Below are 57671 nucleotides of genomic sequence, written 5' to 3'. Positions count from 1 at the left end.
CTCACGGCAGCAGCTTCACTTTGCCAGGCACGTGGGCACAGTCATATCACCGTTGAACACTGGCTGTTGAAATTGTTTGAACAAGGCGAGGGCGATCTCGTGGTCATCGCCCGCCGATATGAGTGGGATATGGAAGCCATCTGGCAGGGACTGCTTGACCACTTCAACACATTGCCGCGTAGCGTTCTCAGCAAACCTCAGTTGAGCGGTGAAGTGCGGCAGCTGATCACCAATGCCTGGTTGTTGGCATCGCTGGATCGTGACTGTGAGCAGTTGCGATCCGTTCACTTGCTGGGGGCGCTATTTGAAGCGCCAAACTTGCTTAAGTGTTCAGCCGCTTGGCCTGCATTGAGCATCGGTCCTTCGCAATCGGAGCAAGTGAAAGCGCTGCTTGAATTCGATTCGGAAGAACGCCAATCAGAGCAGAATTCATTGTTCAAGCCAGAAGTGCCAGGAGAGTCTGAGGCTGTGGGCGGCGCAGGTGGTGATTCGGCACTACTCGCCATCTTGGATCAGTTCAGCCATGACGTTACTGCCAAGGCTGCAGCAGGGCAGATTGATCCGGTCTTCGGCCGCGACGATGAGATCCGTCAGGTGATCGATGTGCTGAGCCGTCGGCGCAAGAACAACCCCATTCTGGTAGGCGATCCAGGTGTCGGCAAAACAGCGCTGGTCGAGGGGCTGGCTTTACGCATCGCCAGCGGCGATGTCCCCGATAGCCTGAAACCGGTGTGCATCCGTACGCTGGACCTGGGGTTGCTCCAGGCGGGCGCCGGTGTCAAAGGCGAGTTCGAACAACGCTTGAAGAACGTGATCGATGCCGTCCAGCGGTCAGAGACTCCGTTGCTGCTGTTCATCGATGAAGCCCACACCTTGATCGGGGCTGGTAACCAGGCTGGGGGCGCAGACGCGGCGAATCTGCTGAAGCCGGCCCTGGCGCGTGGCGAGTTGCGCACCATCGCTGCCACCACCTGGAGTGAGTACAAGCAGTACTTCGAGCGCGATGCGGCGCTGGAGCGTCGCTTCCAGATGATCAAGGTCGATGAGCCGGATGATGCCAATGCTTGTGTGATGCTGCGAGGGCTCAAAGCACGATATGCCAGCTACCACGGCGTGCATGTTCAAGACGCCGCAGTGCAGGCGGCGGTCAGCTTGTCCCGGCGCTTTCTGACGGGGCGCCGCCTGCCAGACAAAGCGATTGATCTGGTGGATACCGCCTGTGCTCGGGTCCGCATGAGTCTGGATTGTGAGCCTCACGCACTGGTCCGGCTGAAGTCGCAAATGACGGCGCTGATTGCCGAGCAAAGGGCGCTGGAAGAGGATGCGCAGCTGACCGGCAATGTGGCTGAGCCGCGCCTGGCGAAGATCAATGCACAACGGGCCCAGCTTGAAAGCCAGCAAACCGCGTTGGAGCTGCAATACCAGCAAGAGCTCAATCTCACCCATCAGCTGCTAGAGGCTCGCCAGGCCGAGCAGGTCGATACGGCTGCCTGCGCTCAGCTTCAACAAGACCTCAGCCACGTGCAAGGGAGTCGGCCACTGCTGTCACTCGACGTGTGCGCACGCAGTGTGGCGGAAGTGATCGCAGACTGGACGGGCGTGCCTCTCGGCAGCTTGCTGAAGGACGAACATGCCAGCTTGTTGAACCTGGAAGATCAGTTGGCCGAGCGTGTTGTTGGTCAAGACCCCGCGCTACTTGCACTTGCCCAACGGTTGCGCGCCGCCCGAACGGGCCTCACTGACGACAAAGCACCGATGGGCGTATTCCTGCAGGTCGGGACCAGTGGTATCGGCAAGACAGAGACGGCCCATGCATTGGCCAGCAGCCTGTTCGGTGGCGAGAAGTCATTGATCACGCTGAACATGTCGGAGTACCAGGAGGCGCACACCGTCAGCCAACTCAAAGGTTCGCCGCCTGGCTATGTGGGCTACGGTCAGGGCGGCGTGCTCACCGAAGCCGTCCGCCAGCGCCCCTATAGCGTGGTGTTGCTGGATGAAGTCGAGAAGGCTCACCGTGATGTGCTCAACCTGTTCTATCAGGTGTTTGACCGCGGCTTCATGCGGGATGGAGAGGGAAGGGAGATCGATTTTCGCAATACCGTCATCCTCATGACGTCCAACCTCGGCAGTGACCTGTTGCAGGGTTGTGTCGAGCGGCAGCCAGATATTGAAGACGCCGCACTTCATGAACTGTTACGGCCAGTATTGCGCGAGCACTTTCAGCCTGCGCTCTTGGCACGCTTCCAGACCTTGATCTACCGCCCACTGGATGCCGATGCGTTGGAGCGCATTGTCGCGATCAAGCTCGATCAAGTCGGCAAACGGTTACAGCGTCACTATGGCTTGCGGTGCGAGGTTGACGGCTCCCTTCATGCAGCCTTGGTGGCTGCCTGCCTTTTGCCCGATACCGGCGCCCGCAACATCGATAGCTTGCTCAACCAGCAGATCCTGCCGGTGCTCAGCCAGCAGTTGCTGCAGCGCCAAGCCCTCGGTCAGCCAACTCAAGCTGTGACGCTCGGGTACTGCGAAGACACCGGCATCAGCTTGAGCTTCGTGGATGAACACGATCCAGCGTTGCAAGTTGCCGAGGGGGCTTGATCATGGCTATGCCAATAATGGGTGCCACCCATAACCACTACCAGCTTGAAGTCGAGGGCCTTGCCGCCGAGCTCGATGTGCTGTCGTTCAACGGCAAAGAGGGGCTGAGCCAACCCTTCAACTACACCATTGCGTTCACCTCCCCGGAACAGGATATCGAGGCGGCGCAAATCCTCGGGAAAGATGCCAGCTTCTATCTGGGCAAGTCTCAACCCACCGCCCAGCTCTCAATGACCAACGCCGCCTCACGCACGCTGCATGGCGTCATCACCGGTTTCAAGCGTGTCTCCGGGTCCCGGGATGAAGCCCGCTACCAAGTCACGCTTGAAGCGCACCTGGCATTGCTCGGACGTGGCAAGCAGTACCGGATCTATCAGCATCAGTCGGTACCGGAGATCGTCGAAAGCATCCTGCGCAGTCGCCACCAGCTGGAAGGGCAGCACTTCTTGTTCGACCTGGCGCGCGAGTATCCCAAGCGTGAACAGGTCATGCAGTACGGTGAGAGCGATCTGACTTTCATCAGCCGTCTGCTGGCGGAAGTCGGCATCTGGTATCGCTTCTCCCACGACGATCGGCTTTACATTGATGTGGTCCAGTTTCACGACCATCAACGGCATTACCAGTTTGGCGTTAAGTAGCCGCATCGGCCCCTGTCGGGTTTGACCAGCAATGGGCAGGACGGCGTATGGGCGCTGCAGGTTGAGCATCAGGTTGTGGTGCAGCACATCAACGTGCGTGCCTACCACCACCGGGACTCGGCTGCTTTCCTGGATGGTGAAGTTGATCACAGCCGCGGCGACACCACCACGTACGGCGAAGGCTATCACTACGGCGAACCCTATACCGCGCTGGGTGACGCAATCGACCAGGATGAGGACCTGCTCAGCGAAAGCGGCTACTTCTATGCGCGCCTGAATCATGAACGCTTTCTCAACGACCAGACCCGTTGCAACGGTGTCAGCAGCAGCGTGACGCTGGCCCCAGGGCGAGTGCTGACGGTCTCTGACGGGGCGCCACAGGTCTTCGAACCTGGCGTGGTCATCACCCATTTGATCGTCGAGGCAGCACGCGACCGGACCCTGGAAGCCAAGTTCGACGCGATTCCCTACTCGGAGACGATAGGCTTTCGACCAAAATTGCTGGGCAAGCCACAGATTGCCGGTACGGTGCCGGCGCGGGTCACCAGTACGCAAAAGAACGATCCTTACGGCCATATCGACATGGAGGGACGTTACCGGGTCAATTTCCTGTTCGACCGGGACACCTGGCGAGCGGGCGAGGAGAGTGTCTGGCTGCGGCTGGCACGCCCTTACGCGGGTGACACCCATGGCCTGCACCTGCCGTTGATATGCGGTACCGAAGTGGCGGTGGCGTTCGAGCAAGGCGACCCGGACCGCCCCTACATCGCCCATGCCCTGCACGACAGTGAACATCCCGACCACGTGACGCTGCGCAACTACAAACGCAATGTGCTGCGGACCCCGGCCAACAACAAGTTCCGCCTGGACGATACGCGTGGGCAGGAGCACATCAAGCTCAGTACGGAGCACAGTGGCAAGACTCAACTAAATCTCGGGCATCTGGTCGATGCCGATCGCCGGCCACGCGGGGAGGGCGCGGAACTGCGCACCGATGGACATGCCGCGATCCGTGGCGGCAGTGGCATCTTCATCAGTGCTGATGCTCAGCCTCAAGCCCAAGGGACAATGCTGGAGATGGGAGCAGCGTTGGCTCAGCTCAATAACGCTCTGGCATTGGTGAACGCACTGGCGCAAAGCGCAGCTGTGTCGGGAGCATTACCAGCTGATAATCAGGCCCAGCAGAGCCTGCGGGAGGCTTTGGCGCGGCTCAAAGATGCGGGACTCCTTGCCTCGGCACCTGCCGGGATAGCGATGGTTACACCTGCAAACATCCAACTATCGGCAGAAAACTCTATTACAGCTACGGCTGGTGATAGTGCTGACTTCAGCCTATTCAAACGTTTTAGCGTGGCCGCAGGTGAGGCAATCAGTCTGTTCGCCCAAAAGTTAGGGCTCAGGTTAATTGCGGCTCGTGGTCCTGTGGATATTCAGGCACAAAGCGATGCGATGACGTTACAAGCAGACAAGGAACTTGCTTTGAATAGTAGTAATGGCGAGATCGTTCTCAATGCCCAACACGGCATCACTCTGGTTAGCAGAGGTGCCTATATCAAGATAAAAGACGGATCTGTTGAGATCGGTGCCCCGGGTGAACTGCATATCAAGAATGACAATATCGCTTGGGGAGGCACTGCCTCATTGGAGAAGGCCCTGGCGCCGATGATTCTGGAAGATCCTGTTTACATCAATCCCATGCAAGGTGGCTTTCAAGTTAGAGATAAAGTCAGTGACCAGCCAAAACCTTACGTACGGTATCGAATTGAAGCTGCCGATGGCAGCGTGCTCAGAGGCATGACAGATGGGAATGGTTATACACAATCCCACTATGGAATTGATCTTCAAAGCATAAAGTTATTCTTTGAGTAACTTCGGAGTGACAGGAAATGAGTGGTGCGGATATCTCAGTAGCAGAAAACAGGATTTGCAAAAGTAAACCCGTTGTAGTGGCTCATCATCAATCGGTACAGTGTTATTTTCGTCCGGAAACCGAAGAGTTGGTTTTTATTGCTGACAGTGAGGCTGCAGCGTTTGAGGCGCATTGGAAGGAAATGCAGCAGTGCGTAAATGATTTTCATCAGGAAAAAATTAATTACTCCGTTGCAATTGAAAAATATGGAATTGCTGCAGAAACCACAACAGCGCCTGAGGCGACATTTCATGACGCTGTAGTGCGAGCTGAGAAAAATTTGGAGCTGAAGCGTGAAAAGTTAAAAGAAAAAATTGGTGAGTTTTCTACCCAAGACATGAAATATAATGATGTTGTGGAGCTTATTCCTGTTAGTGGTCAGTCTGCTAAAAGAAAAGCGGGTAAGAAACGAGCGCCTGTAGTTTATGTAAAAAAAGGTTACTACAGTAAAGGCAAGGATGGCAGAAAACTCCATACTGTGTCGTTGAAAAGTAGTGACAAAAAAGGCGGCGCTGAAAGTATCTTTGAGCGACGCAGTGATGGAAAAATTCGACGCATAGACGACAAGAAGCTTAAGAGGCAACTTGCCGGATTGAATTGGCCAAAAATAAAAATTGATCTGAAGGATGTTGTTAAATGGGCAGGCCTTGGTTTTGATCCTGAGGCGCTGAGTATGGATTGTTCACTTTTTGACTGGGCGGATAGCTGGAATGCTGCCGCACAAGGTGAGGCAACGTGGGGGGATCATATTGACTTTGAGGGCGGAGCACAGTTTATGCGCTTTGTTTCCAATTTCGGCGCAAATGTTGAAATTGATCCACGTAAGCAACAATTCTCCGTCAAAGGAGAGGGTGGCGGCAGCTTGACTGCGGCTGCCGGCATGGCGTCCTTTTCAATTTACGCCCCAGATCGCATCGGATGGGCGCTTACAGTTAATCCCTCTGATGAGAACGAGGTCCCGTTTGATTTAGGGATGATGCGCCTAAGTTTGAACGTTCGCTTGGCCGCATTTATTGGAGCGACGCTTCAGGTGGAGGCTCAATTCCAGGTAGTCAGGATTGGTCACCAGCAAACCGTCATGGGCCAACCTGGTCGTTTGAGACCTTTCAGTGAAAGAAGAAGCCGAGCTTACGATTTTCATAAGCAGATGAACAGTGAAGATGAAGGGATAGAACTTTCGGCAGAAGCTTTTGCAGGTGCGAGGGCGGAAGGAACACTGACGGGATCACTGCAATGGTTAAAGCCGACAGCGGCAGGGGAAACAAATGGCGGTATACTGGAGACTACTGGAGAGTACGTCGATTTTTGTAAAATAGGACCCAGTATTGCAGGGTTGGCGGGGGTGGGTGCCGGCTTGAGTTTTCATTGTACTTTTATTAACGGGAAGTTTTGTTTTCATTTTGCAGCCTCTCTATGCAAAGGGGCAGGTGCCAAAGGTGGCTTTATTTGTGAGGTGGATGGCAATACCTTTCTGGAGTTTGGTGCTTGGTTGATTTATCAACTGAATGAAAGGAATTATGGTTTTTTTAGAGTCATGGATAAGGCCGCATTTAGAGTGTATACGAACTATTGTGTTATGCAAATGGAGGTCGTTGAAGCTAATGTATATGAGTATTACTCGCTCGTAAATAAAAACAATTGAAAACATTGCAGACGATTTCACAAAACAGGTTGGTGAATTGGCTGATGAGACGAAGAAGAGTATTGATGCTTCGAGACGACGGAATCAGTTAGCTAAAAATGTTATCACTCGACAGTTGGATCTGTTGCGCTACACACCTGAAGCTAAGGGTATATTGCTTTATCTTCTAACGCGTCATGGTAAGTGGGACAATATAGATCCAGGAAACATAGAGTTTTTCGATCGCTACGGTGAACGAAAAGAGGCGGTGCTTTGTGTGCTTAGAAGTATTCAGAGCAAGCCGGAGTGGCGTAAAGTATTGTCTCGTGTCAATGCGCAAGGGAATGGCCCATCAGAGGGATACGATGAGTTGGACGCCGTCGAGCGGCATGAGCGAAGCTTGGTAGACTTTCTTGAGTTAGGGAGGGATCGAGACAGAGAATTCTATGAAATAAAATATGAGCGAAGCGAATTGGCCATAATTTATGATCGGTTGAAGGAGTTTGGTTCTTCTGGTTATGCGCTCGCTATGAATGATACAGTCTATTATAAGCTAAACGTTGGTCGTAATCCGAATTACCCGCGACGCTGCAAGTTTGGTCCTTGTAGTGCGGATATTGTCTGAGTAAATCTAATTGGAGTGGTCGTGAAAATTTTTAAGGTGTCTATATTTTGTTTGGTTTTTTTGAGTTTGTCAGGCTGTGACCAGTTGGCAAGCGGAGTTGATTATAAGGACCTCGGGATTACGCCGATAGAGATGAAGCATTTTGTCGAAGAAGTAAAAAGGGACTTGGTGTTTGTTGAGGGAGGTGAATATTTGATGGGGGATTATGGCTTAGAGTATGGGCCGGAGCAAATGTCTTATGATAGTGATGGAGATAGCCGGCCAGTACATAAGGTCAAGTTGAGCACCTTTTCTATTGCAAGATTTAAGATCTCAAATAAAGAGTTTGAGATGTATCTTAAAAGCAGTGGTCTTAAGTTGCGTTCTTTTGAAGTGGGGGGGATACAGGAAAAGTGGAAGAACATTAATTCTTTACCTAATTTGCCAGCGCATATGGACTGGTATGAAGCCGACCGCTATTGCAACTGGCTGGCTAAAGTGTCCAATCTTCCTTTCTCATTACCCACTGAGGCCCAGTGGGAGTACGCGGCACGCAGCCGCGGGCAGTTTTTGATGGTGGCCACTGATGATGGTACTTATAAGCAGACAAATGATGGTTTTACTAAATATGGGGGAGGGCCGAAAGGAATTAACATTTCTACTTATCGAGATCGTGAGGATTTTGCTAGACAAATGGGGTGGAGCACGGAGGGGCTTACGCCCTTGCCGGTAGACAGGTTTCCTCCCAATCCGTTGGGCCTTTATGCCATGTCGGATAATGGGCTGGAGTGGGTTAAAGATTGGTATGACGAAAATTATTATCAGTACTCCCCTGAAATTGACCCCCAGGGGCCGGAGACACCAGTGACCAAGGACTACTATGGCCGGGATACAAAAGTTGCACGTGGTCAGGCATATGCCAATCCAAGCTGGGGAGGAGGAGTGAATGTGCACAGAACCCCTGAGAATCCGCATGGTTATGCATCTGAACATAAAATGATTGTGTTGGGCGATAAAACGGCTAGGTGCGTTGTTAATAGTGACAGTCGGATTGAGTAGCGGTGAGCTCAATATTTCAGGGGGCATTTAAATTTGGGCTGCCTGAAAGGCGGGTAATGATTTTATTATTGGGTGCTTAATGATATGCGCGGAGTTATTCGTGTTGGCGATAAACTGTCTTCGGGAGGCAAGGTACTTGCCGGCACCCGTGGATTGAAATTTATGCAGCTTGATGTCGCTTGCGTAGGTGATGCTGTTTTTTGTCCAATACCTGGGCACGGCGTGAATGAAATAGTAGAGTGGGATACAGGTTCGAAAGTTAAAGGTCGGCCCATTGCTTTTTGTTTGGTTTTTTTGAGTTTGTCAGGCTGTGACCAGTTGGCGAGCGGAGTTGATCATAAGGAACTCGGGATAACGCCGATAGAGATGAAGCATTTTATCGAAGAAGTAAAAAGGGACTTGGTGTTTGTTGAAGGTGGTGAATACTTGATGGGGGATTATGGCTTGCAGTATGGGGCGGAGAAAATGTCCTATGATAGTAATGAAGACAGTCGGCCAGTACATAAGGTCAAGTTGAGCACCTTTTCTATTGCAAGATTTAAGATCTCAAATAAAGAGTTTGAGATGTATCTTAAAAGCAATGGTCTTAACTTGCGTTCTTTTGAAAATGGGGCAATACAGGAGGAATGGAAGAATATTCATTCTTTACCTGATTTGCCAGCGCATATGGACTGGTATGAAGCCGACCGCTATTGCAGCTGGCTGGCTAAAGTGTCCAATCTTCCTTTCTCATTACCCACTGAGGCCCAGTGGGAGTACGCGGCACGCAGCCGCGGGCAGTTTTTGATGGTGGCCACTGATGACGGTACTTATAAGCAGACAAATGATGGTTTTACTAAATATGGGGGTGGGCCGAAAGGAATTAACATTTCTACTACTCGAGATCGTAGGGAATTTGCTAGACAAATGGGGTGGAGCACGAAGGGGCTCACGCCCTTGCCGGTAGACAGGTTTCCTCCCAATCCGTTGGGCCTTTATGCCATGTCGGATAATGGGCTGGAGTGGGTTAAAGATTGGTATGACGAAAATTATTATCAGTACTCCCCTGAAATTGACCCCCAGGGGCCGGAAACACCCGTTACCAAGGACTACTATGGGCGGGATACAAAAGTTGCACGTGGTCAGGCATATGCCAATCCAAGCTGGGGCGGAGGAGTGAATGTGCACAGAACCGCTGAGAATCCGCATGGTTATGCATTTGAACATAAACTGATTGTGTTGGGCGATAAAACGGCTAGGTGTGTTGTTAATAGTGGAGATCGGATTGAGTAGCGGCCAGCTCTATATTTAAGAGGGCATTTAAATGTAGGCTGCCTGAAAGGCGGGTAATGATTTTATTATTGAGTGCTTAATGATATGCGCGGAGTTATTCGTGTTGGCGATAAACTGTCTTCGGGAGGCAAGGTACTTGCCGGTACCCGTGGATTGAAATTCATGCAGCTTGATGTCGCTTGCGTAGGTGATGCTGTGTTTTGTCCAATACCTGGGCACGGCGTGAATGAAATAGCAGAGGGGGATACAGGTTCGAAAGTTAAAGGTCGGCCCATTGCTTTAGACGGTCATTGCTGTTCCTGTGGTTGTGAGTTAATCACGTCGCTTCCTCAAGCAGGTAGGCGGTGAGATGTCAGTTGACCTGAACTCATTACCCGAGAGGCGATTGCTACCCCGGCAACCTCGGCACTGGCGATGGGGTGTGGTCATCTTGCTTTGTTCGCTCGTCGTTGGCGGGTTGATGGTCCTGCTTTGGCGGGTGGACAGTTGGCATACATCATTGTGGTTTTGGATCTGCGCATTATTAGGAGTTTTGATTGCCGGGTTAGTGATCTACGCACTGCGTTTGTTGGCGTACGAGAAGCATCGAGATTATATAGAGAGTTGGAATGAGAGTCGCGATGAGTTGGAGCGGTCACTCATTCGGCGCGGCCAGCGTACGGTTGCCGTATTGGCCGTATCCTATTGTTCCGGGGCGGGTAATAATAAACTTGCTCAGGCCCTGCGTTTGGGTAGTAAGCCTCTCCAGCCTATTTATCTGGAAGGGCAAGCCTTGACAATGCGGTTGAGCCAATTAAAACCGTCGGTACAAAATCACTCAAAGTACGAATACGCTAAGCGTTTACGTGGATTTTTACAACAAGTTGTACGTGGGTTGGAGTCTGATTTAGAGATCGGGGCGCGCAGTCTTGCTGTGGACGTTCGTATCAGGCATAACCAAGTGCTTTGCAATGAAGAGCTTCTGTCTATTTGGTCTGCAGTTACCACCAACCCCCGTTTAACGGATAGCGTGGTCTTTGCAATGGACGATGATGGCGTAATGTGGCTGGACACTTGGTTGGATGCGCCGGAACGACATCAATTGTTAGTGTCCGTCGAAATTAATCTTTTTCTAAACCCCGTTGCTGAACAGGCCGAGACCGTGTCAGCTGTGTTGTTGGGCTCTTCGCAGTGGTGTAACGCGCAAAAAATTGATTCGATCGCCCTGGTTCATCGCCCTGTCCAACTTGAGTGCGCTGGTCGCTCTATCAAGGATGCAGTTACGGATGCATTTCTTTGGGGGCAACTGCGTGCCGGAGAAGAAACGTACTTTAGTTGGCAGGCTCAGGTGCCTGGTGACGTTTTACGTGAGACAAGTATCGCTGTGAATGCAGCACGTTTCCCTTTTAACGTGGCCAGGTGTCATCGACTGGATGATTCGTTTGGTTTGCCTGGATGTGCAGTAGGTAATGTCGCATTAATCGTTGCTAGTGAGTGTGCCAAGGCGGAGGGCGGTCCGCAGGTGGTCCTGCTACACGATGCCTCTGCTCAAATTTTTATTGTCCGGCCTGCATGAGATCTTGAAATAGGGATTGATCGTGAAAAAGAAGAGAATCAGCGTCTGGATAGTGATCCTGTGTTTGCTCGTTGCGGGTGGGGTATTGATCTGGGTCGATAATCCCGTAGTGCAGGTGGGGAGTGAGACTGCACGCTTGCAATGGTCAGCAGTGTTGTTGATCGGCTGTTTGATATTTCTCTTTCTCGATGGCGTCGGCGAATTGGCTATCCGAATGTTGGGCGCGAGAGATTTTATTGCTCTGATGGGACAAAAGCTCGGGGTCAACTGGACTCGTTCGACTGGCAGTAACGTGGTTTCTAATGCTGAGGATCCATTCGGCGTGCCCGAGTTGAGGGCGCATTTGAAGGGACGCTACGGCTTCTTCTGGCGGCGCAAAATTCGACTGTTGTTGGTGGTCGGTGAGTCTGAGCAGATCGAGGCGATTGCCCCTGGGTTGAGCGAGCAGCGTTGGCTGGAAGGGCAAAACACCGTGCTGCTGTGGGCCGGCAGCATCCAAGGTGAACCGCAAGACACGTTGCTTTTGCAGTGGCGCGGCCTATGCCGCAACCGTGCGCTCAATGGGGTGGTCTGGGTGTTGAACAAAGTCCAAAGCAATAACGTGAGTGCGATGAACGATAGCGTTCGTCGTTTGCAGAATCTGGCCAAAACCCTACGCTGCCAATTGCTGCTGCATGTTTGGCAGGTCTGCGACAGTATGTGGCCGCAGCACGCGCGCGAAATCGGAGCGGTAGGCTGCATGCTCCCGGTACCATTATCGCCAGTGCGGCTCGCCGACCACTTAGGCATGCTCGCACAACCCTTACGTGAGCAGGGTCTATCGCAGCTTCAAAAAGACTCTGATCATGATTTCTTGCTTCGATTGTCACGCGATGTTGCGACCGAGGGTGTCTCCGGATGGTGCGCTGCATTGTCCGCGCTGTTCCGACGACGCGACGTCTGGTTGCGTGGAGTGTGGTTCAGCTTGCCGCTGCGACTCCAGAACAACCTTCGCGTGGATCATCACTGGCCTGAAGACCCAGCATGGTCAGGGATCCTCAACGATCGCTCCGCCCGAGCCCGCCGGCTGGGCTGGCACCCAGCCAGAGTCGCCTACGTTTCTGCGCTGGGCCTAGCCTCCATCTGGGGCATCGGCTTGTTGTTGTCCTTTGCCAGCAACCGCGCCGAGGTCGGTCAGATCGCGGCGGCGTACAGCGCGTTGCAGCAGCCCGTAGCGGGCACCGACACTAAACAGGCACTGGGCGAGCTGGTGCGCGAACTCTCCCGCCTGGACTATCGATCAGAACACGGCGCACCGTGGTATCAGCGCTTTGGCCTGAACCGGTCGCACGAGCTGCGTGAAGCGGTGTGGCCCCTCTATACGCAGGCCAATAACCAGCTGCTCCGTGACCCCGCCGTCTCTGAACTGGAAAACCGGCTCAACGCGTTGGTCAACTTGCCTGCGGCGAGCCCCCAGCGCGCCAAGCGGCCACAGCAGACGTACGACTACCTCAAAGCCTATCTGATGCTGGCACGCCCGGAAAAAGCCGATGCTGCTTTCTTGGCCGAGACCTTGGGCGCTGCCGAACCGGCATTGTGGACGTCCTACGGCCAGCATCTGCCCGAGCACCCTGACTGGGCGATCAAGGTCGACCTCAGGTTGATCGCCCAAACGCGCCAGGTGCTGCTGCGCGAGCTGGGGCAACGAAATGCTGAAAGCAGTCTGTACCAGCAGGTCCTCGACACCGCGGCGAACCACTACCCGGCGTTGGGCTTGCAGCAGATGGTGGGTGACACTGATGCATCCACCCTGTTCACCAGTGCAGAACAGGTCCCCGGTGTATTCACCCGCCAAGCCTGGGAAGGGTAGGTTCGCGCAGCCATTGAAGACGCGGCGCAGGCGCGGCGCGAAGAGATCGACTGGGTACTCAGCGACAACCCCAACGACATCGCCAAGGAACTGAGCCCCGATCAACTGAGGGAGCGGTTGACCTCCCGCTACTTCCAGGATTACAGCAGTGCCTGGCTGACATTCCTCAACAGCCTGCGCTGGCAGCAAGGCCATGGCCTGAACGATGTGATTGCACAGTTGACGCTGATGAGTGACGTGCGTCAGTCACCGCTGATCGCCTTGATGAACACGTTGAGTTATCAGGGCCAGGCCGGCGTCCGTGGCCAGGCCCTGGCCGATTCCCTGATCGAATCCGCACAGAAGTTGGTGGGACAAAAAGCAGCGCCGATCATCGATCAACTTCCCCAAACACCCAGCGGCCCGCTCGACAGCACCTTTGGCCCCTTGATGGCGTTGCTGGGCAAGGAGTCTGAAGGGCGATCAGTCGATGGCCGCCTGAGCCTGCAAGCCTTCCTCACCCGGGTTACCGCCGTGCGCTTGAAGCTTCAGCAGGTGGTCAATGCGCCTGACCCCGAGGCGATGATTCAGACCTTGGCCCAGACGGTATTCCAAGGCAAAGGCGCGGACCTGACAGATACCCAGGCCTATGGCAACCTGATCGCCGCCAGCCTCGGCGCCGACTGGGGGCCAGCGGCTAATACGTTGTTCGTGCAGCCGCTGGATCAGGCATGGCAGCAGATTCTGCAGCCGTCGTCGGCCGGCCTCAACCGGGCCTGGCAGCGCGCGGTCGTCGATGAATGGCAAGGCGCTTTCAGCGGCCGTTATCCCTTCGCCGCCACCAGCAGTGATGCTTCCTTGCCCATGCTGGGGCAGATGATCCGTGCCGATTCCGGGCGGATCGAGCAGTTCCTGGCTCAGCAGCTCACGGGGCTTCTGCGCAAGGAAGGCGGCCGCTGGGTGGCCGACGCGCGACAGAGCCAGGGCCTGCGTTTCAACCCGGACTTTCTAACAGCGATCAACCAACTGAGCCAGCTGGCCGATGTGCTGTACACCGATGGCGGTATGGGCTTGAGCTTCGAGCTGCAAGGCAAGCCTGTACGTGATGTGGTGCAGACCACCTTCGTACTCAACGGTGAAAAGCATCACTACTTCAATCAGCGAGAAAGCTGGCAACGTTTTCGCTGGCCCGGGCAGGGTGACCATCCCGGCATCAGCCTGACGTGGAGCAGCGTCCACACTGGTGAACGTCTGTTTGCGGACTATCAGGGCACCTGGGGGCTGATTCGGCTACTGGAGCAGGCGACTGTCACGGCGCTGGATGATGGCGACAGTCGCTTCAGGGTCGTGCTGGATGCGCCGGATGGCCTGGGCCTGACCTGGCACTTGCGCACGGAGTTGGGCGAAGGCCCGTTGGCACTGCTCAAGTTGCGCGGGTTCAGCTTGCCGCGAGAGATCTTTTTGGTAGAGGGCCGTGATACCCCACAGTACACACAGAATGGGGGTATCGAGTGAGCCTGAAAAACCTGGTCGAAAGCTGTTTGCCCGCCAGCGAGCCGCTGGTCATTGCCCGCAAACACAGCGAATCCTGGGAGCCTTGGCTAACGCCCATCAGCGGTGATGCACCGGTGGGAGAGGATCCGGGCTACGACGACGATTTCCAGCGCATGCGCGAAGAGGTCAACAAACTCTCCGGTGCGGATGTCGACCTTGTGGCGCAACTGGCGCAGAAGCTGCTCCAGCAGTCCTGCAAAGACCTTCGCGTTGCCACCTACTACCTGTGGGCACGCTTGCACCGGGACGGTGAGGCCGGCTTGGCAGATGGCCTGAGTTTGCTGGCGGCGCTGATGGAACGCTATGCCTGCGACATCCTGCCGGTGCGCCCCAATAGCCGCAAGATGGCCTTGGAGTGGCTTGCCGGCAGCAGGGTCCTGGCAAGCCTGTCGCTGTACCCTCAGGTGGTCAAGGCTGAAAGCGAGCGAACGGTGGCGGCGTTGGTGTGGTTGGAGCACGGCTTCAGCCATTGGCCAGAAGACCAGCGACCGCGGCTGGACGCCTTGTACGGCGCACTCAATACCCGACTCGCCGTGTCGGGAGGTGTTGATGCAATCGTCCCGCAGACCAGCAGTGATTCACCGCTGAGAAGTAGCGCCCCTGGCCCGAGCGTATCACCCATCAAGTCCGGTCGCGATTTGCTGGACAGTGGCCGGGGCCTGGCCAGCTACCTGCGTGAACAACCCGAAGGGTGGCTGGCAGCGCATAGGCTGATGAAGAGCTTGCGTTGGGACACCGTGCATCAGGTGCCGCCGCAAAATGCCCAGGGGATTACCCGCCTGGCACCGCCTCGCGGCGAGTATCGCGCGCAGCTCAAGCGCCTGCACCTGCAACAAAGCTGGAGCGAGTTGATTGATCAGGTCGAGCAGATGTATGCCGAAGGCGTCAATCACTTCTGGTTGGATCTGCAATGGTATCTCCATCAAGCCTTGAGCAAATCGGCTGAGCCCTACAAAAACTGGGCGGATATCGTCAAACACGATCTGGCCATGCTGCTGCACCGTCTGCCGGGCGTGGAGCTGCTGTGCTGGAGCGATGGCTCGCCATTCGCTGATGAAGCCACGCGAGAGTGGATCAACCAGCAGGTCAGCGCTAACCGCCCAGAACAATGGCTGCCCGCAGCGGCCCCCGCACTGTCGGCGGCTGCATGCGAAATACTCGCCTTGGAACCCGAGGCACTGGCGCAAGCGGATGCTGACGGTGTCGAGCAGGCGCTGGCCTGGCTGGCGAGTCGGCCCGATGTTCAGACCGGGCGACAGCGTTGGTTACTGCGTTTGCTGATGGCGCGGGTGGCCGAGCAGTGCGGCAAGGCCGAGCTGGCCATTCATTTGTTCACTGAGCTGGACGCTGCCGCGCAACGCCACACCTTTGCCGACTGGGAGCCTGACCTGCTCTTCGAGGTCAAGGCGCGCTTGCTCAAGCTGCTGCGTTTGAAGGCCCAGCGCAACGACGCTGACCGGCCTGCGTTGGCGCAGCAAATGGAGCATCAGCTGGCAGCACTCGTATCCATTGACCCGGTACGTGCTGCAGTGCTGTGCAGCTAATTCACTTTGATCAGGAATCTGTTTTGACTACGGACAACCCAACCCTGCGTTACTTCGACGCTGAAATGCGCTACCTGCGTGAAGCGGGCAAGGAGTTTGCCCAGGCTTTTCCCGACCGTGCGGCGCAGCTCAACCTGGACAAACCCGGCGCTGAAGACCCCTTTGTCGAGCGCCTGTTCGAAGGTTTTGCGTTCCTGATGGGGCGCCTGCGTGAGAAATTGGACGATGACCTGCCTGAGCTGACGGAGGGGCTGGTCAGCCTGCTGTGGCCCCACTACTTGCGCACCATCCCGTCACTGGCCATCGTCGAACTGATGCCAGATGTCAGTCAGATGAAAGGCTGCGAGGCGGTCACAAGAGGCTTTCAGGTGTTGTCACAGCCGGTGGGTCAGCACCGTACCCGTTGCCGCTACTCCACCACGCAGGATTTGACCCTACGGCCACTCAATCTGGACACCGTGCGGCTTGACCATGAGCCCGATGGCCGTGCAGTTCTGCGCCTGCGCTTCGCGCGCGGAGCACTGGCCAACTGGGATCAACTCGACCTCGCGCACATCCCCTTGTATCTGAACGGCGACGCGGCGCTTGCCAGTGTGCTGCACCAGGCGCTGACATTGAACGTGCAGGCGCTGCATGTGCGCTTGCCAGGCGCGGCGCAGCGCAAGGCATTTGCGGGGCATTTCAAGCCAATGGGTTTTGCCGACGATGATCGCCTTTGGCCTAAAGGCGACAGCGCGTTCAGTGGTTATCAGCTGTTGCTGGAGTACTTCACGTTCCGTGAGAAATTCATGTTCGTCACACTCTGTGGCCTAGATTCGCTCGCGCTGCCCCCAGACACCCCATGGTTTGAGCTTGACGTCGTACTCACTGAAACCTGGTCGCATACGTTCACGCCCACGCAAGAGCACATTCGTCTGCACGCGGTTCCCGTGATCAATCTGTTTGCACTGGAGGCGGACCCACTCACCCTGGACCCATTGCAGAATGAATACCTGCTTCGCCCAATGCGCTTGCAGGACGGTCATACAGAGATCTACTCGGTAGACAAGGTTTCTGGAACGAAAGACAGCGTGCGTCAGGACTACGTGCCTTTCAGCAGTTTTCGCCACAAAGGGGGCATGCTTCGCGATGAGGCCCCCGAGCGCTACTTCCATACCCGCTTGAGGCCCGGTGCCAATGGTCTTCATGACACCTGGTTGATCCTTGGCGGAGAGGGCTTTGACAAGGATGTGCTGCTCAACCGCAAAAGCCTGTCGTTGCGCCTGACCGGCACCAATGGTCAGCTGCCGCGCAAAGCCTTGCGCAGCACCTTGCTCGATGCTGCGGCGCAGTCCACCCAGGCAGGTTTGCGAGTGCGCAACCTGACCGCGCCGACACTACCGTGCTACCCACCCAATCGCGATCGTTTTCACTGGCGAGTCCTCAGCCACCTGGGATCGAATTTCCTGCCGATGCTCAACAGTGCCGAGGTACTGCGTGGCACGTTGGCCTTGTACGAGTGGACGGGCAGCGAAACGAACCGCCGCCGTCTGGAGGCCATTGTCGACGTCAAGCATCACCTGATTCAGCGCTTCGAAAAAGGCTTCTTGCTGCGAGGTGTGGATATCGAGGTGACGGTCGATGGCAACGGATTTTCAGGCGAGGGGGACATCTGCCTGTTCGGGGAAATGCTCAGCCGCTTCTTCGCTTTGTATGCGGACATTCATTTGTGCACGCAACTGACGATGATTCTGCAACCTACAGGGAGGTCCCTGCGATGGAACGAACATCACAGTCAGCGTATTCCCGGCTAAAGGCCGAAGGCATTCTGCAGGTGCTGGCTGAACAGGTTTCGACCGCTAACGTCTACCGCTTCTGCCAGGTGCTGGAGCAGGTGTTGGCTGAACAACCACCGCTAGGCAGCACTGCACATCCCGGCGATGACCGGGTCAGGTTCCGCCCAGACCCTGGAATGGGATTCCCGGCAGGCGAGTTGAAGGCCATTGAAATCGACGAGGTTGCTCCAGACCAACCGCTGACAGTGCGAACCCGGCTGCTGGGTTTGTATGGCGTCGACTCTCCGTTGCCCACGGGCTATCTGGATGATATCGCCCAGCGACGCGAAGGCCATGAGGCGCTGGAGCGCTTCCTCGATATCTTCAACCATCGGCTATTCACCCAGTTCTACCGGATCTGGCGCAAGTATTCCTACCCGGCAACGTTCGAGCCGGGCGGGCGCGATGCCACTTCACAGTGTTTGTTGGGCTTGATCGGGCTGGGCATTCCCGGTACGGCAGAGCGCATCGCCACCCCAATGTCACGTTTTCTGGCCCTGCTCAGTGTGATGCGCCTGCCCACGCGCAATGCGGAGGGGATCGGTGCCTTGGTGAAGCTGCTGGCGCCGCATACGGTTACGCACGTGACCGGGCATTGGCCGCAGAGCGTTGTGCTTGAGCAACCTGCCAGCCTGGCACCCGAGCGCCCGGTGAGATTGGGCCAGGGCATGCCATTAGGTGCTGTCGGGCACGACGCGAACAGCCAACTGCGCCTGCGGCTGTATACCGAGGACGAAGATGAAGCGCGTGAGTGGCTTCCGGGTGGTCAGCTGTTAGCCGATTTGCGGGTGTTGCTTGAGGTGTACCTGGGGTGGCGTTGCACAGCGCTGCTGCAGCTCTCGATTGCGCGCGAGAGGGTGCCGGTTCCGGTGTTAGGGCGCACTCGGTCGATGCTTGGCATGACCGCTGTACTGAGGCGGGCAGAGGGCGTATCCGCACCGGCTCAAGACGACACGATCACAATCAACCTGGGCCGATATCAAGGTCTGCAACCGAATCCTTGCCGGAAGGAGGTACAGCATGTGGCGTACCGTTTTTAAGTGCTTCATGGCATCAACGCTGATTGCTGTACTGGCTGGATGCGGCCTTGCGCAGAAGGTGGCAGATGGCACGGCGTCTGCTGCTGATGCGATTTTTTACAAGCAAGTCAAAATGCTGCATCTGGATCTGAGCGGCCGGTTGGCGATAAATACTGCTGCAGGAGAGATGAGCGGGTTGTCGGTGCCTGTACTGGTACGGGTCTACCAGTTGAAGGACAACAAGGCGCTGGAGAACGCCACCTATGACGATCTGCTAAGCCAGGGGGAACGGGTGCTTCGCGATGATCTGCTCGATGAACGCGTGGTGGTGATCAAGCCCGGTGAGGCGGCGCAGCTGAGTACTCCCCTGCAAGGCGACGCTCGGTATGTTGCGGTGGTTGCTCTGTTCCGAAGTCCAGACGTTATCGAAAATACGTGGCGCGTTGTCTTGCAGCGGGACGACCTCGAACCGGATCAGGCCAGGGTGCTCGAACTGGGCGATAACCGACTGACCCTCCGACACCGCGTGGAGGGCTGACTGCATGCCTGAAACCAGTCCTTCTCTTTACGAAATCCTGTTGCAGAACTTCCGCGGTGAGCTAGCGCTGGACCAGGTGAATGAAGATGACCAGCTGACCCTCTCGGTGCTGGACAACATTCAGCGCATTCTCAACAGCCGTGCAGGTTCACTCTCGCATCTGGCCGACTATGGCTTGCCGGACATGGGCACGGTGCTCCAAGGGCTACCGGCTTCAGCCCATGGTTTGATGAACGACATCGCCCGCACGTTGCGCCGTTATGAGCCACGGCTGGCGCAGGTGAGCGTTCAGCTGATACCTCAGTCTCGCCCTGGCCATCTTGACTATGCCCTTGACGTACTCATCAAGGGCGGCGGCAGGGCGTCCTTTGGGACCACACTCGGCGCCGAAGGCAGGGTTGTGGGGCGTCACCTCAAGCAGGAAGGCTACCTTCCCGTGCAATGGAATTGACAGGGGGCCAGATGACGGCGCTTTTTGAAATGCGTGTACGCCTGGGTGGGGATCCGGGCAACTTCGATGAGTTCAAAATGCTGCACGGTGAGTTGGCAAAGCTCAATCACCCTGCCTGCCCAGACGTGGACTGGGCAAAAGTGGAGGGGCTGTGCTTGCGGCTTTTCGAGCTGAACGGGGTAGAACTGCACACCGCGGTGTCTTTTGTGCTTGCGCGTAGCTACCGCACGGGGTTGGCAGGCTTGACTGAAGGCGTGTCGCTGCTCACGACACTGAGCGATGAGTGGTCGCGCTTGTGGCCAGTGCAGGCGTCAGCTCGTATCGATCTCATGGCATGGCTGTTTACTCAGTTGCATCCATTGGTTCGCAGGGTGGAGTGGGGCACGTCGAACTCGGCAGTGCTGAGTAATCTGGTTGTCGAGCTGAACCGGCTGGAGCACCGCTTGGAACGCCTTGGTCATGCGCCATTGGTGTCGCTGCAGGTCTTCCGCAATCAGATAGTCAGCCTTCTGCAACGCGTGTCGGGAAGCCGAGCGGCGCCAATGCCGCTTCCTCTGCAAACCTGGGGGACGGTTGCTGAGCCTTCCATTACGCCTCACATGGCTGCTGTCGTTTCTGCGCCTTCGACTTATACATTTGTTGTCCAGCCTGCGGTGCAGAAGCGTGTCGTATTGCCGTGGTTGCTGACATTGATGGTCACGATTGCATTCATGGGTTGGTTAGGCTGGCAAGAGTGGGCAGCCAGGCAAGCCAAAGAACCCGCTACGCCCGATCCAATCCAACTCGACAGCTTGAACCTGTTCGATCCTGGCAGTGCCGAACTCAAACCTGGCTCAACCAAGCTGTTGGTCAATGCACTGGTGGGTATCAAGGCCCAGCCTGGCTGGTTGATCGTTATTTCCGGGCATGCCGATGCGCGGGGGGATGCAGCCAGGAATCTCGATCTTTCTCGCGCCCGCGCTTCTGCTGTTCGCGACTGGATGCAGCGTATGGGCGATATCCCGGACAGTTGCTTTGCTGTCCAAGGTGTCGCGGCCAGTCAACCTGTCAGCAGCAACGACACCTTGAATGGACGCGCAGAGAATCGTCGGGTGGACATTCGCTTGGTACCTCAGCGAGATGCATGTGGCGAGCTGGAGGCCGTAGCGCGTTCGCTTCGGGGTGACAAGTCAGTGTGACACTCCCCGAGACTGGATCAGACCCGCATCTGCGGGTCTTCCTCTTTCTTCCCAACCTTGCCTTTCCCGTCCGTTAGCTGTTCCAACTCCGTGCCATCCACCGTCTTCTCCCCCCGCGTCTTCACTAACGAAACCACCACCCCACCCAGCAACAACCCGAACGTCACCCCCAACGACAGCAACGCTGGCACCTTGCCGACCATGCCGTGGTAGAAGATCTTGCAGCCAATGAAGATCAGCACCAGCGCCAACGCATACTTGAGGTAGACGAACCGGTGCATCAGTGCCGACAGGGCGAAGTACAGCGAACGCAGGCCGAGGATGGCAAAGATGTTGGAGGTGTAGACGATGAAGGGGTCCTGGGTGATGGCAAAGATCGCCGGCACGCTGTCGACAGCGAACACCAGGTCGGCCAACTCGATCAGCACCAAGGCCAGGAACAGCGGCGTGGCATAACGCAGGGCCTGGCTTTCGCCGGGCGGAGTCAGGCGCACGAAGAATTGCGAGCCGTGGATCTGGTCGGTCACGCGCATGTGCCGCCGAACGAATTTCAGGATCGGATTGTTGGCCAGGTCCGGGTGGCTGTCCTCCTTCGACAGGGCCATTTTCACACCGGTGAACAGCAGGAAGGCGCCGAAGAGATAGAGCACCCAGGCAAAGTTCTGCACCAGCGCCGCACCCACGCCGATCATGATTGCCCGCAGGAAGACCACCCCGAGGATGCCCCAGAACAGCACCCGGTGCTGATAGCGGCGGGGGATGGCGAAAAAGCCGAAGATCATCGCCATGACGAACACGTTGTCCATCGACAGCGACTGTTCGACCAGGAAACCGGTGTAGAACTCCAGCGCCGACTGGGCGCCCAGCTCATGCCAGACCCACAGGCCGAACAGCACACCGACGCTGAAATAGCCCGCATAAAGCAACAGGCTCTCGCGCATTTCGATCTCGCGGTCCTGGCGGTGCAGCACGCCCAGGTCGAGCACCAGCAAAGCGATGACGATGGCCATGAACACCAGCCACAACCAGGTGCTGGTACCCAGAAACGGGGTGGTGAGGAATGTCTGCAGAGCTGCCATGAGCCCCTCCTTGAATGTCGACGTTGCCAGTTGAAGATCGCAACAGTGATCCGACATCACGGCTTGGCAGCCGTCAGAGGGGCCCGGTATCACATGGGTTAGAGCCTAGACCCGTTTCCCGGTGATGCCGAATGGCGAGCTGTTACATTTCTTTGCTCCTCAGTAGACCCAGACTTCTACCCGCCGGTTACGCAGGCGGCCTTGTTCCAGGTCATTGCCGGCGACGGGTAATTCATCGCCCATGCCGGTCACCTCCAGCACCTCGACGCCACTCCGTGCCAGTTCGCGCCGCACGGCCTGGGCGCGCAGGCGCGACAGCAAGGCGGCACGGCCAGGTGTTTCCTTGGGGTCGCCAAAACCTACCAGCACCGCCTTGCTTTGCAGCTTGCCGGCCTGGCGCAGGTATTCGGTGACCCGCTGCACATCGCGCAGGGCCTTGTTGTCGAGGCTGGCGCTGCCTTCCTGGAAGCGGAAGTTGACGCTCAAGCGCTGCGCTTGCTGGGCCAGGCTGCGGTAGCGCGGCGGCATGCCGGCCTGCGTGGCGACCGGCTGGGCGATGACCTGCTGCGAGACGAAGCCCTGCTCGGCGACGATGGCCTGGCCGGCCGGGCTCTGGGCGAAGTCTGCCAGCGCTCGGGCCTGGGCTTTGGCATTGGCTGGCAGGTAAAAGTACAGGCGTCGTGACAATGGGTAGTCTTCACTGGCCACCAACTGGCGCTCGGGCAACAGGGCCGGTGCATCGCCCTCGGCCACCGCCAGCACCTTGGCCCCGTGCACGGCTGCCAGGCTACTGAAGCCGATGGCCTGGCGGTCAGCACCGACCCGCTCGGCCAGTTCTTCGCTGGACTCGAACCGCTGCGCCTGGCGGGCCAGTTCGCCCTGGTGCGGCTCCAGTACCAGCGCCTTGAAGGTCTCATAGGTCCCGGAGCGGTCATCCCGCGCATACAGGTGGATGGCGCCGCCGGCCACGCCCAGTTGCTCCCAGCGCTGGATCTGCCCGGAGAAGATTTGCGCCAGTTGCCGGGTAGTCAGCTGCGGCAGAGGGTTGTCGGGGTGGACGATGACAGCCACGCCATCCAGGCCGATGATCTGCTCGGCGCTGGCCGAGCGCAGATCGCCCAGCGCCTTGAGCTGGCGCACCTCGGCGTCGCTGATGGGACGCGAGGCTGCGGCCAGGTCGGCGTTGCCCTGGCCCAATGCGGCAAAGCCGGTGCTGGAACCATGCGCGGCAATGTCGATACGCAGCGCCTGCCCCTGGGCATCACGCGCGGTGATGACCGTCTCGTTTGGCACCGGGCCCGGCGACTGCTGTATCTGCGTCGCCTGTTGCGCCCAAAGTTGCCCCTGTACCAGCGCAGGCAACAGCGCCGCGCCAATGGTATTGGAACCCTGCACGCGCAGGTGGCCCGCTTCGGCCAGGGCCGTCAGCGGGAGCAGGGAAAGCAGCAGGAGCAGCAGGCGGAGCATGCCGGGCGACCTTGTGGCATAGCGTTGCCCGGCAGATTACGACGGTAGCGTGACCGAAATGTGACGGTCAGGCGGTGTTCAACGCCTCGACGATGGCCTTGCCGACCGCTTGGGTCGAACGGCTGCCGCCCATGTCAGGGGTGGTTGCACCGCTGGCGATGACCGCCTCGATGGCCTGCAGGATTTCATCGTGTGCAGCTTGATAACGGGCGTCCGCAGTTTCCTTGCCAAGGAACTCGAGCATCAACGCGCCCGACCAGATCATGCCGATCGGGTTGGCGATGTTCTTGCCGAAGATGTCCGGCGCCGAGCCGTGCACCGGTTCGAACAACGATGGGAACTTGCGCTCGGGGTTGAGGTTGGCCGACGGCGCGATGCCGATGGTGCCGGTGCAGGCCGGCCCGAGGTCGGAGAGGATGTCGCCGAACAGGTTGGAGGCCACCACCACGTCGAAGCGCTCCGGTTGCAGCACAAAGCGTGCGCAGAGGATATCGATGTGCTGCTTGTCCCAGGTGATTTCCGGGTAGTGGGCGGCCACGGCGGCGGTGCGCTCGTCCCAGTAGGGCATGCTCACCGCCATGCCGTTGGACTTGGTGGCCGAGGTCACATGCTGGCGTGGGCGATTGTGTGCGAGCTCGAAGGCGTATTCGAGGATGCGGTCGACGCCACGGCGGGTGAACACCGATTCTTGCAGGACGAATTCGTTGGCGGTGCCTTCGAACATGCGCCCACCCAGCGACGAGTACTCGCCTTCGGTGTTTTCCCGCACCACCACGAAGTCGATGTCGCCAGGCTGCTTGCCGGCCAGGGGGCAGGGCACGCCAGGGAACAGGCGTACCGGGCGGATGTTCACGTACTGGTCGAAGTCGCGGCGGAACTTGAGCAGCGAGCCCCACAGGGAAATGTGGTCAGGCACCTTGTCGGGCCAGCCGACGGCACCGAAGTACAGGGCGTCGAAGCCCTTGAGCTGGTCGAACCAGTTGTCCGGCATCATCTTGTCATGGGCCAGGTAGTAGTCGCAGCTGGCCCATTCGAAGAACTCGAACTGCAGCGCCAGGCCATGCTTGCGGGCCGCGGCTTCGAGCACGCGGACGCCTTCCGGGAGCACTTCCTTGCCGATGCCGTCACCGGGAATGGCGGCGATCTTGAACGTCTTGGATTGGGTCATGGCCACACCTTGTGTCTGGGGAACGGAGGTGGGTCATGCTATAAGGGTTCGATTCATGAATAATTAGCCTGATCATGCATTCTTGGTGTACGTATCGTGAATAATTTGCCGAACCTCGACGACCTCGATATCTTCTTGCAGGTGGCCCGCCGTGCGAGCTTTGCGGCGGTGGCCGAAGCCCGCGGCATGTCGGCGGCGTTCGTCAGCAAGCGCATCCGCCTGCTCGAAGCGGACCTCGGTGTGCGCCTGCTGCACCGCACCACCCGGCGGGTGACGGTGAGCGAGGAGGGCGTGCGGGTCTATCAATGGGCGCAGCAGATTTTCGAGGCGCTACAGCGCATGGGTGATGACCTGGACGCCCGCCAGCGAGAGCCGGCCGGGCAGTTGCGCATCGCCAGCAGCCTGGGCCTGGGCCGGCGGATGGTGGCGCCGGCGTTGTCGGAACTGGCGGCGCGTTACCCGCGTTTGGACATTCGCCTGGACGTGCATGACCGCCTGGTGGACCTGGTGGCCGAGGGCGTCGACCTGGATATCCGCGTGGGTGACCAGATAGCTCCGAACCTGATTGCCAAGCGCCTGGCGCGCAACTGGCGGGTGCTGTGTGCGGCGCCAGACTATCTGGCCCGGCGCGGCACGCCGAAGAACCTGGCCGATCTGGCCAGCCATGACTGCCTGGTGATCAAGGAGCGCGACCATCCTTTCGGGGTCTGGCACCTGGAGGGGCCTGGTGGCGAGGAGAGTGTGCGGGTTACCGGCGCGTTGTCGAGCAACCATGGCGAAGTGGTACACCAGTGGTGCCTGGACGGGCGCGGGGTCGTGCTGCGGTCGTGGTGGGATGTGCACGACAGCCTGGCCGATGGCCGGCTGGTGCAGGTGCTGGAAGGATATCGGCAGAGTGCCGATATCTGGGCGGTGTATACCGCGCCGCTGGCCGGGTCGGCCAAAGTACGGGTGGCGGTGGAGTTTTTCCGGGAATACTTTGCCGACAGGTTTCAGATTCCGGGTTGACAGTGCCGGCCTCTTCGCGGGTAAAGCCGCGAAGAGGCCGGCACAGCCACTAACCAGCCGGGATCAATGCGCCCCGGCCGACTTGCTCAGGTCGCTCTCGGCCCACTCGGTATAGATACAGGCATCCGCCACCGCCCAGCGCACCTTCACGGTATCCCCCGGCTGCATCGGCATGCCGGAAGCCGACAGCGCCTTGACCGTCAGCTCGGTACCGCCTGCGGTTACCACATGGCAGGTCTGGCTTTCACCCAGAAACAGCACCTCACCGACCTTGGCACTGACCTCGTTCCAGCCCGCAGGCAGTGGCTCGCGCGCGGCCTGTTCGGCAGTCAGGGCCAGGGCTTTCTCCGGCCGCACCATGATCAGGGCATCCTGCTGTGCGCCAAGGCCTGGGGTCAGGCGAATCGCCACCGGTTGGCCTTCGAAACTGCCCGCACCGTTGCTGCTGGCCTTGATGCGCAGGAAGTTGGAGTTGCCCAGGAACGACGCGACAAAGGCATTCGGCGGATTCTGATAGAGGTCGTAACCCGTGCCGAGGCCAACGATCTTGCCATGGCTGAAGATGGCGATGCGCTGGGACAGGCGCATCGCCTCTTCCTGGTCGTGGGTCACGTAGACGATGGTGATGCCCAGCCGGCGGTGCAGCTGGCGCAGTTCGTCCTGCAGGTCTTCACGCAGTTTCTTGTCCAGCGCCCCGAGCGGTTCGTCCATCAGCAGGATGCGGGGCTCGTACACCAGCGCCCGGGCAATCGCCACGCGCTGTTGTTGGCCGCCGGACATCTGCGACGGCTTGCGGTGGGCGAACGGCTCCAGCTGCACCAGTTTGAGCATGGCGTCGACGCGCTTGGTGGTCTCGCTGGCGCCGAGTTTGCGGATGGCCAGCGGGAACGCGATGTTGTCACGCACGTTCAGGTGCGGGAACAGCGAGTAGCGCTGGAACACCATGCCGATGTCGCGCTTGTGCGGCGGCACATTGACCAGCGACTGGCCGTCGACCAGGATCTCGCCGCTGCTCGGGGTTTCGAAGCCGGCCAGCATCGACAGCGTGGTGGACTTGCCGGAGCCACTGGAGCCGAGGAAGGTCAGGAACTCGCCGTCCTGGATCTCCAGGTCGAGGTTGTCCACGGCGGTGAAGTCGCCGTAGTGCTTGTTCAGGCCACGCAGGCTGACCAGGGTCTTGCCGTGGGCGTTGTCTTTGATGACTGCACTCATTGTTGTTTTCTCCGCACGCTCAGGCGTTGACTTCGGTGCGCCGGCGCAAGGCGGCGGCAATGAACATGACAAGCAGCGACAGGCCGATCAGCAGGGTCGAGGCCACGGCGATCACCGGGCTCAGGTCCTGGCGCAGGGTGGTCCACATCTTTACCGGCAGGGTCAGCAGGTCGGGGCTGGCCATCATCACGCTCAACACCACCTCGTCCCACGACACCAGGAAGGCGAACAGGCCACCGGCGATCATGCCGGGGCGAATCGCCGGGAACGTCACCTTGAATATCGCCTGCAGGCGCGAGGCGCCGCAGATCACCGCGGCATCCTCGATCGACTGGTCGAACAGCTTCAGCGAGTTGATGATCGAGATGATGGTGAAGGGCAGGGCGACGATCACATGGCTGACCACGAAGGCGAACAGCGTGCCGGTGTAGCCCAGCTTGAGGAACAGCGCGTACACCGCCACGGCGATGATCACCAGCGGCACGATCATCGGCATGGTGAACAGCCCGTAGAGCATTTCGCGGCCAGGGAAGCGGCCACGCACCAGGGCGAAGGCGGTGGGCAGGCCCAGCAGCACCGCGGCGATGGTGGTCAGCACGGCGACCTTGAGGCTGGCCAGGGCGGCATCCATCCACTCCGGGTTGGAGAAGAACTGGCCGTACCACTTGAAGGTCCAGCCCGGTGGCGGGAACACCAGCCACTGGGACGAGCCGAACGACAGCAACACGATGAACACCACCGGCAGCAGCAGGAACGCCGCGATGACCCCGGTGGTCAGGTACAGGCCCGTACGCAGCGGGCGGCCCATGGCATTGGGAGACAGGAGCATGGCGGTTTACCTCGCGTTGCCGACCGGGGATTCCGGCTGCAGCTTCAGGTACAGGTAGAAGAGCACCAGGGTGATCACCACCAGCAGTGCGGCGGCGGCGCTGGCCAGGCCCCAGTTGAGGAACGACTGCACCTGCTGGATGATGAATTCGGGCAGCATCATGTTCTGCGCACCGCCGAGCAGGGCCGGGGTGACGTAGTAACCGAGCGACATCACGAACACCATCAGCGCCCCGGAGAACAGCCCCGAGCGGCACAGCGGCAGAAACACCTTCCGGAAGTTGGTCCAGGGGCTTGCGCCGCAGATCGAGCCTGCCTGCAGCACCATCGGGTCGATGGCGTGCATGGTCGCCTGCAGTGGCAGCACGATGAACGGGATCATGATGTAGCTCATGCCGATCACCACGCCAGTGAGGTTGTGCACCATCTCCAGCGGGGTATCGATGATGCCCATGGCCATCAACGCCTTGTTGATCACACCCGAACTCTGCAACAGCACCAGCCACGAGTAGGTGCGTGCCAGCAGGCTGGTCCACATCGACAGCAGCACGATGTTCAGCAGCCAGCGGCCCCAGCCTTTGGGCACCAGGGTGATCGCCCAGGCCAACGGAAAGCCCAGCAGCACGCTGATCAGGGTCACCACGCCGGCCACCGAGAAGGTGTTGAACAGCACCCGTGCATAGGCCGAGTTGGCGAACAGCTGCTCGTAGTTGCCCAGCCCCGGCGTTGGCTCCAGCACTCCGCGCAGCAACAGGCCGACCAGCGGGGCGAAGAAGAACAGGCCAAGGAACAGCAAGGCCGGCAGCAGGTTGCGGCTGCCTTTCCAGCGCTGGCCAAGGCTTACGCGGCGCGGGGCCTTTCCCGGGGCACCGTGCGCGTCATGCAGGGCGTTGATGGCGACTTTCATTTGACCAACCACTCATTCCAGCGGGCGGCGATGGCCTGGCCGTTTTTCGCCCAGTAGGCGAAGTCCAGGGTGACCTGATCCTGGGCATAGGCGGTGGGCAGGTTAGGCGCGAGGTCTTTGTCGAGCTGGGCCACGCTGTCGACGTTCACCGGGGCGTAGGCGGTCTTGTTGGCGAATGCGGCCTGGCCTTCGGCGCTGCTGGCATTGGCCAGGAACTTCATGGCCGCGTCCTTGTTCTTCGAGCCTTTCGGGATGACCAGGAAGTCGGCCATGACCAGGTTCTGCTTCCAGCTCACACCCACCGGTGCGCCGTCTTGCTGCAGCGCATAGACGCGGCCGTTCCAGAACTGACCGAGCGACGCTTCACCGGACGCCAGCAGCTGTTGCGACTGGGCACCACCACCCCACCAGACGATGTCTTTCTTGATGGTGTCGAGCTTCTTGAAGGCGCGGTCCAGGTCCAGCGGGTAGAGGTCCTTGGGCGCTACGCCGTCGGCCAGCAGGGCCAGTTCCAGGACGCCGGGGCTCGGCCATTTGTACAGTGCGCGTTTGCCTGGGTAGGTCTTGGTGTCGAACAGCGCGGTCCAGTCGACCGGTTTGTTGGCACCGAGCTTGCCTTCGTTGTAGCCCAGCACGAAGGAGAAGAAGAACGAGCCGACGCCATGGTCGGACGCGAAGCGCGGGTCGATCTTGTCGCGTTTGATCTGGGTGAAGTCGAGGGGTTCGAGCAGGCCTTCGCTGGCGGCACGCAGGGCGAAGTCGGCTTCGACATCGACCACGTCCCATTGCACGTTGCCGCTCTCTACCATGGCCTTGAGCTTGCCGTAGTCGGTCGGGCCGTCCTGAACGACTTTGATGTCGGTGTTCTTGGTGAAGGGGATGGCCCATGCTTCTTTCTGGGCGTCCTGGGTGGTACCGCCCCAACTGACGAAGTTCAGGCTGTCAGCGGCCTGGGCGGCCTGACAGGCCAGGGTCAGCAGGCTGGCGGACAGCACTGCGGTTACACGTTTGCTCAACAGCATGGTTACGCCCTCGTTGCTTTTGTTATTCGAGGCGGGCTTCTGGTGCGCCCGCCAACAGTATTCGGGGAGCAGCTAAAACAAAGTGTCTTGTGGCCGTTTGTGATTGTAGGTGCCGGCCTGCAGATTCAAGGTCTACGGGATATCATATTATGGTATTCCAAACTTTTGGCAAGGGGTATGAGGCGACCGGCCATCACTCCGGCCTTGTAGGAGCGGCCCGCGTCAGCCAACCATCCCCGGCTCGAACGGAATGCTCTGCACCACTTCCAGCTCATACCCGGCCAGGCCCGCATACTTCAGCGGCGGGCCCAGATGGCGCAGCTTGCCCACGCCCAGGTCCTGCAGAATCTGCGCCCCGGTACCGACTTCCGAGTAAACCTTGGACTGCCCTCGCTGATACGGCCGTACCGGCTGAGTGAGCTGCGGGACCCGTTCGAGCAAGGCCTGGGAGGACTCGTGGTTGGCGAGGATCACCACCACACCGGCGCCTTCCTCGGCGACCTTCTGCAATGCTGCCCACAGCGTCCAGTTGGCAGGGCCGGCGTACTCGGCACCAACCAGGTCGCGCAGCGGGTCGATCACGTGCACCCGCACCAGGGTCGGTTGCTCACGGCGGATATTGCCCATGACCATGGCCATGTGCACACCGCCTTCGATGCGGTCCTCGTAGGTCACCAGGCGGAACGTGCCGTGCACGGTCGGCAGTTCGCGTTCGCCGATGCGTTTGATGGTCTGTTCGGTGCTCAGGCGGTAGTGGATCAGGTCGGCGATGGTGCCGATCTTGATGCCATGCAGCGCGGCGAATACTTCCAGGTCCGGGCGGCGGGCCATGGTGCCGTCATCGTTGAGCACTTCGACGATCACCGACGCCGGGGTGAAACCGGCCAGGCGGGCCAGGTCGCAACCGGCTTCGGTGTGCCCGGCACGGGTCAGCACGCCGCCTTCGCGGGCGCGCAGGGGGAAGATGTGGCCTGGCTGCACCAGGTCTTCGGGGCGGGCATCGGGTGCCATGGCAGCGGCCACGGTGCGCGCCCGGTCGGCGGCGGAGATGCCGGTGGTAACGCCGGTGGCCGCTTCGATCGACACGGTGAAGGCCGTGCTGAACGCGCTGCCGTTGGCCGGTACCATCTGCTCCAGGCCCAGGCGTTGGCAGTGATCGTCGGTCAGGGTCAGGCAGATCAGGCCACGCGCTTGGCGGGCCATGAAGTTGATGGCCTGGGCGTCACAGCGCTCGGCGGCGATCAACAGGTCGCCTTCGTTTTCCCGGTCCTCGTCGTCCACCAGCAGGACCATCTTGCCTTGCCGGTAATCCTCGAGAAGTTCCTCGATGGTGTTGAAAGCCATGTTGCACGCTCACTGTGGTGGGGTGATTTTTATGGTATACCATCATACACAAATATCATTGCTACAGGAGAACCCGCGGATGAAGGCCTACTGGATCGCCCACGTCGACGTCACCGACCCCGAGCAGTATCAGCAATACACCCAGCGCGCCCCCGCAGCCTTCAAGGCATACGGTGGCCGCTTCCTGGCCCGCGGCGGGCGCAGCGAGGCGATGGAGGGGCGGCCCACTCCTCAGCGTAGCGTGGTGATCGAGTTCGATTCGTATGAGCAGGCAGTGGCGTGCTACCGGTCGGCGCTGTACCAGGAGGCGTGCAGCCATCGCCAGGGGGTGGCGAAGGCTGAGGTAATCATCGTTGAAGGCTTCGAGCCTTGAGTCTTTGCTGATGCCTTTTCGAGGGTAAACCCGCTCCTACAGGTACCGCGCAGCCCTTTAGAGCGGCGCTAAACCTGTGGGAGCGGGTTTACCCGCGAAAGGGCCGGCCCTGTTTACGGCATCCCTGGTAATTCATGCGGCCGCAGGTCGAACACCAGTACCTCGGCATCCACCCCGTTGCCCAGCTCCAGCACCTGTTCCTGCCTGACCCGCACGCCATCCCCTTCAGTGAGCACTTGGCCATTGACCTCGATACTGCCGCGAGCCACATGCACATAAGCATGGCGGTTTTCCGGCAAGGTCAGCGTCGCGCGTTCTGCGCCATCGAAGAGCCCGGCATACACCCGTGCGTTCTGCCGAACCTGCAACGACCCCTCGGCACCGTCTGGCGAGATGATCAGGCGCAACGTGCCGCGTTTCTCCTCGGCACTGAAGTGCTGCTGCTGATACCGCGGCGTCGCCCCTTTCACATTGGGCACGATCCAGATCTGCAGGAAGTGCACCGGCTGCGTCTGGCTGTGGTTGAACTCGCTGTGCGCCACGCCATGGCCGGCGCTCATCAATTGCACATCACCCGGGCGGATCACCGAGCCGGTGCCCAGGGTATCCCTGTGCTCCAGCGCGCCTTCGAGCACATAGGAGAAAATCTCCATGTCGCGGTGCGGGTGTTCGCCAAAGCCCTTGCCCGGGATGACACGGTCGTCGTTGATCACCAGCAGGTCAGAGAAACCCTGCTCCTCAGGGTTGCGGTAATGGCCGAAAGAGAAGGTGTGGAAGGATTTCAGCCAGCCATGGAAGGCCAGGCCGCGGTCTTCTGCGTTACGGACGGTAAGCATGACGAATCTCCAGTAAGGGCAGGGTACGCGGGCCCTGCCACAGGGTTGGCTGGCGTTACTGCAAATGCACGTTCAGTTCGTTTGCGGCCTGACGCATCGCTGCCTTCACCGCCGGCACCTGGCTCAGCGGGTTGAGCAGTCCATAGTCATGAATCATCCCGTTGTACCGCACCGAGGTCACGGTCACACCCGCCGCATTCAACTTACGGGCATACGCCTCACCCTCATCGCGCAGCACATCGAACTCGGCCGTCTGCACCAGCGCTGGTGGCAAGCCTTTCAACTGTTCACTGCTAGCCCGCAGCGGCGAGGCGTAGATCTCTGCCCGTGCCTTGGCATCGGTGGTGTAGTTGTCCCAGAACCACTTCATCATCCCGGTGGTGAGGAAGTGCCCCTCGGCGAACTGCTTGTATGACGCAGTCTCGAAGCTGGCATCGGTCACTGGCCACAGCAGCAGCTGGAAGCGCAGCGCCGGGGTGCCGGCCTCTTTGGCCTTGAGCGCGACCACCGCCGCCATGTTGCCGCCGACGCTGTTACCGGCCACGGCCAGGCGCTTGCCGTCGACCCCGATTTCCTTGCCATGCTCGGCCACCCACCGGGTCGCGGCGTAGGCCTGGTTGATCGCTGTCGGGTAGTGCGACTCAGGCGAAGGGGTGTAGTCCACATAGACCGCCACCGCGCCGGAGCCGACCACCAGGTCGCGGATCAGCCGCTGGTGGGTCGGGAAGTCGCCGAGCACCCAGCCGCCGCCGTGGAAGAACATGAACACTGGCAGCTCACCTTTGACATTGGCCGGGCGCACCACCTGCAGCTTGATCGATTGGCCGTTGGCCTGAATGGTGCGTTCCTTGACCTCGATACCGGACAGGTCGACCTTCACCGACGCCTGGGCGCCGGTCAGTACGGCGCGGGCGTCTTTTGGGCTGAGCTGTTCGAGCGGCTTGCCGCCGCCTTGCTCCAGCGCTTCGAGGAAGGCCTGGGTGTGCTGCTCGACGCCTGGGCTGCCTGCAGCGAAAGCGCTGGACACGGACAGGGCGAGGAGGGAGGCGGTGAGGGTTTTGTGGACAATGTTCATGAGCGAATCCTTTTCTGTTCAAGTGTTGGTAATGGGCGTCTTGCCTGGCCTTCAGGGCCATCGCTGCGACCTGTGCGTAGATTAGGCAGGTGCATTGGCGGGAAAAAGCCGCTATAAAGCGTTTTACTGTCACCAAGAGCGAGACAATGAACCCCTACGAAGACATGCGCATCTTTGCCCAGGTCATGGAGGCCGGTAGCTTCACTGCTGCCGCCGACCGCCTGGGCATGTCCAAGCAATCGGTCAGCCGCCGCCTGATGCAGCTCGAAGAGCGCCTCGGCGTGCGCCTGCTCAACCGCTCCACCCGGCGCCTGGACGCCACGCCGCTGGGTCAGCACTACTACCAGTCGGCGTTGCGCCTGCTGGGCGAGGTGCAACAGGTGGAACACGACATCAGCGGCCAGGCCCAGGCCCTGCGCGGCACGTTGCGCCTGAGTGCGCCGCTGTCGTTCGCCATGGCCCACCTGGGCTGCCTGCTGACCGAGTTTCTGCAGTTGCATCCGCAGGTGGATGTGGAGGTGGACCTCAGCGATCGTGCGGTGGACCTGATCGGCGAGGGTTATGACCTGGCGCTGCGTATCGGCGCGCTGGAGGACTCCAGCCTGATTGCCCGGCGCATTGCCGATGTCGAACGGGTGTATTGCGCGAGCCCGGCGTACCTCGACGCACGGGGTGTGCCGACAAAACCTGAGCAACTGGCCGAGCATGATTGCCTGCCCTATGGGCATTCGCGGCAGGTGCAGTGGCAGTTCAGGCAGGGTGGCAAGACCCAGGCGATCCAGGTAACCGGGCGGATGAGGGCGAACAACGGCGAGTTGCTCCGCGACGCGGCGATAGCCGGGATGGGGGTGACCTATCTGCCGACCTTCATCGTCGGGCAGGCGCTGGCCGATGGGCGCTTGGTGACGGTGCTGGATGAGTGGGTGACGCCGGCGCTGCAGTTGTCCGCGGTGTACCCGCAGCACCGGCAGGTGGCGCGGCCGGTGCAGGGGTTTGTGAGTTTCCTGCGCGAGCGGTTGGTACACCTCTGATACCGAGTTGGCTTCTTCGCGGGACAAGCCCGCTCCCACAGGATCATCACAAGATTCGGATCCGTGGTGATCCTGTGGGAGCGGGCTTGTCCCGGGAAGAGGCCGGTACAGATCAAATCATCAACTGATCCACCCCGACCCACCCGCCATCGAACTCATCCATGGCATCCAGCACCGCCTTCTGAAAATAGGCCAGCGACGCCCGGTCGAACAGCAGTTGCAATGCCGGCAACTCATCACTGCCGACGTTCACCACGATCACATTGATCCGCGCCGCTGATGTCTGCGCCACGGCGCCGACCGGAAACGCCTGCAACCGCAAATCGACGCCGCACAACTTGGCCATCACCGCACTGCAATACTCCCCCGACAACTGCAGCCAGGCATGGCTGTCCTGACGCGGCAGCAGGTAATTGCGCCGGGCATCCTGCACCCAGCCCTGTTCTTCGCTGGCAACCCGGGCGCCCTGGTCGGCCAGGCTGCCCAGCAACAGGTACTCGCTGGCCGACAGGCGCGCCACCCAGCCGCCGTCACCCTGGCGCAAGGCCTGGTTGGGCTGTGAGGGCAGCTGGTATCCACGCGCTTGCAGGTAGTCAGCGGCATCACCCCCGCGAAACCCGACCCGCGCCAGTCCGGTCAGGTCGGTCAACGCACAGGTGTGCAAAAGGCTGCGTGGGATGAAGGCTTCAGCTTTCAGGCTGGTCATGGTTCAGAGCTCCTGGCGCAGGTTGTCGGGATCATGGAAAGGCAGGTGCACCACCTTGGCATTGACTATCACGCCGCCTTCCACGCGGATCGGGATGTGCATGCCAGGCGTCGCCTGATGGGCGCCGGCGTAGGCCAGGCCGATGATCTGCCCCAGGGTCTGCGAGTATTCGCAGGAGGTGACGTTGCCGCTGATGTCCGGGCCGTCCAGCACCAGGTGGCCCTCCAGCGGCTGCGGGCTGCCCTTGGGCAGGGTAAAACCGACCAGCTTGCGCTTGAGCGGCTGTGCTTCGAGGATCTCGATCGAGCGCTTGCCGACGAAAAACGGCTTCTTGTGGCCAATCGCCCATTGCATGCCGAGCTCTGCCGGGTGGGTCATGCCGTCGGTGTCCTGGCCGATGATCACGTGGCCTTTTTCCAGGCGCAGCAGGCGCTGGGTCTCGACCCCGAACGGGCGGATACCCAGCCCGGCACCGGCCTGCATCAGCGTGTCCCACAGGCGCTCGGCATGGCGCGCCGGCACGTGTATTTCATAGCCCAGTTCGCCGACGAAACCGACCCGCAGGATGCGCGCCGGGATGCCGGCTACCTTGCCCTGGCGCACACCGAGATAAGGGAAGGCTTCGGCGCACAGCCCGACATCGTCACAGACCTTGGCCAGCACCTGGCGCGACAGCGGCCCGGCCAGGTTGACCGCGGCCAGGGCGGCGGTGACATTGGTGATGTCCACGTCCAGCCGCCACTGCGCGTTCCACTTGAGCATCTGCTGGTAGATGCGCTCGACGCCGCTGGTGGTGGCGGTGACGTAGAAGTGCTGCTCGGCCAGGCGCGCACAAACCCCGTCATCGATCACCACGCCGTGCTCGTTGGTCATCAGCGCATAGCGGGTGCGGCCGATGGCCAGCTTGGCAAAGCCGAAGGTGTACAGGCGCTCCAGCAGTTCGGCGGCATCGGGGCCGCGCACGTCCAGGCCGCCCAGGGTGGACACGTCGATCAGGCCGACTTTCTCGCGCACATGACGGGCTTCCTCCTGCATGCAGCGTTCGCGTTCCTCGGGCTTGCCGTAAAAGGCCGGGCGCTGCCAGCTGCCGGCCGGCATCATCTTCGCGCCCGCTTGCAGGTGGCGGCGGTGCATCGGCGTCTGCCGGTAAGGGTCGAACGCACGGCCGGCGACATGCGCCAGCTTCTCTGCCTGGAAGGGTGGGCGAGCAGTGGTCACGCCGGTTTCGCTGATGCTGCGACCGGTGGCCTGGGCTACCAGGCGGGCGGTGGGCAATGCCGAGTGGCGGCCCTGGGACGGGCCCATGCCGACCGTGGAAAAGCGCTTGACCAGCTGCACGTCGCGGTAACCGCTGCGGGTGGCGTTGACGATATCGCGCACCTGCAGGTCCTCGTCGAAGTCGACGAAGTCCTTGCCCTTGGGGTGCGGGAAAATCGGCCAGGGGAAGTTGACCTTGGCCTCGGCCACGCAGGCCGGTGGCGTGGGGGCTGGCAGCCCTAGTGCTGCGAGGGCTTCGGCGGCGCCGCGGCTGGCGTCGGTGAGCACGTTGTCCAGGCGGTGGCGGCCGTTCACCGAACCTGCGATATCCAGGCCCGCGGGCAGGTTGCTGATGGCGAACTCGTCGCGGTTGACGTCATAGGCCAGCTTGCCACCGGCCTGGCACAGCAACTGATACACCGGCATGTAGCCCGCAGACATGCACAGCAGGTCGCAGGCCACGCGCAGGGCGTGATCGCCAACCTTGCCCTGGCCGGTGATCGGGCGGATGTCTGCGCCCGTGACATGGCGCATCTGCGCCCCATGCAGGGCTTCATAGACGGTGCTGCCCAGGTGCAAGGGAATGTCGCGACGCTTCAGCTCGCTGGCCAGCGCGGCATCGGCCGGCGCGGCGCGCATGTCGACCAGGGCGGCGACAGCCACGCCTTGCTCCTGCAGGTCCAGCGCGGCCAGGTAGCCGTCATCGTGGCCGGTGAGAATCACTGCACGTTGCCCCGGCTTGACGGCATACAACTTCATCAGCCGCTGCGCGGCGCTGGTCAGCATCACCCCGGGCAGGTCGTTGTTGCGGAACACCACCGGCTGGTCGAACGACCCGGCCGCCACCAGGCAGCGGCTGGCACGCACCTTGTACAGGCGCTTGTGCCGGATTACCGGCAGGTAGTTGTCGGTGAACCAACCGTTGCAGGTGGCTTCGCACAGCACCTGGATGTTCGGGTGGCCTTCGACGGCAGCCAGCAGTGCGTGGCGCAGGCTGGCGGCGCGGGTGCCGGCGATGTCGAAGCGGGCGTAGGTCAGCGAGCCGCCAAGCACTGGCTGTTGCTCGACCAGCAGCACCTTGGCCCCGGCACTGGCAGCGTCCAGCGCGGCGCGCAAGCCAGCGGGGCCACCGCCGATGACGGCCACATCGACGAACAGATAAGCCTTGTCGTAGTACTGCGGCGTGAACCCGAGGTCGAGTACGCCGAGCCCGGCCTTCTTGCGGATCAGCGGCTCCCAGACCTTCCACATGCCTTTGGGCTTGTAGAACGAGCGGTAGTAGAAACCCACCGGCATGAAGCGCGAGAACTTGCCCAGGTAGGCGTCGCGGTCGTGTTCCAGGCTGCCGTTGAAGTTCTGCCCGGTGACCACCAGGCCGTCACGCGCAGCCTCCATGTCGGCCAGCACATTGGGCTCTTCGGGGAGCTGCACCAGGGTGTTGGCGTCCTGCCCGGCCATGCTCAGCGGGCCACGGGGGCGGTGGTACTTGAACGAACGCGACAGCAGCCAGCGGCCATTGCCGAGCAGCGCACTGGCAAGGGTGTCACCGGCAAAGCCCGGGCAGGCCTGGCCGTCGAATTCGAAATGCAGGGGCCGTTCGCGGTCGATCAGCAGGCCCATCGGCGCGGGGAGGCGAGTATGGCTGTTCATCCGGCAATCTCCGGGCTGGCGGTGGGGCTGAAATCGACGCGGCGGTCGAACACTTCTCTGGGGTCGAAGGTGCGCAGCACCTGGTCGGTGACGGTGTGGCGCTCGGCCAGGAACCAATAGCTCGAGGCGTTGTGCAGCCACCACTCGGTGACGACGCCGGCCAGGTTGTCGCTGTTGAACACGTAATCGGCCCACTCGGCGTCACTGCAGGTGGCCGGGTCGGGCATCTGCCTGAATTCGCCGCCGTAGGTGAATTCGCTGATGTTGCGCGGGCCGTTCAAGGGGCAGGTCATGATCTTCATCGTCGTGTGCTCCTTAGTGGCTGGCCGCGGTGGCGCCCATTTCGTTGACTTGCTGGAAGCGGCTGAAGCGCTCCAGGGCGAACGGGGCGATCAATTCAGGTACCTTGCCGCCGCTGGCCACGAGCTCGGCCATGGTCTTGCCGCAGATCGGCGTGGCCTTGAAGCCCCAGGTGCCCCAGCCCGCGTCGAGGTAATAGTTGTCGACTGGCGACAGGCCCATGATCGGGCTGTAGTCCGGGGTCATGTCGGTCATCCCGGCCCACTGGCGCATCAGCTTGGCGTTGGCCATGAACGGGAACATCTCGATCGCGTGGGCCAGCAGGCTTTCCTTGAGGTCGAGGGTGGAGCGGGTGTTGTACAGCGGGTACGGGTCGGAGCCGCCGCCGAAGACGATCTCGCCACGGCTGGTCTGCTGCACGTAGCAGTGCAGCGCCGACGAGCTCACCAGTGGGTCGAGGAATGGCTTGAATGGCTGGGTGACCATGGCTTGCAGCGGGTAGGTGTGGATCGGTGCGCGGATGCCGGCCTTGGCCATCAGCAGCGAACTGGCCCCGGCCACCGCCTGCACCACGCAACCGCACTGCACGGTGCCGCGGTTGGTCTTCACCGCCTCGATGCGACCTTTGCTAATGACCAGTTCTTGCACTTCAGTTAGCTGATGGATTTCCACGCCGCGCTTGGCAGCCTGCTTGGCATAACCCCAGGCCACCGCGTCGTGGCGCGCAGTGGCGCCGTCGATGTGCCACAGGCCGGCCAGCACCGGCAGGTGGCCGGGGTCGAGGTTCAGGCTTGGCACCAGCTCGCGGATCTGCTGGCGGTCGATCATTTCGGTGCGCCCGCCGAAGTGCCTGTTGACCTCGGCACGCCGGCGGAAGGCGCGCACCGTGGCGTCGGTGTGCGCCAGGGTCAGCTGGCCACGCTCGGAGTACATGATGTTGAAGTCGAACTCGTTGGACAGGTTCTGGAACATCCGCACCGACTCGGCATAGAAACGCACGCCCTCGGAGGTGAGGTAGTTGGAGCGGATCACCGCCGTGTTGCGTGCGGTATTGCCGCCGCCCAGGTAGGCCTTTTCCAGCACGGCGACGTTGGTCACGCCGTGGTACTTGGCCAGGTAGTAGGCGATGGCCAGGCCGTGGCCGCCGCCACCGATGATCACCACGTCATAGCGCGGCTTGAGTTCGCAGGGTGGCGGCAGGTCGACCTCCACCGGGTAGTCGGCGCTCAGGCCGTATTTCAGCAGGGCGAAAGGCATGGGGTGCGCTCCTGGAGGGCGGCCTGTTGCTGCAGGTCGAGGGCGAGCAGGGTGTTTTTCATCAGGTAGGCGATGGTCATCGGGCCGACGCCGCCGGGCACCGGGGTGATGGCGGCAACCTGGGGCAGGGCGGCAGCGAAGTCGACATCGCCGACCAGGCGGCTATGGCCGCCTTCTTCGATGCGGTTGATGCCGACATCGATCACCACCGCGCCGGGCTTGAGCCACTCGGCGCCGACCAGGCGTGGCTTGCCGACCGCCGCGACGACGATGTCGGCCTGGCGGCACAGCGCCGGCAGGCCGCGACTGCGTGAGTGCACCACGGTTACCGTGCAGTCGGCCTGCAGCAGCAGCGCGGCCATGGGTTTGCCGACGATGTTCGAGCGGCCAATCACCACGGCATGCTTGCCGCGCAGCTCGCCGCAGGCATCGCGCAACAGGCGCATGCAGCCGCTGGGGGTGCAGGGCGTGAGCACATCGCGACCCTGGGCCAGGCCGCCGACATTTTCACTGTGAAAACCGTCCACGTCCTTCAGCGGGTTGATCGCCTGGAGGATGCGTTGTTCATCGACGTGTTCGGGCAACGGCAACTGCACGAGGATGCCGTTCACCCCGGTGTCGCGGTTGAGCCGGTCGATCAGGGTCAGCAGTTGCGCCTGGGTGGTGTCGGCCGGAAGCCGGTGTTCCTGCGACCGGATGCCCACTTCCTCGGCGCGTAGCACCTTGTTGCGTACATACACCTGGCTGGCCGCGTCGGCCCCGACCAGGACCACTGCCAGGCCTGGTTGCACACCGCCCTGGCGCAAGGTCTGCACCTGCTCGCGAACCTCGGCCAGCACCCGCGCTGCGGTGGCCTTGCCGTCGATCAGCTTGATACTGGGGATGGCGCTCATTTGAAGATCACCGTGCGGTCGTGGTTGAGGAACACTCGGTGCTCAAGGTGGTATTTGACTGCGCGGGACAGGGCGATGGTTTCGGTGTCGCGGCCGATCGCCACCAGGTCGTCGGGGGCATAGGCGTGGTCGACGCGCTGCACTTCCTGTTCGATGATCGGGCCCTCGTCGAGGTCGCTGGTGACGTAGTGGGCGGTGGCGCCGATCAGTTTGACGCCGCGCTGGTAGGCCTGGTGATAAGGCTTGGCGCCCTTGAAACCTGGCAGGAACGAGTGGTGGATGTTGATCGCCCGGCCCGACAGCTGGCGGCACAGGTCGTCGGAGAGGATCTGCATGTAGCGCGCCAGCACCACCAGTTCGGTGCCGGTGTCCTCGACGATGCGCATCAGTGCGGCTTCCTGCTCGGCCTTGGAGTCCTTGCTCACCGGCAGGTAGACGAAGCGGATACCTTGGCGCTCGGCCATTGGCCGCAGGTCGAGGTGGTTGGAGACCACGGCGGTGATCTGCATGTCCAGCTCGCCCTTGGCGTGGCGGTAGAGCAGGTCGGCCAGGCAGTGGTCGAACTTGCTCACCATCAGCAATACGCGCAGTGGTCGGGCGCTGCTGTGCAGGCTCCAGTCCATGTCGAAACGCTGGGCGACATCGGCGAAACCCGCTTCCAGTTGTGGCGTGTCACCGCTGACACCGGTGTTGTAGCGGAACACGGCGCGCATGAAGAAGCGGCCATTGTCCTCGTCGTCGAACTGCGCCATTTCGCTGATGTAGCAACCATGCTCGGCCAGGTAGGTGGTCACCGCCGCGACGATGCCGGACACGGCGGGGCAGCTGACGCGCAGGATGAAGTGGTCGGGAGCGGGGGGCATGTCGGATGGGCCTCGTGATCGGGTGGGGCAGGTCGGCACAAGGGCAAAAGGTGCTTCGCGGCGAGCGAAGGGATGTTTCTTCATGGGAATATAAATTTCCCTTGAGCGATTTATAGGCGAAGCGAGGGGCAGGGGTCCAGTCTTTTATGAATATTTTTATCCTGGCAGGAAATTTTAGGGAGCTCACTGACCCTGTGAGAGCGGGTTGACCCGCGAACAGGCCATCACAGGCTATGCTTGATCCATGACCACACCCACCCCTCTACGCCAACCGTGCCCCCCTGGCGCCTGTGACTGCGGCCGCGAACAATTGGCCGCTCAACCGCCAGCGGCCCAGCGCATCCTCCTGCTCACCCGCCAGGAAGAAAAGCGCCTGCTCGAACGCCTGGAAAACCTCAAGGACCTGGAAGACCTGCAGCGCCTGCAACAGCGGCTGTACGAAAACCTCGGCATCCGCGTGCACATCAGCCCCGGCTTCAACGAAGTGCGCACCATGCGCGGCATTGTCATCGAACTCGACGACCAGCCCGGCCTCTGCCGCAAGACCCGCCAGTCGATCCCGGCCGCGATTCGCCGGGGCCTGGAGCGCAACCCGCAGGTTGCGTTCCGCTTGCTCGATACCCATGACCTTTTGCGTGACACCTGAGGGAAAATGCCAGCGCGGTACGCCACAGAAATCTGTGGGAGCGGGCTTGCCCCGCGAAAGGGCAGGTACAGGAGTACTCAGATGGACAACCGCACCACCCGGTTATCCAGCACCTCTGGCTGCTGCGCCCGACGCTTGTTCACCACCAGTTCGCCAATGGCAATCAACCGCGTGCGCGTGACATTGCGCGACAACCCGAGCAACTGCGCGGTATGTACCTGGTTGTAATGGCAGAAGTGATACGCCGAACGCAGCAGGGCATTCTCGACCTTCTCGTACAGATCGCCAGGCTGTTCTTCATACAACCGGCTGAACGCCTGCAGCAGCAGATCGTCCACGCCGTGGTTCGCCGGCTCTTCTTCCTGGCGCTCCAGGCGCAGGTTCGACAGCCGCAGGTCCTGCGCCTGCACCACGCCATCGCCGCAGGTCAGCAGGCTGTGGTGAATCACGTTTTCCAGCTCGCGGATATTGCCTGGCCAGCTGTACTCGACCAGCTTGGCCTGGGCCTTGGGGCTCAGCTCCACCGGCCCGTAGCCCAGCCGCTCGCTGTAGCTGCGGATGAAGTGCCGCGCCAGCGGCAGGATGTCCCCCGGCCGGTCGCGTAGCGGGTGCAACTGCAGGGTCACCACGTTCAGCCGATAGTACAGGTCTTCGCGGAAGTGCCCGGCGTTGATCGCCTTCTCCAGTTGCACGTTGGTAGCCGCCAGCACCCGCACATTGATCGGGATGCTCTTGCGCGAGCCCAGGCGCACCACTTCGCGCTCCTGCAACACGCGCAGCAGCTTGACCTGAATCGGCAGCGGCAGGTCACCGATCTCGTCGAGGAACAGCGTGCCGCCGTTGGCCTCTTCGAACCAGCCGGCCTTGGCTGCCAAGGCGCCGGTAAAGGCGCCTTTTTCGTGGCCGAACAGCTCGGCTTCGACCAGCGACTCGGAGAATGCGCCGCAATTCACCGCGATGAACGGGCCGTTGCGCCGGCCGCTGAGGTTGTGGATATGGCGTGCGACCAGCTCCTTGCCCGTGCCGGTTTCGCCAATGATCAGGACGCTGGCCTCGCTGGGGGCGACCTGTTGCAGGTGGGCGAGCAGCGCCTGCGACCTGGGGTCTTCGAAGACCTGTGCGGTCGCCCTGATCGAGGTAGCCAATGTCGGTGACGGGGGGAGGGTCAGCAGTTGCATGAGCGATCCTTAGGAATAGAAGGATGGGGCGGGGCGCTTGCCGCCGAGGGCCCACTCGCCGAGCTCGTGGATGCGGTAGTCCACCGGGTCGTGCAGGGTTTGCGTCCTCAGATTGCGCCAGTGGCGGTCGAAACGCAGCGAGGCATGGGTGGCGCGCGCGCCGGTGACCTCGAACAGGCGGTTGCAGATGTCCAGGCCGTGGCGCGTGGCCGCGACCTTGGCGGTGCCGATGGCCAATGCCAGGTCGCCGCGTTCCTCGGCGCTCAGCGCCTGCTCCTTGGCCCAGGCGCTATCGAGCTGGCGGGCGGCGCGGGCGATCAGCAGGCGCACGCTCTCAAGGCCCACCCAGAATTCGCCGTAGTGGTGCAGCACGTACGGGTCTTCGGCGCTGCTGGCTGCTGTGGAGCGGAACCACGGCCGGCTTTCCTTGAGGCTGTACTGGCGCGCCTCGTCGAAGGCGCCTTCGGCGATGCCGAGGAACAGGTTGGCAAAATGCAGCTGGGCGATCAGCGGACGCAGGGCGGCGAACGGCGTGCTCAACGGCCCGGGGTCGAGCAGCAGCTCGGTGTGTTCGACGCGCACCCGTTCGAAGGTGGCACTGCCGCTGTCGGTCTGGCGCTGGCCGATGTTGTTCCAGTCGTTGTGCAGGGTGATGCCGGTGCGCCCGCTGGGGACCGCTGCGATCAGCAGCTTGCCCCCCGCGCGCTCGTCCACCGCCGAGGCGATCAGCATTTCCGAGTCGCTGGCGCCGGAGCAGAAGCTCTTCTTGCCGGAGAACTCGCACCAGCCGTCGAGGTGCCTGACCACGGTGCGGGTGTCCAGCGGATTCAGGGCGTTGCCCCAGAACCAGTGCTTGCGTGCGGTCTGCTCGAACCAGGGTTGCCACTGATCCGGGCGCGAGAACAGGCGCACGGTGGCCAGCATCAGGTGGTGAAAGCCAAACACATGGGCAAGCGAGCTGTCGACCCGGGCGAATTCGCGCACCACCTCGAAGGTGTCATGCCAGCTCGCGCCCTGGCCGCCGAAGGCCTGGGGAATGACCAGCGACAGTAGCCCGCTGCTGCGCAGGGCATCGCGTTCGGCCTTGGGCGTGCCACCGCGCTCGTCGCGCTCCACTGCGGTCTGGGCGAACTGCAAGGCCAGTTCGCGCGCCACCGCCAGTGCCGGACGGGCCGCATTCAAAGGTGCATTCATGGCGGTTCCTCAGGCACTCTGACGCAGCGCGTGGTGGGCCCCGAACAGCGGCACGGCGCGCTCGGCGGCCAGGCGGATGCGCGCTCCCAGGGCGTCGCTGGAAACCTGGTAGTCGGCAAGCTCGGCCTGGCTGGCATAGACGCCGATCGGCAGGGTCAGGGCCTGCAGGAAGCTGAACAGCGGGCGCAGCTGGTGGTCGAGCACCAATGCGTGGCGTTCGCTGCCACCGGTGGCAGCCAGCAGCACGGGCGTGTCGACCAGCGCGTCCTGGCCGATCAGGTCGAACAGGTGCTTGAAGTGGCCGGGGAAGCTGCCGCGATAGACCGGCGCGGCAACCACCAGCAGGTCGGCCTTTTCCACCAGACGCAGCTGTTGCTCCACGGTGTCGGGCAGTTCGCTGCGCCACAGGGCGGCACCCAGAGGCCGGGCGATGTCACCCAGTTCGATCAGGTGTGGCTTGATGTGCAGGTGCTGGCTGAGTTCGGCGAGGATCGCCTCGGTCAGGGCCAAGGTACGAGAGGGGCGGGTGGTACCGCCGGACAGGGCGACGACATTCAGTGGGGTGCTCATGGGCAGGTCTCCGGTTCTGGTTGAGCGGGGGACTTTGCTTGAGCAATCGTCGTGCCGAGTTATTAATGCTTTATGGATCAACGGGTTGCGATAATTGAGGCGCTACCGCTGTTGCTTTGTGGGCGTTGTGTGTTGATCAGGTGTTGCGCTGCAGACAGTTGGCCGGGTGTTGGCGGCTGTACAGTTGAGACCGTTATAGCGAAATTACTTGTAGTTAAAAAAGAATAAGAATTCATATTCTTATTCGATTAAGAATGTAGCGACGTGCAGACGGCGGCCTGCCGATTACTTGCCGCTGCGCCCATAGGCCTGGCTGATGCGGTCGATGACCATCGCCAGCGCGACGATGGCCAACCCGGCTTCGACGCCCTGGCCGACATTGAGCGTCTGGATGCCGGCCAACACATCCTCGCCAAGCCCCCGGGCACCGATCATCGAGGCCACCACCACCATCGACAGGGCCATCATCACCGACTGGTTGAGCCCGGCCATGATGCTCGGCAACGCCAGCGGCAGGGCAATGCGCCGCAGCCGCTGCCAGCGGCCGGCACCGAGGCCGTGGGCGGCCTGCAGCAGTGATGGGTCGATCTGGCTCAGGCCCAGCTCGGTCAGCCGCACCAGCGGTGGCAAGGCATAGATCAAGGTGGCGAACACCGCCGGCACCTTGCCCAGGCCGAACAGCATCAGCACCGGGATCAAATAGACAAAGGCCGGTAGCGTCTGCATCACGTCCAGCACCGGCAACAGCAGGCGCCGGGCCAGTGGACGGGTGGCCAGCAAAATGCCCAGGGGCACGCCAACCAGTACGCACAGGCCGGTACTGACCAGCACCAGTGCCAAAGTCTGCAGCAGTTTGTCCCACAGCCCGAGCATGCCGATGAACGCCAGCAGTGCGACCAGCGCTACGCTGCGCAGCAGGCTGCGGCTGGCGTGCCAGGCGATCAGGCCGACCAGCAACAGCAGCAGCCACCAGGGCATCAGACGCAGCAGGTTCTCCAGGCCGACCAGCAGCTGCAGCAATTGGTCGGAGACACTGCGCAGGTGGTCGCCATAGTGCAGCACCAGCCAGTCGACCCAGCGGTTGATGGTGCCGGCGAAAGACAGTTGCAGGGCTTCGGGAAAGCCAGCACTCACAGGCTCGCCTCGACCTTGGTGGCCACCTCAGCGGGCAGCCAGGCCTTCCACACCTGCGGGTTGGCGCGCAAGAACGCCTTGGCGGCATCGGCAGGTCGCTGACGCTTTTCGTTCATCTCGGCCAGGGCCTTGTTGAGGGTGTCGATGGGCAGGTCGACCTTTTCGAACACCTCTACCAGGTCCGGGTAGCCATCGCGAAATGCCTTGGACACACCGATCGACAGCTTCGCCGGCAACGACTGGCTGCCTTTCGGGTTGGGGTTCTTCGCATCGGTCAGGGTGGCCCAGGCGCTCGCGTCGAACGGCGGTTCCTGCAGGCGTACCAGGTCGTAGCGCCCAATCAGCGCGGTGGGGCTCCAGTAATAGAACAGCACCGGCTGGCCGCGGCGGATGGCCGAGCTGATTTCGGCGTCCAGCGCTGCGCCGGAGCCACTGCGGAAGTTGTTGTACAGGCCATCCAGGCCATAGGCCTTGAGCTTCTGGCTGTTGACGGTCTCGGAAGTCCAGCCACTGGGGCTGTTGAGGAAACGGCCTTTGTCTGGCATCTCGGGGTCGCGGAACACCTGCGGGTAGCGCTTGAGGTCGTCGACGCTGCGCAGGTCCGGGGCCAGGGGCTTGAGGTTGCGGGCCGGGTCACCCTTGATCACGTAAGCCGGTACCCACCAGCCTTCCTCGGCATTTTTCACCGTGTCGCCCAGGGCGAACACCTGGCCGGCCTGTTCGGCCTTGACCCAGGCGGGGCTGCGCCCGGCCCATTCCTCGGCGATAACCTGCAGGTCGTTGCGCGCCAGTGCCACTTCCATGCTCACCGAGCTGCCGGGGAGGGTGTCGGTGGGGTAGCCGTAACCGTGCTCGACGAGGTGGCGCAGGATTTCCGTGGTCAGGGCGCCGCTTTCCCACTGGATGTCACCGAAGTGGATAGGTGGGTTTTTTTCTGCCGAAGCAGCGCTGTCGGTGCTGGCCAGGCCGAAGGCCAGCAGCAGGCCGGCCAGCAGCGCAGGGATCTTCTTCATGGAGGCCTCTTCGGTTGCCGCGGCTTGAATTGAGGCAAGTGTAGACGACGGCGTTTGCAGCCCTGCGGGAAGGCTTTCGTGGTGGGAGTTGCGCGGCATGGTGGGAACAATCCGGGCGGTGCGTGGCAGCCTGCCATGCCTTCGAGGAGTGCTCTGCTTTGGACCTGGACCTGGACCTGGATTTCATTTATTACCGCAACTTCCGTTTCGACGGCAAATTTCATATCCGCTGCCTGGGTAGCGATCTGCGTCATGTTGCGCGAGTCCGCTATGAACTGGAGCGTATCGAGGCGGATGGCCCTGTGCACCTGGGCGGCGAGTCGGTTGTTTCGCAAGCACGCAGTGGCGCGCTGGCTGACCACGGCTGCCCGGCGACGCTGGTTACCGCGGCCACTGCCGGTCGCTACCGGATCAGCCCAAGGGTGGTGCTGCTCGATGCGCAGGCGCTGGCGCGGGGGCTGCCACCCGGGGCCAGTGGCGTGATCGACCTGCCGCCGTTGAATCTGCTCATCACCGAACAGGACTTGACCCGCAACGTGCTCGACGCTGTGCCGTTGGCATCCGGCCAGCGCCGCCGCCGGGCGGCCGATGCACAGGCCGTGGCTACCCTAGATGACCCCTTCGTCCAGCTCGGTGAGCCTGGCACCCCGACGGCGGTTGGCAAGGCGTTGCCACCGCTGCTGGTGAAATTTGCCCCGGGAGGCTTTGACCGTTTGCAGGCCGACCTGCAACCTGGATCGCAGTCGAAGCTGGTGCGGTTGTGGCCGAAGCTGGGCGCGGTGATCCATCTGCGACCCTGCTTGAGCCAGCAGGAACAGGACGATCCACGCCTGGGCATGCTGAACCGGTACTACCTGATCGATCAGCCACCGAGCATGCTCAATGACACCTTCCTGGCACTGTCCCGGTCCCTGGCAGAACTGCAATACGTAGAAACGTTGCAGTTCCTGAGTAACAGCCCGGACCCGCACCCGCTGGCCTTCGTGCTGGCCGGCGTGCTGGCCACCTTGTTGACGGGAGGGGCCGTCGTGGCCGGCAACCGCGCCTACGAAGACAGCCAGCCCACCCCTGACTTCGAGCCCCGACAGCATTATCTGGGCGCCCCTGGCGGGCGCTGGCAAGGCCTGAACGTGCGGCAGGCCTGGGCGCGGCGAGTGCGGGGCAAGGGTGCCAGGATCCACTTCAGTGACGGCGGGGTGTTCCCCAATCATGAAGACCTGCGTGACAACCCCGCGCTGAAAGTGATCCCAGGGGGACCGAACGACAACCCTGAGCATGGGACTGCCTCGGCCGGCATGCTGGTGGCCACGCGTAACGGTTTCGGCGTGACCGGCATGAGCCATGAAAGCGAGCTGTTCCTGTATGACAGCAGGGCCACCGATGCGACCGGGAACCTGGGTACCCTCAAGGCGCTGCTGCGCCATGTCGAGCCTGGCGACATCGTCGGCATCAACCGTCAGACCGCCAACCCCAAGGACCTGTACACCTTCCTGCCCAGTGTGCATGACGCCATCTGGTGGGACGTGATGAACAGCCTGGTAGAGCGCGGCGCCGTGGTGGTGGCGGCGGCCTGCAATGGCAGCAATCGTACCGATGCCAGGCAGGGGACGGTTGCCGGGCATGGGGTCGATCTGTCGCAGCATCGCAACTTCACTGACCGCGGCGATGCCGGTGCGATCCTGGTGGGCGCCTGCCAGTCATGGGATGGCAAGCCCCATACCTACTCCAACTACAACTACCGCTACCGCATGCTCAATGCCTGGGGGGACAGCGTGGTCACGCTGTCGTACGGTGACCTGGAGGACAAGCACGGTGATGACCGGGACTACACCGCCACGTACGCTGGCACATCTTCGGCTACGCCAATGGTGACGGGGGCCCTGAGCCTGATCCAGTCGTATGCGCTGGAGCACCACCATGTCTACCTGAATGCCGACCAGATGCATTTGCTGGTGATGGCGTCGGGTTACCAGGATGCCACCCGGGCCGACAGTGAGGTCCTGCCGATGGGGGCGCGGCCGAATGTGCAGGCGGCGTTGGCCCTGCTGGACCAGATCCTCGGCGGCGGGCGTTTTACCGGCTGAGCCGGGCAAGGGCCGCTGCCTGTTCCCAGGCAGCGGCCTGCGGCCGGTCACACGCGGAACTGGTCCATCAGCGCCTGCTGCTGGTTGGCCAGGCTGTTCAGCGACTGGCTGACCCGCGCCGACTCGTTGGCCTGGCCCGACAGCGATTCGGTGACATCGCGGATGGTCGCCACGTTGCTGTTGATCTCTTCGGCCACCGCGCTCTGCTCTTCGGCCGCCGAGGCGATCTGCAGGTTCATGTCGGTGATCACGCTGACGGCCTGGCCGATGCGTTGCAGAGCGCTGACCGCCTGGCCAACCTGCTCGACGCCACCTTGAGCCTGGCGGTGGCTCTGGTCCATGGTGCCGACCACATCACGGGTGCCGGTCTGCAGGGCCTCGATCACCTGACGGGTTTCTTCCACTGACTCCTGGGTGCGCTGGGCCAGGTTGCGCACTTCATCGGCGACCACGGCAAAGCCGCGTCCGGCCTCACCGGCGCGGGCAGCCTCGATGGCGGCGTTGAGCGCCAGCAGGTTGGTCTGCTCGGCGATCGAGCGGATCACCTCCAGCACCGAACCGATTTTCTCGCTGTTCTGCGCCAGGCCTTCGATTTCGGCCATGGCTTCGCTCATGTTGGCGGCCAGGGCATCGATGCTGGTGGTGGTGCGGTCGATAACCGCCAGGCCTTCGCGGGTGGCCTGGTCGGCCTCGCGAGCAGCTTGCGCGGCTTGGGCGGCGCTGCGGGCGACGTCCTGGGCGGTGGCGCTCATTTCATGGGACGCCGTGGCCACCTGGTCGACCTGGCGGTACTGCTGCTCCATGCCGGCGCTGGTTTCGGTGGCGATGGCCGACGACTGGTCGGCGGTGCCACGGGCGGCCTGCACCGAGCGCTTCACTTCGGCGATGGTCGGTTGCAGCTTGTCGAGGAAACGGTTGAACCAGCCGGCCAGTTCGCCGAGTTCGTCACGCTTGTCGTAAGTCAGGCGGCGGGTCAGGTCGCCTTCACCGCTGGCGATGTCCTTGAGCATCGCCGCCACGCCGAGGATCGGCTTGGTCACGCCACGGGCCATCAGCCAGACCAGCAGCAGGCCGGCGATCGCGGCGGCCAGGCCCAGGCCCAGTTCGAGCAGGGTGCCGCTGGTGTTCAGGGCGTCCAGTTCTTGCTTGAGTGCTTCGGCGGGGCCAGTCAGGGCATTTTCCGGCACATCCAGCAGCACGCCCCAGGGCTGGGCACCGGGGACCGGTTCGAAGGCGGCCAGCACTTTCAGACGTGCCTGGTCGTGAACGATGTTCAGCTTGCCAGTGGCCAGCTTGCGCACCAGTTCGGCGCCCTGGCGCGGGTCGACCTGGTCGAAGCGCTGGGCCAGCTTGCTGGGGTCGGCGCTGTAGCCGGCCAGCAGGCCGACCGGGCTGAGGATACCGACCGTGGTGCGGCCCTCGTAGAGGCTGCGGCTGGCCTCCTGGCTCAAGGCCTGCAGGCTGTTGAGGTTGATGTCGATGGACAGGGTGGCGATGATCTTGCCGTTGACCGCCAGCGGGAAGACGATGCTGGTCATCAGCACGCGCTGGCCGTCGATGTCATAGAAGTACGGCTCTACTACGCAGACCTTGCCGGTGCTGCGCGGGCAGGTCCACCAGGTGTTGGCCGGCTGGCCGCTGGGGCCGATCTCGGTGTTGGCCATGTCGTGTTCGGGCAGGGCCATGGCGGTCAGCTGGCCGGCGCGTGGCTGCGACCAGTACAGGGCGAAGCGCCCGGTTTCGTTGCTGCCCAGCTCGGCTTTGCCGGCGAACAGGCTGTCCTTGTTGTCCAGTGCGTTGGGCTCGAACACCAGCGACAAGCCGAGCAGGTCGGGGTTGGCCTGCAGCGCGGCGCGCACCTGGCGGGTCATGTCTTCGCGCAGGTCGAACGCATCGAGGAAGCGTTTTTCCGCCTGTTCACGCAAGAACATTACCTGGCGCGAGAACCCCGCGCCGTACTGGTAGGCGTCCATGAACTGGCGGCGAATGTTCAGGGCCTGGACTTCACCTTGCGACTCGATACGCGACTGCGCGGCCTCGCCGAGCATCTGCATGCTGCTGGCCTTGACCAGGTCCGAGCTGTGGTCCATGCGATACAGTGAAAGGCCGACGAGCAGGGTGACGATGCTGGCGAGGCAGAGACCGGCGAGCAGGGTGATCTTCCACTGGATGGAAAGTTGTCGCAAAGGCATGAGGGAGTCCCTTTTTCTGGCAGTAAGGGTTTGGCGGTGGGGCTTACAGGTGTTTGCCCTGTATCGGCCTTGTCCGCTTTTTCTTTATTCAAACATTCAATTTAAAATGCCAGCGAAATACGCCGCAATATGGCGTTTTTGACATCCGACGCCCGCTCCGTCACAGTGCGCGCTTTTTGTCTGCCGCCACGAGGAACCCCAAACCATGAATGCAGTGATCGCCGCGGTCGGCATCATGCTGATACTCAGCCTGTCCCGCGTGCATGTCGTCATCGCCCTGATCATCGGCGCCCTGGCCGGTGGCCTGGTCGGCGGGCTGGGTATCGAAGGCACGCTCAAGGCCTTCAACGGAGGCCTCGGCGGCGGCGCCACGGTGGCACTGTCCTACGCGTTGCTCGGTGCCTTCGCCGTGGCTATCGCCAAGTCGGGCCTGGCCCATGCCCTGGCCGACCGGGCGCTGAACATGATCGACCGCCAGGGCCATGCCAATGGCGGCCAGGTCAAATGGCTGCTGATCGGCCTGATGCTGGTGGTGGCGGTGTCGTCGCAGAACATCCTGCCCATCCACATCGCCTTCATCCCGCTGCTGGTGCCGCCACTGCTGTACGTGCTGACGCGCCTGCGCATCGACCGTCGGCTGATCGCCTGTGTCATCACCTTTGGCCTGATCACGCCGTACATGTTCCTGCCGGTGGGCTTTGGCAACATCTTCCTCAATGAGATCCTGCTGGCCAACGTCGCCCGTGCCGGGGTCGATGTCAGCGGGGTCAACGTCACCCATGCCATGGCCATCCCGGCCGCGGGCATGTTGGCCGGTTTGCTGCTGGCGGTGTTCATCAGCTACCGCAAGAAGCGCGACTACGACCTGGCGCGCATCGAGCAGGTCGAGCAGGTCAGCGTGCAGTACAACCCGCTGACCCTGCTGGTGGCGGGGCTGGCGATCGCTGCGGCATTCCTCGTGCAACTGTGGCTGGACTCGATGATCATCGGCGCCATGGTGGGCTTCCTGATCTTTTCGCTGTCGGGGATCGTGCGTTGGAAGGACACCGACGATCTGTTCACCGAAGGCATGAAGATGATGGCCATGATCGGTTTCATCATGATCGCCGCGTCCGGCTTTGCCGATGTGATGAAGGCCACCGGCGAGGTCAAGAGCCTGGTCGAGGCCTCGGCGCAGTGGATCGACCACAGCCAGGGCATCGGCGCCTTGCTGATGCTGCTGGTGGGGTTGCTGGTGACCATGGGCATCGGCTCGTCGTTCTCGACGGTGCCGATCCTGGCTGCGATCTTTGTGCCGCTGTGCGTGCAACTGGGCTTCGATCCACTGGCCACGGTATGCATCGTCGGCACCGCAGGTGCCCTGGGGGATGCCGGCTCGCCAGCGTCGGACTCGACCCTCGGCCCGACCTCCGGGCTGAATGTGGATGGCCAGCACCATCATATCTGGGACACGGTGGTCCCCACCTTCCTTCACTACAACCTGCCGCTGCTGGCGTTCGGTTGGCTGGCGGCGATGACGCTGTAAGGCGTCAGCCCTTGTCGGGTGGCGGGGAAATGCTGTTGAGGACGGTACTGCCGTCCTTGCTGCGGGTCAGGTAGACCGGCAACACCTTGGGCAGGTTGTCCACCAGCCGCTCCACCTCGCCGGTGTTGTAGATGCCGCTGATGCGGATGCGCCCGGTGCCGGGGTCGGCCAGCAGCAGCGGGGTGTCAAGGTAGCGGTTGATCACCGGCAGGGCCTGTTCCAGGCTCAGGTTGTCGAGCACCAGCTTGCCGTTGCGCCAGGCCAGGCTGTTGTCGTAATCGCTGTTCTCGGCCAGTTGCGGTTCGAAATCACCCTTGTGGTAGCTGGCCTGCATGCCAGGGCCAAGGCGGTAACCGCCAGCACTGCCTGCACTGCTGACCAGCACCGAACCCTGCACCAGCGTGACCTTGACCTGGTCCTGGTACTTCCAGACGTTGAACTGGGTACCGGTGACGCGGGTCTGGCCGCCGCCGGCGCGGACGATGAACGGGTGGCTGCTGTCGTGCTGCACCTTGAAGAAGGCTTCGCCACGCTTGAGGGTGACCTGACGCTGGTCCTTGTAGTTGAGGTAGGTCAGTTCGGTGTGAAGGTTGAGCTCGACCGTGCTGCCGTCGCTCAACTGCACGGTCTTCATCTCGCTGCCCGCTTCAAAGTGCTGGTAGTGGTCGGGCAACCAGCCTTGTTCCCACCCCACCCAGCCGGCCAACGGCAATGCCAGCAGGGCCAGCGCTGCTGCCGAGGCCAGTGGCCGCCAGTTGCGTGAGCGTGGCAGGTGCTGCGCAGGCGGGTTGAAATCGATGACCGTGGCGGTGCGCGGCAACAGGTCGGCGGTTTGCCAGATTTCCAGCATCGCCTGGTATTCCTCGGCATGACGCGGGTCGGCCGCCAGCCAGCGGGAGAACGCCTCACGTTCGACCAGCGTGCAATCGTCGGCGTGCAGGCGCATGCACCAGTGCGCAGCGGCATCGGTGATCGGATCGTCTGGGCTGGGATTGAGGCGGTCTAGGTTCATCATGGCTCCGGGTTTTGCGCATTCTACCCCTGCAGAGGGGTTCCCGAGAACCGAGGTAATGGCGAATGACTATCAGTTATGTGTGTTTTTCGTCGGTTGCGCAAGGGATTTCCAGCGTTTGAGAACGCTTCGCGGCAAACGGGCTTGCCTGCCCCGTTAAAGGTCGTCGGCAACGGCCGTTTCATGAATATTTGCATAGCAGCCTAATCAAAGCTTTGACATTCACTGCCTAGGCAGTAATATTTTCATACAATTGCTCGAGCTGACCGCGATGCCCCATTTCACCCCGGAAAACTTCCAGACCTGCGCCATCGGCATGCTGCTCGGCCGGGCGGCGATCCTCAAGGACCGCATTCTCGACTGGCACCTCGAATCGGAAGGCGTCACTGCCGCACAGTTCAAGGTGCTGATCATAGTCACCCAGTACGAGGTGGATACCCCGGCCGAACTGTGCCGCTACCTGGGCCTGGACAGCGGTTCGATGACCCGCATGCTCGACCGCCTCGAGCAGAAGGGCCTGATCCTGCGCAACCGTTGCCCTGATGACCGCCGCCAGGTGCGCCTGGGGCTGACCGCCGATGGCCAGCGCCTGGCCGACCGCCTGCCGGAGATCGGCGCGGCGGCGATGAACGAACTGGTCGGCGTGCTGCAGCCGGACGAACTGAAGTCCCTCGAAGGCTTGCTGGCCAAGGTTCTGCTAGGTGCCGGCGACCCTCTGACGATCCGCCGCTTCGGCGATCGTTGATCCCTGTCACGCATTTTCCAAGGTATTGTCATGGCCACTCCCACAGACACCACAACTCCCTCCGCCGACGCGCCAGCGTCGGGCAAGCGCAAGGCCTGGCTGCTTGGCCTGCTGTTGCTGGTGCTGCTCGCAGGCGCCGGCACCTGGGCCTGGTACAGCCTGATCGGGCGCTGGCACGAAAGCACGGACGACGCCTACGTCAACGGCAACGTGGTGGAGATCACGCCGCTGGTGACCGGCACTGTCACCAGCATCGGCGCCGATGACGGCGACCTGGTGCAAGCCGGGCAGGTGCTGTTGCAGTTCGACCCGTCCGACAGCGAGGTGGCCCTGCAATCCGCCGAAGCCAAGCTGGCGCGCAGCGTGCGCCAGGTGCGCGGGCTGTACAGCAACGTCGACTCGCTCAAGGCGCAGCTGGAAACCCGCCAGGCCGAACTGCAGAAGGCGCAGCAGAACTACAACCGACGCAAGGTGCTGGCCGACAGCGGCGCGATTGCCGCGGAAGAGATTTCCCATGCCCGGGACGATCTGACCGTGGCCCAGGCCGCCGTCAACAGCGCGCGCCAGCAGCTCAATACCAGCACCGCCCTGGTCGATGACACCGTGGTCTCCTCGCACCCTGAGGTGATGGCGGCTGCGGCCGATCTGCGCCAGGCCTACCTCGACCACGCGCGCACCACCTTGGTGGCGCCGGTGACCGGCTATGTCGCCAAGCGTACCGTGCAGCTCGGCCAGCGCCTGCAGCCCGGCACCGCGACCATGGCGGTGATCCCGCTGAACGAGGTGTGGATCGATGCCAACTTCAAGGAAACCCAGCTACGCGACATGCGCATCGGCCAGCCGGTGGAGATCAGCGCCGACCTGTACGGTAGCGAGGTCAAGTACAGCGGCACGGTCGACAGCCTCGGCGCGGGGACCGGCAGCGCCTTCGCCCTGCTGCCGGCGCAGAACGCCACGGGCAACTGGATCAAGATCGTCCAGCGCGTGCCGGTACGCATTCACCTCAGCCCCGACCAGCTCAAGGACCACCCGCTGCGCATCGGCTTGTCCACCGTGGTCGAGGTCGACCTGCACGACCAGAGCGGCCCGGCGCTTGCCCAACAGCCACCTCAGCAGGCCAGCTACACCACTCAGGTGTATGACCGCCAGCTGGTCGAGGCTGACAACCTGATTGCCCGGCTGATCCACGAGAACAGCGCCACTGGCAAGACGGCGCAGCGATGAGTAACAACGCCCCGGCGCAGTTCACGCCGCCGAGCCTGTTGCTGACCACCATCGGCCTGTCGCTGGCGACCTTCATGCAGGTGCTCGACACCACCATCGCCAACGTGGCACTGCCGACCATCTCCGGCAACCTGGGAGTGAGCTACGAGCAGGGCACCTGGGTAATCACCTCGTTCGCGGTGAGCAACGCCATTGCCTTGCCGCTGACCGGCTGGCTGAGCCGCCGCTTTGGCGAGGTGAAGCTGTTCATCTGGGCCACGCTGCTGTTCGTGCTGGCCTCGTTCCTCTGCGGTGTCGCCCAGTCGATGCCGGAGCTGGTGGGCTTTCGGGTCTTGCAGGGGGTGGTGGCCGGGCCGTTGTACCCGATGACCCAGACGTTGCTCATTGCTGTATACCCGCCGGCGAAACGGGGCATGGCCTTGGCGTTACTGGCGATGGTCACGGTGGTGGCGCCGATTGCCGGGCCGATATTGGGCGGCTGGATCACCGACAGTTACAGCTGGCCGTGGATCTTCTTCATCAACGTGCCGATCGGCCTGTTCGCCGCTGCCGTGGTGCGCCAGCAGATGCGCACGCGGCCAGTGGTCACCAGCCGCCAGCCGATGGACTATATCGGCCTGCTGACGCTGATCGTCGGCGTCGGTGCGTTGCAGGTGGTGCTGGACAAAGGCAATGACCTGGATTGGTTCGAGTCGTCATTCATCATCGTCGGCACGCTGATTTCGGTGGTGTTCCTGGCGATCTTCATCATCTGGGAACTCACCGACCGCCACCCGGTGGTCAACCTGCGGCTATTCGTGCACCGCAATTTCCGGGTCGGCACCCTCGTGCTGGTCGGTGGTTATGCGGGGTTCTTCGGCATCAACCTGATCCTGCCGCAGTGGCTGCAGACGCAGATGGGCTACACCGCCACGTGGGCGGGGCTGGCGGTGGCGCCGATCGGTTTGCTGCCGGTGATCATGTCGCCGTTCGTGGGCAAGTACGCGCACCGCTTCGACCTGCGGGTGCTGGCGGGGCTGGCGTTCCTGGCGATAGGCACCAGCTGCTTCATGCGTGCCGGGTTCACCAGTGAGGTCGACTTCCAGCACATCGCCCTGGTGCAGTTGTTCATGGGGATTGGCGTGGCGCTGTTCTTCATGCCGACCTTGAGCATTTTGCTATCGGACCTGCCGCCGCATCAGATCGCTGACGGCTCGGGACTGGCCACTTTCCTGCGCACACTCGGGGGCAGCTTTGCGGCATCGCTGACGACGTGGATCTGGATTCGTCGGGCGGACCAGCATCATGCGTACCTGAGTGAGCACATCAGCCAGTTCGACCCGGCGACGCGGCATACCCTGGAGCAGATGGGCGGGGCGAGTGCGCAGCATTACGCGCAGCTGGAGCAGATCGTCAATGCGCAGGCGTACATGATGTCGACGGTGGATTATTTCACCTTGATGACCTGGGTGTTTGCCGGGTTGATCTTGTTGGTGTGGCTGGCCAAGCCGCCGTTTACTGCCAAGGCGGGGCCAGCTTCGGCGGGGCATTGAAGCAGTTGCGTTGCACTTGCACTTGCTCTTGCTCTTGCTTTTGCTTTGGCTTCTAAGCGCGCGATAGTCCAGGCGACGCAGAGTGCGACTTCAGGAGGCCGAACGCAGGCGTCTGGAGGGCCAGGGTGCGCAGCACCCCTTCGGCGCAGCCGAAGGCGCGAGAT

45 protein-coding genes and 3 pseudogenes (1 of these 48 running past the window's edge) are annotated in these 57671 nt (G+C 61.5%); 24 read left to right on the top strand and 24 right to left on the bottom strand.

Annotated elements, in window-relative coordinates:
- From tssH to ACQKPS_RS20565, 15 genes and pseudogenes are all read left to right on the top strand, one after another.
- A protein-coding gene (gene tssH, locus ACQKPS_RS20635; protein WP_427605517.1) for a type VI secretion system ATPase TssH crosses the window boundary here: on the top strand, positions 1 to 2598 show its 3' portion. It extends 57 nt beyond the left edge of the window; only the last 2598 of its 2655 coding nucleotides appear in the window; its start codon lies off the left edge, out of view; its stop codon occupies positions 2596 to 2598.
- Positions 2599 to 2600: 2 nt separating this feature from the next.
- Positions 2601 to 5105: pseudogene (locus ACQKPS_RS20630) on the top strand (type VI secretion system Vgr family protein).
- 17 nt (positions 5106 to 5122) lie between these two features.
- A complete protein-coding gene (locus ACQKPS_RS20625; protein WP_427605516.1) occupies positions 5123 to 6787 on the top strand; it encodes a hypothetical protein in 1665 nt (554 codons plus the stop codon).
- A gap of 37 nt (positions 6788 to 6824) precedes the next feature.
- A complete protein-coding gene (locus tag ACQKPS_RS20620) occupies positions 6825 to 7391 on the top strand; it encodes a hypothetical protein (RefSeq protein WP_427605515.1) in 567 nt (188 codons plus the stop codon).
- A gap of 21 nt (positions 7392 to 7412) precedes the next feature.
- Entirely contained in the window at positions 7413 to 8429 is a 1017-nt protein-coding gene (locus ACQKPS_RS20615) for a formylglycine-generating enzyme family protein (protein ID WP_254485045.1), read from the top strand.
- Positions 8430 to 8513: 84 nt separating this feature from the next.
- A complete protein-coding gene (locus ACQKPS_RS20610; RefSeq protein WP_427605514.1) occupies positions 8514 to 9701 on the top strand; it encodes an SUMF1/EgtB/PvdO family nonheme iron enzyme in 1188 nt (395 codons plus the stop codon).
- Between the two features lie 84 nt (positions 9702 to 9785).
- Positions 9786 to 10049, top strand: a complete 264-nt coding sequence (locus ACQKPS_RS20605; RefSeq protein ID WP_302329835.1) for a PAAR domain-containing protein — start codon at positions 9786 to 9788, stop codon at positions 10047 to 10049.
- Positions 10050 to 10122: 73 nt separating this feature from the next.
- Entirely contained in the window at positions 10123 to 11256 is a 1134-nt protein-coding gene (locus tag ACQKPS_RS20600; RefSeq protein ID WP_427605513.1) for a hypothetical protein, read from the top strand.
- Between the two features lie 19 nt (positions 11257 to 11275).
- Positions 11276 to 14599, top strand: a pseudogene (locus ACQKPS_RS20595) (ImcF-related family protein).
- Positions 14596 to 16182 (top strand): type VI secretion system protein TssA, encoded by a 1587-nt coding sequence (tssA, locus tag ACQKPS_RS20590; RefSeq protein WP_254485048.1) that lies wholly within the window; start codon positions 14596 to 14598, stop codon positions 16180 to 16182. The pseudogene ACQKPS_RS20595 and the gene tssA overlap by 4 nt, the downstream one beginning before the upstream one ends.
- 23 nt (positions 16183 to 16205) lie before the next feature.
- Positions 16206 to 17975 (top strand): type VI secretion system baseplate subunit TssF, encoded by a 1770-nt coding sequence (gene tssF / locus ACQKPS_RS20585; protein ID WP_254485049.1) that lies wholly within the window; start codon positions 16206 to 16208, stop codon positions 17973 to 17975.
- Positions 17939 to 19036, top strand: coding sequence for a type VI secretion system baseplate subunit TssG (gene tssG / locus ACQKPS_RS20580; RefSeq protein ID WP_254485050.1), 1098 nt, complete (start codon positions 17939 to 17941; stop codon positions 19034 to 19036). The genes tssF and tssG overlap by 37 nt, the downstream gene beginning before the upstream one ends.
- Positions 19017 to 19553 carry a type VI secretion system lipoprotein TssJ gene (gene tssJ, locus ACQKPS_RS20575; RefSeq protein WP_427605512.1) on the top strand — a complete coding sequence of 179 codons (537 nt, stop codon included), beginning with the start codon at positions 19017 to 19019 and terminating at the stop codon, positions 19551 to 19553. The genes tssG and tssJ overlap by 20 nt, the downstream gene beginning before the upstream one ends.
- Before the next feature lie 4 nt (positions 19554 to 19557).
- Positions 19558 to 20004, top strand: a complete 447-nt coding sequence (gene tssE / locus ACQKPS_RS20570) for a type VI secretion system baseplate subunit TssE (RefSeq protein ID WP_427605511.1) — start codon at positions 19558 to 19560, stop codon at positions 20002 to 20004.
- A gap of 11 nt (positions 20005 to 20015) precedes the next feature.
- Positions 20016 to 21182: an OmpA family protein gene (locus tag ACQKPS_RS20565; RefSeq protein ID WP_427605510.1), complete on the top strand. Its 1167-nt coding sequence runs from the start codon at positions 20016 to 20018 to the stop codon at positions 21180 to 21182.
- A 17-nt stretch (positions 21183 to 21199) separates the two neighbouring features.
- Here ACQKPS_RS20565 and ACQKPS_RS20560 read toward each other — a convergent pair whose 3' ends face one another.
- The 3 genes from ACQKPS_RS20560 to ACQKPS_RS20550 form a co-directional block, all read right to left on the bottom strand.
- The gene (locus ACQKPS_RS20560; RefSeq protein ID WP_427605509.1) at positions 21200 to 22261 is read right to left on the bottom strand and encodes a TerC family protein; all 1062 of its coding nucleotides are present in this window, start codon (positions 22259 to 22261) and stop codon (positions 21200 to 21202) included.
- A gap of 159 nt (positions 22262 to 22420) precedes the next feature.
- A complete protein-coding gene (locus tag ACQKPS_RS20555) occupies positions 22421 to 23728 on the bottom strand; it encodes a substrate-binding domain-containing protein (RefSeq protein ID WP_427605508.1) in 1308 nt (435 codons plus the stop codon).
- 67 nt (positions 23729 to 23795) lie between these two features.
- The gene (locus ACQKPS_RS20550) at positions 23796 to 24896 is read right to left on the bottom strand and encodes a tartrate dehydrogenase (RefSeq protein WP_427605507.1); all 1101 of its coding nucleotides are present in this window, start codon (positions 24894 to 24896) and stop codon (positions 23796 to 23798) included.
- 96 nt (positions 24897 to 24992) lie between these two features.
- Between ACQKPS_RS20550 and ACQKPS_RS20545 the strand changes: the two genes are divergently transcribed.
- Entirely contained in the window at positions 24993 to 25904 is a 912-nt protein-coding gene (locus ACQKPS_RS20545; protein ID WP_427605506.1) for a LysR substrate-binding domain-containing protein, read from the top strand.
- Between the two features lie 63 nt (positions 25905 to 25967).
- Here ACQKPS_RS20545 and ACQKPS_RS20540 read toward each other — a convergent pair whose 3' ends face one another.
- The 5 genes from ACQKPS_RS20540 to ribBA all read right to left on the bottom strand — a co-directional run bounded on the left by ACQKPS_RS20540 (position 25968) and on the right by ribBA (position 31217).
- Positions 25968 to 27116: an ABC transporter ATP-binding protein gene (locus tag ACQKPS_RS20540; RefSeq protein WP_427605505.1), complete on the bottom strand. Its 1149-nt coding sequence runs from the start codon at positions 27114 to 27116 to the stop codon at positions 25968 to 25970.
- Positions 27117 to 27135: 19 nt separating this feature from the next.
- Positions 27136 to 27945: an ABC transporter permease gene (locus tag ACQKPS_RS20535; RefSeq protein WP_427605504.1), complete on the bottom strand. Its 810-nt coding sequence runs from the start codon at positions 27943 to 27945 to the stop codon at positions 27136 to 27138.
- 6 nt (positions 27946 to 27951) lie between these two features.
- On the bottom strand, positions 27952 to 28851 hold the full coding sequence (locus ACQKPS_RS20530) for an ABC transporter permease (RefSeq protein ID WP_427605503.1): 900 nt from the start codon (positions 28849 to 28851) through the stop codon (positions 27952 to 27954).
- Positions 28848 to 29873, bottom strand: a complete 1026-nt coding sequence (locus ACQKPS_RS20525) for an ABC transporter substrate-binding protein (protein ID WP_254485060.1) — start codon at positions 29871 to 29873, stop codon at positions 28848 to 28850. Before ACQKPS_RS20525 ends, ACQKPS_RS20530 begins: the two co-directional genes overlap by 4 nt.
- A 222-nt stretch (positions 29874 to 30095) precedes the next feature.
- Entirely contained in the window at positions 30096 to 31217 is a 1122-nt protein-coding gene (ribBA, locus tag ACQKPS_RS20520) for a bifunctional 3,4-dihydroxy-2-butanone-4-phosphate synthase/GTP cyclohydrolase II (RefSeq protein ID WP_427605502.1), read from the bottom strand.
- A gap of 79 nt (positions 31218 to 31296) precedes the next feature.
- On the opposite strand from ribBA, the gene ACQKPS_RS20515 reads away from it, so the two are divergent.
- On the top strand, positions 31297 to 31590 hold the full coding sequence (locus tag ACQKPS_RS20515) for a DUF1330 domain-containing protein (protein ID WP_060479148.1): 294 nt from the start codon (positions 31297 to 31299) through the stop codon (positions 31588 to 31590).
- 113 nt (positions 31591 to 31703) lie between these two features.
- Here the strand turns inward: ACQKPS_RS20515 and ACQKPS_RS20510 are convergent, their stop codons facing one another.
- Both ACQKPS_RS20510 and ACQKPS_RS20505 read right to left on the bottom strand, forming a co-directional pair.
- Positions 31704 to 32426 (bottom strand): pirin family protein, encoded by a 723-nt coding sequence (locus tag ACQKPS_RS20510; RefSeq protein ID WP_254485062.1) that lies wholly within the window; start codon positions 32424 to 32426, stop codon positions 31704 to 31706.
- Between the two features lie 55 nt (positions 32427 to 32481).
- A complete protein-coding gene (locus ACQKPS_RS20505; protein WP_254485063.1) occupies positions 32482 to 33501 on the bottom strand; it encodes an alpha/beta hydrolase in 1020 nt (339 codons plus the stop codon).
- A gap of 146 nt (positions 33502 to 33647) precedes the next feature.
- Here ACQKPS_RS20505 and ACQKPS_RS20500 point away from each other — a divergent pair, with 146 nt between their 5' ends.
- The gene (locus tag ACQKPS_RS20500) at positions 33648 to 34532 is read left to right on the top strand and encodes a LysR family transcriptional regulator (RefSeq protein WP_254485064.1); all 885 of its coding nucleotides are present in this window, start codon (positions 33648 to 33650) and stop codon (positions 34530 to 34532) included.
- A 112-nt stretch (positions 34533 to 34644) separates the two neighbouring features.
- On the opposite strand, the gene ACQKPS_RS20495 is transcribed toward ACQKPS_RS20500, so the two are convergent.
- The 6 genes from ACQKPS_RS20495 to purU are packed head-to-tail and all read right to left on the bottom strand — an operon-like array spanning position 34645 to position 41458.
- The gene (locus tag ACQKPS_RS20495; protein WP_427605501.1) at positions 34645 to 35238 is read right to left on the bottom strand and encodes a sarcosine oxidase; all 594 of its coding nucleotides are present in this window, start codon (positions 35236 to 35238) and stop codon (positions 34645 to 34647) included.
- 3 nt (positions 35239 to 35241) lie between these two features.
- The gene (locus tag ACQKPS_RS20490) at positions 35242 to 38145 is read right to left on the bottom strand and encodes an FAD-dependent oxidoreductase (RefSeq protein ID WP_427605500.1); all 2904 of its coding nucleotides are present in this window, start codon (positions 38143 to 38145) and stop codon (positions 35242 to 35244) included.
- Positions 38142 to 38447 carry a sarcosine oxidase subunit delta gene (locus tag ACQKPS_RS20485; RefSeq protein ID WP_283723319.1) on the bottom strand — a complete coding sequence of 102 codons (306 nt, stop codon included), beginning with the start codon at positions 38445 to 38447 and terminating at the stop codon, positions 38142 to 38144. The genes ACQKPS_RS20490 and ACQKPS_RS20485 overlap by 4 nt, the downstream gene beginning before the upstream one ends.
- A 13-nt stretch (positions 38448 to 38460) precedes the next feature.
- Positions 38461 to 39702, bottom strand: coding sequence for an FAD-dependent oxidoreductase (locus ACQKPS_RS20480; RefSeq protein WP_427605499.1), 1242 nt, complete (start codon positions 39700 to 39702; stop codon positions 38461 to 38463).
- Positions 39684 to 40595: a bifunctional methylenetetrahydrofolate dehydrogenase/methenyltetrahydrofolate cyclohydrolase FolD gene (gene folD, locus ACQKPS_RS20475; RefSeq protein ID WP_427605498.1), complete on the bottom strand. Its 912-nt coding sequence runs from the start codon at positions 40593 to 40595 to the stop codon at positions 39684 to 39686. Before folD ends, ACQKPS_RS20480 begins: the two co-directional genes overlap by 19 nt.
- Positions 40592 to 41458 (bottom strand): formyltetrahydrofolate deformylase, encoded by an 867-nt coding sequence (purU, locus tag ACQKPS_RS20470; RefSeq protein WP_283723322.1) that lies wholly within the window; start codon positions 41456 to 41458, stop codon positions 40592 to 40594. Before purU ends, folD begins: the two co-directional genes overlap by 4 nt.
- Before the next feature lie 244 nt (positions 41459 to 41702).
- On the opposite strand from purU, the gene ACQKPS_RS20465 reads away from it, so the two are divergent.
- Positions 41703 to 42104 carry a hypothetical protein gene (locus ACQKPS_RS20465; protein WP_254485071.1) on the top strand — a complete coding sequence of 134 codons (402 nt, stop codon included), beginning with the start codon at positions 41703 to 41705 and terminating at the stop codon, positions 42102 to 42104.
- A 77-nt stretch (positions 42105 to 42181) separates the two neighbouring features.
- Here the strand turns inward: ACQKPS_RS20465 and sfnR are convergent, their stop codons facing one another.
- From sfnR to ACQKPS_RS20440, 5 genes are all read right to left on the bottom strand, one after another.
- Positions 42182 to 43282 carry a sigma54-dependent transcriptional activator SfnR gene (sfnR, locus tag ACQKPS_RS20460; RefSeq protein WP_254485072.1) on the bottom strand — a complete coding sequence of 367 codons (1101 nt, stop codon included), beginning with the start codon at positions 43280 to 43282 and terminating at the stop codon, positions 42182 to 42184.
- A gap of 9 nt (positions 43283 to 43291) precedes the next feature.
- Positions 43292 to 44476, bottom strand: a complete 1185-nt coding sequence (locus ACQKPS_RS20455) for an acyl-CoA dehydrogenase family protein (RefSeq protein WP_254485073.1) — start codon at positions 44474 to 44476, stop codon at positions 43292 to 43294.
- 9 nt (positions 44477 to 44485) lie between these two features.
- Positions 44486 to 45046 carry an FMN reductase gene (msuE, locus tag ACQKPS_RS20450; RefSeq protein ID WP_254485074.1) on the bottom strand — a complete coding sequence of 187 codons (561 nt, stop codon included), beginning with the start codon at positions 45044 to 45046 and terminating at the stop codon, positions 44486 to 44488.
- 285 nt (positions 45047 to 45331) lie between these two features.
- Positions 45332 to 46180 (bottom strand): ABC transporter permease, encoded by an 849-nt coding sequence (locus ACQKPS_RS20445; RefSeq protein ID WP_254485075.1) that lies wholly within the window; start codon positions 46178 to 46180, stop codon positions 45332 to 45334.
- Complete coding sequence (locus tag ACQKPS_RS20440) at positions 46177 to 47193, bottom strand: ABC transporter substrate-binding protein (protein ID WP_427605497.1); 1017 nt, start codon at positions 47191 to 47193, stop codon at positions 46177 to 46179. Before ACQKPS_RS20440 ends, ACQKPS_RS20445 begins: the two co-directional genes overlap by 4 nt.
- Before the next feature lie 158 nt (positions 47194 to 47351).
- Here ACQKPS_RS20440 and ACQKPS_RS20435 point away from each other — a divergent pair, with 158 nt between their 5' ends.
- Positions 47352 to 49277 (top strand): S8 family serine peptidase, encoded by a 1926-nt coding sequence (locus ACQKPS_RS20435; RefSeq protein WP_427605496.1) that lies wholly within the window; start codon positions 47352 to 47354, stop codon positions 49275 to 49277.
- Between the two features lie 47 nt (positions 49278 to 49324).
- Here ACQKPS_RS20435 and ACQKPS_RS20430 read toward each other — a convergent pair whose 3' ends face one another.
- Positions 49325 to 50080, bottom strand: coding sequence for a methyl-accepting chemotaxis protein (locus tag ACQKPS_RS20430; RefSeq protein ID WP_427605607.1), 756 nt, complete (start codon positions 50078 to 50080; stop codon positions 49325 to 49327).
- Positions 50081 to 50182: 102 nt separating this feature from the next.
- Positions 50183 to 51148: pseudogene (locus ACQKPS_RS20425) on the bottom strand (HAMP domain-containing protein); the annotation flags it as partial.
- A 526-nt stretch (positions 51149 to 51674) separates the two neighbouring features.
- Between ACQKPS_RS20425 and ACQKPS_RS20420 the strand changes: the two are divergent.
- Positions 51675 to 52994, top strand: a complete 1320-nt coding sequence (locus ACQKPS_RS20420; protein WP_254485079.1) for a Na+/H+ antiporter family protein — start codon at positions 51675 to 51677, stop codon at positions 52992 to 52994.
- A 4-nt stretch (positions 52995 to 52998) separates the two neighbouring features.
- Here the strand turns inward: ACQKPS_RS20420 and ACQKPS_RS20415 are convergent, their stop codons facing one another.
- Entirely contained in the window at positions 52999 to 54006 is a 1008-nt protein-coding gene (locus tag ACQKPS_RS20415; protein WP_283723325.1) for a FecR family protein, read from the bottom strand.
- A gap of 271 nt (positions 54007 to 54277) precedes the next feature.
- Here ACQKPS_RS20415 and ACQKPS_RS20410 point away from each other — a divergent pair, with 271 nt between their 5' ends.
- The 3 genes from ACQKPS_RS20410 to ACQKPS_RS20400 are packed head-to-tail and all read left to right on the top strand — an operon-like array spanning position 54278 to position 57507.
- A complete protein-coding gene (locus ACQKPS_RS20410; protein WP_054886995.1) occupies positions 54278 to 54751 on the top strand; it encodes a MarR family winged helix-turn-helix transcriptional regulator in 474 nt (157 codons plus the stop codon).
- A gap of 30 nt (positions 54752 to 54781) precedes the next feature.
- The gene (locus ACQKPS_RS20405) at positions 54782 to 55975 is read left to right on the top strand and encodes an HlyD family efflux transporter periplasmic adaptor subunit (RefSeq protein WP_254485081.1); all 1194 of its coding nucleotides are present in this window, start codon (positions 54782 to 54784) and stop codon (positions 55973 to 55975) included.
- Entirely contained in the window at positions 55972 to 57507 is a 1536-nt protein-coding gene (locus tag ACQKPS_RS20400; protein WP_427605495.1) for a DHA2 family efflux MFS transporter permease subunit, read from the top strand. Before ACQKPS_RS20405 ends, ACQKPS_RS20400 begins: the two co-directional genes overlap by 4 nt.
- The last annotated feature ends 164 nt before the right edge of the window (positions 57508 to 57671 follow it).

Origin of the sequence: Pseudomonas sp. NPDC086566 (assembly GCF_050280885.1) — a bacterium.
Lineage (GTDB): Bacteria > Pseudomonadota > Gammaproteobacteria > Pseudomonadales > Pseudomonadaceae > Aquipseudomonas > Aquipseudomonas vlassakiae.
This window is presented reverse-complemented; position numbering and strand designations above follow the sequence as displayed.

Coding starts and splice junctions, on each gene's coding strand:
- tssE (WP_427605511.1), top strand. CDS start 19,558: ATGCCTGAAACCAGTCCTTCTCTTTACGAAATCCTGTTGCAGAACTTC.
- ACQKPS_RS20610 (WP_427605514.1), top strand. CDS start 8,514: ATGCGCGGAGTTATTCGTGTTGGCGATAAACTGTCTTCGGGAGGCAAG.
- ACQKPS_RS20430 (WP_427605607.1), bottom strand. CDS start 50,080: ATGGAGCAGCAGTACCGCCAGGTCGACCAGGTGGCCACGGCGTCCCAT.
- ACQKPS_RS20405 (WP_254485081.1), top strand. CDS start 54,782: ATGGCCACTCCCACAGACACCACAACTCCCTCCGCCGACGCGCCAGCG.
- ACQKPS_RS20525 (WP_254485060.1), bottom strand. CDS start 29,873: ATGCTGTTGAGCAAACGTGTAACCGCAGTGCTGTCCGCCAGCCTGCTG.
- ACQKPS_RS20420 (WP_254485079.1), top strand. CDS start 51,675: ATGAATGCAGTGATCGCCGCGGTCGGCATCATGCTGATACTCAGCCTG.
- ACQKPS_RS20455 (WP_254485073.1), bottom strand. CDS start 44,476: ATGAATGCACCTTTGAATGCGGCCCGTCCGGCACTGGCGGTGGCGCGC.
- sfnR (WP_254485072.1), bottom strand. CDS start 43,282: ATGCAACTGCTGACCCTCCCCCCGTCACCGACATTGGCTACCTCGATC.
- ACQKPS_RS20410 (WP_054886995.1), top strand. CDS start 54,278: ATGCCCCATTTCACCCCGGAAAACTTCCAGACCTGCGCCATCGGCATG.
- ACQKPS_RS20565 (WP_427605510.1), top strand. CDS start 20,016: ATGACGGCGCTTTTTGAAATGCGTGTACGCCTGGGTGGGGATCCGGGC.
- ACQKPS_RS20415 (WP_283723325.1), bottom strand. CDS start 54,006: ATGAACCTAGACCGCCTCAATCCCAGCCCAGACGATCCGATCACCGAT.
- ACQKPS_RS20515 (WP_060479148.1), top strand. CDS start 31,297: ATGAAGGCCTACTGGATCGCCCACGTCGACGTCACCGACCCCGAGCAG.
- ACQKPS_RS20535 (WP_427605504.1), bottom strand. CDS start 27,945: ATGCTCCTGTCTCCCAATGCCATGGGCCGCCCGCTGCGTACGGGCCTG.
- ACQKPS_RS20500 (WP_254485064.1), top strand. CDS start 33,648: ATGAACCCCTACGAAGACATGCGCATCTTTGCCCAGGTCATGGAGGCC.
- ACQKPS_RS20480 (WP_427605499.1), bottom strand. CDS start 39,702: ATGCCTTTCGCCCTGCTGAAATACGGCCTGAGCGCCGACTACCCGGTG.
- ACQKPS_RS20625 (WP_427605516.1), top strand. CDS start 5,123: ATGAGTGGTGCGGATATCTCAGTAGCAGAAAACAGGATTTGCAAAAGT.
- ACQKPS_RS20495 (WP_427605501.1), bottom strand. CDS start 35,238: ATGACCAGCCTGAAAGCTGAAGCCTTCATCCCACGCAGCCTTTTGCAC.
- ACQKPS_RS20465 (WP_254485071.1), top strand. CDS start 41,703: ATGACCACACCCACCCCTCTACGCCAACCGTGCCCCCCTGGCGCCTGT.
- ACQKPS_RS20490 (WP_427605500.1), bottom strand. CDS start 38,145: ATGAACAGCCATACTCGCCTCCCCGCGCCGATGGGCCTGCTGATCGAC.
- ACQKPS_RS20510 (WP_254485062.1), bottom strand. CDS start 32,426: ATGCTTACCGTCCGTAACGCAGAAGACCGCGGCCTGGCCTTCCATGGC.
- ACQKPS_RS20505 (WP_254485063.1), bottom strand. CDS start 33,501: ATGAACATTGTCCACAAAACCCTCACCGCCTCCCTCCTCGCCCTGTCC.
- ACQKPS_RS20440 (WP_427605497.1), bottom strand. CDS start 47,193: ATGAAGAAGATCCCTGCGCTGCTGGCCGGCCTGCTGCTGGCCTTCGGC.
- ACQKPS_RS20530 (WP_427605503.1), bottom strand. CDS start 28,851: ATGAAAGTCGCCATCAACGCCCTGCATGACGCGCACGGTGCCCCGGGA.
- tssG (WP_254485050.1), top strand. CDS start 17,939: ATGGAACGAACATCACAGTCAGCGTATTCCCGGCTAAAGGCCGAAGGC.
- ACQKPS_RS20550 (WP_427605507.1), bottom strand. CDS start 24,896: ATGACCCAATCCAAGACGTTCAAGATCGCCGCCATTCCCGGTGACGGC.
- ACQKPS_RS20485 (WP_283723319.1), bottom strand. CDS start 38,447: ATGAAGATCATGACCTGCCCCTTGAACGGCCCGCGCAACATCAGCGAA.
- tssJ (WP_427605512.1), top strand. CDS start 19,017: ATGTGGCGTACCGTTTTTAAGTGCTTCATGGCATCAACGCTGATTGCT.
- ribBA (WP_427605502.1), bottom strand. CDS start 31,217: ATGGCTTTCAACACCATCGAGGAACTTCTCGAGGATTACCGGCAAGGC.
- msuE (WP_254485074.1), bottom strand. CDS start 45,046: ATGAGCACCCCACTGAATGTCGTCGCCCTGTCCGGCGGTACCACCCGC.
- ACQKPS_RS20555 (WP_427605508.1), bottom strand. CDS start 23,728: ATGCTCCGCCTGCTGCTCCTGCTGCTTTCCCTGCTCCCGCTGACGGCC.
- ACQKPS_RS20540 (WP_427605505.1), bottom strand. CDS start 27,116: ATGAGTGCAGTCATCAAAGACAACGCCCACGGCAAGACCCTGGTCAGC.
- ACQKPS_RS20400 (WP_427605495.1), top strand. CDS start 55,972: ATGAGTAACAACGCCCCGGCGCAGTTCACGCCGCCGAGCCTGTTGCTG.
- folD (WP_427605498.1), bottom strand. CDS start 40,595: ATGAGCGCCATCCCCAGTATCAAGCTGATCGACGGCAAGGCCACCGCA.
- ACQKPS_RS20605 (WP_302329835.1), top strand. CDS start 9,786: ATGCGCGGAGTTATTCGTGTTGGCGATAAACTGTCTTCGGGAGGCAAG.
- purU (WP_283723322.1), bottom strand. CDS start 41,458: ATGCCCCCCGCTCCCGACCACTTCATCCTGCGCGTCAGCTGCCCCGCC.
- ACQKPS_RS20560 (WP_427605509.1), bottom strand. CDS start 22,261: ATGGCAGCTCTGCAGACATTCCTCACCACCCCGTTTCTGGGTACCAGC.